The organism is Streptomyces sp. Sge12 (genome assembly GCF_002080455.1).
Lineage (GTDB): Bacteria > Actinomycetota > Actinomycetes > Streptomycetales > Streptomycetaceae > Streptomyces.
In genome coordinates this window covers 2630072-2687266 of record NZ_CP020555.1, presented here as the reverse complement: position 1 = coordinate 2687266, position 57195 = coordinate 2630072, and the positions used below count along the sequence as shown (strand labels likewise).

Below are 57195 nucleotides of genomic sequence, written 5' to 3'. Positions count from 1 at the left end.
CTCGGCCACCGGGGCCAGCGAGGAGCGCAGCGCCGCCAGGGCCTCCGGCGGCAGCAGGTCGATGAAGTGCTGGCGGACGGATGCCACGTGGTGCGGGGCGACCCGTCGCATCGTCTCCATGCCCTCGTCCGTGAGCACCGCGTACAGGCCGCGGCGGTCGGACTCGCAGTTCACCCGGCGTACCAGGCCCGCCGTCTCCATGCGGGTGATCTGGTGGGACAGCCGGCTCTTGGACTGGAGCGTGGCGGTCGCCAGGTCGCTCATCCGCAGCCGGTGGTCCGGCGACTCCGAGAGGTTCACGAGGATCTCGTAGTCGTTGTTGGTGAGTCCGAAGGGCTGGAGATCCTTTTCCAGCTGGTGCATCAGCAGTCTGCTGACGTCCAGGTGGGTGCGCCAGGCGCACTGCTCGGCGTCGGTCAGCCAGCGCGTGGCCGTCTCGGTCTCCATGGTCTCCATGAATGAACTCTACCTAAAAAGTTGAATTACGTACAAAATTTCGGAGGTCTGGCAGGTCACAGTCCGAGTCGGCGCTGGAGATCACCCAGCTGTCCCGGCATCCGCGGCACGCCCAGCTGCCCCATCGGGCCCTGGCCGGCCCCCGGGACGCCCTGCGCGTTGCCCGTGGCCGCGTTGGCGCCGACCGCGCCGATCGCCTGCTCCGCCATCAGCATCTCCGACGACTGCAGCAGCACCGTGCCCGCACCGACGAACTCGAACTGGTGCTCCTCGCCGGAGCTGCCCCCGATGCCGGTCAGCGAACGCAGTCCGCCCATCACGCCCGTCATGTAGCCGTGGTCGTAGTGGTGGCACGGCGAGGGGCAGTCCGCCCAGCCCACCAGCGCCTGCGGGTCCACGCGCAGCGGCGGTTCCATGAACACCACCGGTCCGTTGGACGCCGCCACGAACTTCCCGGTTCCGATCAGCGTCAGGAAGCCCGGCACGATCGACTGCTTCAGGGCGAGCGAGGGTTGGTACGCGAGCAGGTTGCCCGAACGGATCGTCAGATTGCCGTTGTCCAGGTCGTACGAGTTCACGTCGAAGGCCCGGTCGGCCAGCAGCATCTTGCCCGAGCCCTCGGCCACCACCCAGTCGCTGGCGTGCAGCGGCGAGTGGAAGCTGGTGCGCAGCAGGCGGTCGAAGCGCCCGTTGCCGATGCCGTTGAACTCGATGTGCCCGTAGTACGAGATCATCTTGCCCTTCTGCAGGAACCACTGGCTCCCCTTGAGCTCCACGCAGAAGGTGTACGCGTTCACGTTGTCGTCGGAGGGCAGCGTGTACGGGTCGAAGACCGTCGGGCCGCCCGGTCCGCCGGTCACGGGGCCAAAGTTCACAGCTTCTCCTCGGAGGCCTGTACGTACACCGCGCCCTGGCCGGACAGCTCCAGCTGGAACGCCTCGCCCGAGCCGCGGCCCACCATGTCCCGCCAGCCGAGCGCGGTGGAGAGCTTGTTGCGCACGTCGCCGTGGTGGGCGACGTACGCCTGCGGGTCCACGTGGATCGGGCGCTGGGGGGTGATCGGCAGCTCGATGACCCCGCCGTGGGCCATCACCGCGACCGAGCCGTGGCCCTTGAGGGTGGTGGTGAACAGGCCCTGCCCGGTCACCTGGCCGCGGACCATGCCCATGACCCCGCCCTGGGAGCCCATGAACATCGTGCCCTGCTGGAGGGTGCCGTCGAAGGCGAGCAGCCGGTCGGCCTCGACGTAGAGGGTCTCGCCGGACAGGTTGATGACCTGGATGTGGTGGCCGCCGTGGCCGAACATCACGGTGCCGCTGCCCTCGACCGTCATCAGCGGGGTCTGCTCGTTCGCCACCCGGCGCCCGATCATGCCCATGACCCCGCCCTGACCACCGGTCAGGCTCGGGGTGAAGGAGACCTCGCCGCGGTACGCGAGCATCGCGCCGCGCTGGCTGTACATCTTCTGACCCGGGACGACCTGGGCCTCGACCATCTTCGAGTTGATCTCGCGGAACGGCATCAGATGTCGCCCCCGACGGTGTTGCGCTCGCTGGGCTGCACGTAGACCAGGCCCTCGCCCTCGAAGCGGATCTGGAACGCCTCGCCGGAGCCCTCGCCGATGAGTGTGCGGAAGTTCACACCGGACTGGAAGGACTGCTGGAGGTTGCCCGTGTGCGCGATGTACGCGCCGGGGTCGACGGAGAGCGGGTACTGGGCGCTCACGCGCAGCACCACGGCCGGACCGTCGGACATGATCGCGGCCTGGCCCGAACCCTCGACGGTCGTGGTGAACAGGCCGTTGCCCGTCGTCGCGCCGCGCAGGCCGGTGAAGGTGGTGCCGGTGCGCAGACCGGCGTCGGTGCACAGCAGGTTGCTGGACTCGACATAGAGCTTCTCGCCGTGCAGGTTGACCAGATTGATCTCACTTGCGCGGTCGGCGAAGAAGCACGTGCCGTGCCCCTGCACCTCCATCACCGTCATCTGTTCGCCGGTCAGCCGGCGGGTCACCATGCCGCGGAGGCCTTCGCCACCGCCGGACATCTTCTTGAAGGCCATCTGCCCGTCGTACGCGACCATGGAGCCGTTCTTCGCTTTCACGGCATCCCCGGTCAGGTCGACGGCCAGCACCTTGCTGCCTTGGAGTCGGAACTGAGCCACGGGAAGACGTTATCGGCAGCGGGCGACCCCGAACAGGGCCCTGTGGCCGATATATGCCACACCCGGGCGATAAGGGGGCGATGCCGTCGCGCTGCCGGACCCCCGTCCGGGCGCCGGCGGGGGAGGGGCCGGGCCAAGATCCCGTAAAGCGGCTGAGACACTGGGAGGGACCCTGGCCTCCACCCCGAAGGTTCCACGTGGACATCAAGACCGCCTCCGCCCTGCACCGGCTCCGCCTCGTCTCCGTCCCGGAGGCGCTGTCGTTCCCGGCCCTGCTGATCTTCGGCTCGCTGCTGAGCCGGGTCTCGGACATCGACTACCTGATGATGCCGCTCGGTGCCATCCACGGGATCCTGTTCGTCCTGTACGCGGTCTTCCTGCTGGACGTGTGGAACAAGGCGAAGTGGCCCTTCAAGAAGGCCCTGCTGTTCTTCGTGCTGGCACTGGTGCCCTTCGGCGGGCTGTACGGCGACAAGCTCCTCAAGCGCGAAGAGGGCGACAGCGTGATCGCGGCCCGTGCGCGCGAGGCGGCCGGCGCATGATCGTCGCGTTCTCCGTGACCCCGCTCGGGGTCGGCGAAGAGGTCGGCGAGTACGTCGCCGACGCGGTCCGGGTGGTCCGCGAGTCCGGGCTGCCGAACCGCACCGACGCGATGTTCACCACCGTCGAAGGACCTTGGGACGAGGTCATGGACGTGGTCCGGCGTGCGGTGGCGGCCGTCGAGGAGCGGGCGCCGCGCGTCTCCTTCATCCTGAAGGCCGACATCCGCCCCGGGGTCCACGACGGGATCACCTCGAAGGTCGAGACGGTGGAGCGGCACCTCGCCGAGGGCTGAGGCCCCCTCACCGGCTCCCGTTCCACCGGCATTTCCCCCAGCGCCCCCAGCGCCCCCGGCCACCCGGCCGGGGGCGCTTTCGTGTGCCCGGCGCCCGGCCGCAGCGGCTTGAGCGATCGCTCAAATTCACCTAGGGTGCCGTTTGAGCGATCGCTCAACACCTGAAACGGGGGGGTGGAGATGGGCCTGTACGTCGAGACGCGCATCCGGGCCGGCATGGACGAGCTCTGGGAACGCAGCCAGGACCCGGCGCAGCACCAGCGGTGGGACCTGCGGTTCACCTCCATCGGCTACCTCCCGCGCGCCGAGGGCGAACCCCAGCGGTTCCGGTACGCGACCCGCGTGCTGCCGTTCGTCTCCGTCGACGGGACCGGCATCTCCGCCGGGGAACGCCACCGCGCCGACGGGACCCGGGTCTCCGCGCTGCGGTCCGCCTCGGAACACCCCCTGTCGCTGCTCGCCGAGGGCAGCGGCTACTGGCGCTACGTCCCCGGCCCCGACGGGATCCGCTTCCTCACCGGCTACGACTACCGCCCGCGCTGGGGCCGCTTCGGCGCCCTCGCCGACCGCCTGGTGTTCCGCCCGCTCATGGGCTGGGCCACCGCCTGGTCCTTCGACCGGCTGCGGCTGTGGTGCGAGCGCGGGACCACCCCGGGCCGCGCCCTCGCCCGAGCGATCGGCGAGAGCGCCCTGCGCGCACTGCTCTGCGCGGCCGCCCTGCTGTACGCGCCGCTGCCGGCCGCCCTGTTCGTCGTGGCCGCCGCCGTGCTGCTGCCCCCGCTGCCCGGGACCCCGGCCGCCCGCCGCTGCCTGCGCACCCCGCCCGGCCGCACGCCCGCCCGCGCCCCCCGCCTGCTCAGCACCCTGGAGCCGTCATGACCTCCATCTTCCGCGCCCACATGGGCGCCGACTTCGACCGCCTGCACCCGCAGATCCAGCGCCGCTTCTCGGTCGGCCTGACGAGCGGCGAGGGCTGCATCGGCCGCGGCACCATGGAGCGGATATGGCACGGCCCGGGCTATGTGAAGCCCTTCCTGCGGCTCGGGGGCCTGCGCAACATCCTGGTGCCGCGCGAGGGCCGCGACGTCCCCTTCGTCATCGAGAACCTCCCCTACCTCGACTCCTTCGGGCGCGAGACCGTCACCTTCGTACGGACCTTCCGGCTGCCCGGCGGACCCCACCGCTTCGACGCCACGATGGTCCACAGCCCCGAGCGCGACTGCGTCCTCGACTACCTCGGCACCCACCAGCACCTCGCCAGTGACCTGCACATGAGCGCCGAGCCCGACGGCTCGCTGCTCATCCGCTCCGGCGAACACCGCTTCCGCGAGGGCCCCGTCGACGTCCGCGTCCCCGACCTGATCGGCGGCGAGGCCGAGGTCCGCGAGTCCTTCGACGAGGCCACCGGCCGCTTCCGGATCCGGGTCCGCGTGGTCAACCGGCGCTTCGGCCCGCTCTTCGGCTACGAGGGCTCCTTCACCGCGGAGTACATCGACGCCCGCGACCGGTGGGCGACGGGACGCCACGGCGACCTGCGGCCCGTCCGCGAGGAGGTCCGGGCATGAGCGCCGCCACCAAGGAGAAGCTCCTCGAAGGGGCCCTGCGCACCGTGGTCGAGCAGGGCGTCGCCAAGGCCTCCGCCCGCACCATCGCGGCCACCGCCGGGGTGGGACAGGGGCTGATCTTCTACCACTTCGGCTCCGTGGACGAGCTGCTCGCCGCGGCCTGCCGGTTCGGTGCCGAGCAGCGGGTGGCCCGCTACCGCGAGCGGCTCGCCGCCCTGGGCAGCCTCGCCGAACTGATGGAGTTCGCCCGCTCCATGCACGAGGAGGAGCGGGCCGCCGGGAACGTGGCCCTGCTCGGCCAGCTGCTGGCCGCCGGTCAGACCTCGCCCGTCCTCGCCGCCGCCACCGCCGACGGGCTCGGGCTGTGGATCCGGGAGCTGGAGGAGGTCCTCACCCGGCTGCTGTCGGCGACCCCGCTGGCCGGGTACGCCGACCCGGCGGGGCTGGCCCGGGCCACGGCCGCCTCCTTCATCGGCATCGAGCTGTACGAGGGGGTGGACCCGCAGGGCGCCGGCAGCGCGCTCGACGCGCTGGAACAACTCGCCGGGCTGGCCGCGGTGCTGGAGGGCCTCGGCTCCCTGAGCCAGCGCGTGGTCCGGCACGGCCTGCGGCGCGGCACCCGCTGACCCGGCCCGCCGGCCGGCCGCGGCCGGCGGGGCCTACGTCCGCCAGAGCAGCCAGGGCTGGGCGGTGCAGGACGCCTGCAGGGCCTGGTCGTTGTTCCCGGCGTCGGGGCGGACCGAGACGCACTTGCCGCTGTTGCGGTTGACCAGGTGCCAGGCCCGGTGCGGGGCGTTGTAGCGGAAGGTCCAGAACTGGTCGGGGAAGAGGCCGTCCTCGTCCCCGCACAGGTACTGGGTGACGAGGGCGTCGTCGGCGGTGCGGGCCGCGTCGACCGACAGGCACAGCCCGCTGTGCAGGTTGCGGAGCGCGTAGACGGTCCCCTCGGGGCCGGTGGATTCGGCGGTGAGCTTCCAGAACTGGTCGGAGTCCGCCCCGCAGCCGGTCTGTACGAGTCCCCCCGAGGGCACGGTGCTGCCGCGGTCGGCGGACAGGCACATCCTGCTGCCCGTGTTGGTGAGCCGGAACAGCCCGTCCGGCAGCGTGGGCGGGCCCTTCGGGTCGCCCGTCCCGGCCGGGGGCGCGGACGGGGAGGGCGCGGACGGCGCCGGGGCGGGCCCGGAGGGCGCGGGCGCGGAAGGGCGCGGCACGCCGTCCGCCGCCCCGGGTGCGGTGGGGCCGGGCGGCGGCGTCGCGGTCGTCGTCGGCGGCGGCGGTGTCGGGGCCGACGGCGAGGGCCCGGGGGAGGAGCCCGCCGGGGCGGGCACCGGGACCGGTCCCGGGGACGCGTCCGCGCGCGGCGCCGTACCCGCGGCCGATGCGGTGGCGTACTGCCGGGTGAGGAGGACGACCACCGCGGCGGCGGTGACGGTGGTGATGCCGAACAGGGCGGCCGTGACCAGGGCGACCAGCGGCAGCCTCCGCTCCCGCCCCGCGGCCGGCCGCCGCGGGCGCGGGCCGAGCGCGCGGGAGCCCGTGGCAGGAAGCACCTCGGTCGCGTCCGGGGTGCCGGGTGCCGGGTCCGACACGGTGACCGCAGCCGTGGACCGGGTGTCCACGCGCTCCAGGACCACCCCCTCAACGGGCCCGTCCGGCCCGTTGGGCCCGTCCGGTTCGGCCCACCGGTCGAGGCCGTCCTCGCGTATCTCCTGCCACAGCCGCACGGCCTCCGACCGCCGGTGGTCCAGCGCACTGCCCACCAGGGCCAGCGCGAGCGACAGCCGGGGACCCGCGGTGGCCGCCGGTCCGGTGTCGGCGGCGGACTCCGCCCGCGCGTCCGCGCAGGCCCCCTCGGCCGCCGACTGCACGGTCCGGGCCGTGTCCAGCTGGTCCAGGGCCTCGTCGAGGTGCCCGCGCACCCGCCCGGGGTCCTGCGCCGCCGCGGCGGCCGGAGCCGCCGGCACCCGCAGCAGCATGGTGATGATGGCGAGCAGCCGGCTCACCAGTTCGCCCGACCCGGCGAGGTCCTGCTCCGCGCGCCGCAGCGCCTCGTCGAGGGCGGGTGCCGGGCCGAGTTCCACTTCCGCCGTCAGTGCGGCGTCGTGCAGCCGGCGGGCCTGCTCCAGCATGGCGAGGCGCCCGCGCGGATCGCGTACCCGGTCCCGCAGGACCGTGTTGAGCCGGCCGAGCGGGATGATCCGCGCGCCGCAGCGGTACTCGCCCCACAGGGTCTTGCCGCCGCCGTAGCGCTCGGCCAGCTCACGGACCGTCAGCGAGTCGGTCATCGTCCGCAGGAACCGGGCGAGCGCGTTCGCCTCGTCCGTCGCCCCCTTCAGCGCCCCCTGTGGACGACCTGCCTTCCCCATGTCTCCCCCTGGTGTCCGCGGACAACCGGGTTGTCCGCTCTGTGCGTACCCGGTGACCTGCGCGGACCCCTCCCGGCCGGGCCGGACGGGTCCGCCGCGGGGCAACCTGTGCCCCGGACCGGCCCAGCGAACACCGAGGGCCCGCGACCGTCCACAGCCGAGCTCCCCGGGTGTCCGGAAAGCGGCGCGGGGAGCGTGTGGAGCGACCGTGGGCCGCGGGGAAGGCGGCCGAGGTGGCCGCCCGGTCGGGTTCGGGGCCGGGAGCCCCGGGGGTGGGGCGGACACAGGGGGACGCCCCGCCCCCGATGGGTGGGAATGGCCGGTTCCGCGTCATTCCCTCGCGCGGCCGGGCCAACTCCGGGGCGCAGTCGGGCCACCGGGTCCCGGCCGGCGGGTCCCGGCTGGCGCGACGCACCCCGCGGGGCGTTCAGCCGGCCGCGTCGCCCGTGGTGAGCGCGATCGCCAGCGGGGTCCGCTCGTAGCGCACCTGGTGGCCGTGGCGGGCCGAGATGAGCAGCCCCGCCGCGTGCAGGACCCCCAGATGCGCGGAGACCGTGGACGGGGCCAGGCCGAGCCGGTGGGCCAGTGCCGTGGTCGAGGCCGGCTCCTCCAGCGCGCACAGCACATCGGCCCGGGCCCGGCCCAGCAAGCGCCCGAGCGCGGCCGGGGTGTCCTGCCCGACCGGCGTCCACAGGGCGCCGATACCGCGGGCCGGGTAGACGACGGTCGGCTGCCAGGGCGGGTCGAAGCCGCCCGCGATCTGCGGCCAGACGAAGGCGCTCGGCATCAGGAGCAGTCCCCGGCCGCCCAGGACCCGCTCGTGGTGGCTGCGGCGCTCGATGGTCAGGGTGAGGGAGGGGGCGTCCCAGGAGAGGTCCGGATGCAGGCCGTCGAAGAGCGACTGGAGCCCGCCGTCGGCCAGCCGGCGCGAGTGGAACAGGACGTCCGCCTCCAGCAGGGCCCGCAGCCGCGGCCAGTGGGGCTCGATCAGGACGCTCCAGGCCCGCTCCAGCAGATCGGCCAGCTCGCGCACGGCCCGCGCCGGATCGGCGAGCAGGGAGCGGCCCAGGTCGCTGTCGAGGGCGCCCGGCGTGCAGGCCAGCGACTTGCGCATGTCCTCGCGGGCCGCGGCCGGATCGGCCGCGCGGATCAGTGCGATCTCCTCCTCGAAGGAGACCCCCGGTCCGCTCGGCGGCGGGCTGATGAAGTCCGTACTGTGCCCCCGGTTCGGCATCAGCAGCCACAGCGGCCGCAGGTCCAGGCCGTCGGCCGCGGCGCGGATCCGCCGCAGCCAGGGCAGGTGGTAGCCCTGCCGGTCCGGGCGGTTCAGGGTGCGGACCGCCTCCTGCGTCTCCCACGCGGGCGACAGCGCGAACCGGCACCGCAGCAGGTCCTCGTGCCCGAAGTAGTGGTGCAACCCCATGGCGGCGCCCTTCCCGCTCCCACGTCCCGATCGCCGGGACGTGCCCCGGACACCGGGCACTCTGCCGCAACATTCGGCCACAGGCGAATCTCTGGGGCGCGGCACCCCCGCCCGCGACGCTGGGCCCATGCCAGCCGACATCCAGGCGCCCGGGCGGTCCGCACCGCCACCGGGCTACCGTTCCGTGTTCCGGGTCCGGGAGTTCCGGCCCGTCTTCGCCGCCCACCTGCTGTCCGTGTTCGGCGTGGTCGTCGCCGAGATCTCGCTGTCCGTCCTCGTCTTCCGCGCCACCGGCTCGCCCCTGATGAGCGCGCTCACCTTCGCCCTCGGCTTCCTCCCCTATGTCCTCGGCGGCACCCTGCTCGCCGGGATCGCCGACCGCCACCCCGCCCGCCGGGTCCTCGTCTCCTGCGACCTCCTCTGCGCGCTCTGTGCGGCGGCCATGGTGCTGCCGGGCACGCCGGTCGCCGTACTCCTCGTCCTGCGCTGCGCGATGGCCTTCGTGGCCCCGCTGTTCCAGGGCACGCGCAACGCCTCCCTCTCCGACGTCCTCGGCGTCGGCGACACCTTCGTCCTGGGCCGCTCGCTGCTGCGCATGGTGGCCCAGAGCGCCCAGCTCATCGGCTTCGGCCTCGGCGGGCTGCTGCTCACCGTGCTCGCGCCGCGCGGGGCCATCGCCCTCACCGCCGCCGGGTTCCTCGGCTCCGCGCTCCTGCTGCGACTGGGCACCCGCAGCCGGCCCGCCCGCGGTGGCGCCCGTACCTCCCCGCTCGCCGGACTGCGCGCCGTCCTCGGCCGGCGGCGGCTGCGCGCGCTGATGCTGCTCTTCTGGCTGCCGCCCGTCTTCCTCGTCGTGCCCGAGGCGCTGCTCGCCCCGTACGCGGACGGCATCGGCGTGGGCACCGCCGCCCTCGGGCTGATGATGTGCGCCATGCCCGTCGGCACCATCGCCGGGGAGCTCTGGGCCGGCTCGGCCCTCACCGCCCGGACGCGGTCGCGCATCGTGGTCCCGCTCGCCGCCGCCGGCCTGCTGCCGCTGCTGCTCTTCGCCGTCCGGCCCGGGGTGGGCACGGTCCTCGCCGCGCTGCTGCTCGCGGGGCTGGCCCACGCCTACACCCTCGGCCTGGACCAGTGGTACGTCGACGCCGTGCCCGACGAGCTGCGCGGGCGGGCGATGACCCTGCTCAGCACCGGACTGATGACCCTCCAGGGGGTCGGCATGGCGCTGGCCGGCCTCGCCGCCGAATTCCTCCCGGTCCACGCGGTGGTGACCGGATCCGGCATCCTCGGCACCGGGGTCGTCGTGCTGCTCCTGGCCGAACTCCGGGCCGCCGTCCGGCAGGAGAACCGACTGAAGGGTGAGACGGCCCCCGCCGCAAAGTGACCTCCCGGTAGGGTCGAAGGCGTGCCCAAGCCGCTCAGCCTTCCCTTCGACCCCATCGCCCGCGCCGACGAGCTCTGGCAGCAGCGCTGGGGGCCCGTGCCCTCGATGGCCGCGATCACCTCGATCATGCGCGCGCACCAGATCCTGCTCGGCGAGGTCGACGCGGTCGTCAAGCCGTACGGCCTGACCTTCGCCCGGTACGAGGCGCTGGTGCTGCTCACCTTCTCCAAGGCCGGCGAACTGCCGATGTCGAAGATCGGTGAGCGGCTGATGGTCCACCCGACATCGGTGACCAACACCGTGGACCGGCTGGTGAAGTCCGGACTGGTCGCCAAGCGGCCCAACCCGAACGACGGGCGCGGCACCCTCGCCTCCATCACGGACAAGGGCCGCGAGGTCGTCGAGGCCGCGACGAAGGACCTCATGGCCGTCGACTTCGGCCTCGGCGCGTACGACGCCGAGGAGTGCGGGGAGATCTTCGCGCTGCTGCGCCCGCTGCGGGTGGCCGCGGCGGACTTCGACGAGTAGGGGACGGCGTCCCGGCCCCGGGGGCGCGTCAAGATCGAGTAAAACGGAGGGCTAGGCTCGTCGGCATGAAACGAAGCGTGCTGACCCGCTACCGCGCCATGGCCTACGTGACCGCGGTCATGCTCCTGATCCTCTGTGCCTGCATGGTGGCGAAGTACGGCTTCGACACCGGCGCCGACCTGACCTTCGTGGTCTCGCAGGCCCACGGTGTGCTCTTCATGATCTACCTGGCCTTCGCCCTCGACCTGAGCTCCAAGGCCAGGTGGCCCTTCGGCAAGATGCTCTGGGTCATGATCAGCGGCACGATTCCGCTGGCCGCCTTCTTCGTCGAGCGCAAGGTGCGCGCCGAGGTCGAGCCGCTGGTCAACGACTCGCTCGCGACCGCCAAGGCCTGATCGGCTCCGCGTACGAGGCGAGCGTCACCCACCCCCGGGGCGACTGACCGGGGGTTTGCCATCGACATTTACTAGGACGTCCTAGTAAATTCATGGGTATGGACGCTGACGCCATCGAGGAGGGCCGCCGTCGCTGGCAGGCCCGTTATGACAAGGCCCGCAAGCGCGAGGCAGACTTCACCACGCTCTCCGGCGATGCCGTCGAACCGGTCTACGGGCCCCGGCCCGGCGACGCGTACGAGGGATTCGAGCGCATCGGGTGGCCGGGCGAGTACCCGTACACCCGCGGGCTCCACGCCACCGGATACCGCGGGCGGACCTGGACGATCCGGCAGTTCGCCGGCTTCGGGAACGCCGAGCAGACCAACGAGCGCTACAAGATGATCCTGGCCGCCGGCGGCGGCGGGCTCTCCGTGGCCTTCGACATGCCGACCCTCATGGGACGCGACTCCGACGACCCCCGCTCGCTCGGAGAGGTCGGGCACTGCGGGGTCGCCATCGACTCCGCCGCCGACATGGAGGTCCTCTTCAAGGACATCCCGCTCGGCGACGTCACGACCTCGATGACGATCTCGGGCCCGGCCGTACCCGCCTTCTGCATGTACCTGGTCGCCGCCGAGCGGCAGGGCGTGGACCCCGCCGTCCTCAACGGCACGCTCCAGACCGACATCTTCAAGGAGTACATCGCCCAGAAGGAGTGGCTCTTCGAACCCGAGCCGCACCTGCGCCTCATCGGCGACCTCATGGAGTACTGCACGAAGGGCATCCCGGCCTACAAGCCGCTGTCCGTATCCGGCTACCACATCCGCGAGGCCGGAGCCACGGCCGCGCAGGAGCTCGCGTACACCCTCGCCGACGGCTTCGGCTACGTGGAACTCGGCCTGTCGCGCGGCATGGACGTCGACGCCTTCGCGCCCGGCCTCTCCTTCTTCTTCGACGCGCACCTCGACTTCTTCGAGGAGATCGCCAAGTTCCGCGCCGCGCGCCGGATCTGGGCCCGCTGGATGAAGGAGGTCTACGGGGCGAAGAGCGACAAGTCCATGTGGCTGCGCTTCCACACCCAGACCGCCGGCGTCTCGCTGACCGCGCAGCAGCCGTACAACAACGTCGTGCGCACCGCCGTGGAGGCCCTCGCGGCCGTGCTCGGCGGTACGAACTCCCTGCACACCAACGCCCTGGACGAGACCCTCGCCCTGCCGAGCGAGCAGGCGGCCGAGATCGCCCTGCGCACGCAGCAGGTGCTGATGGAGGAGACCGGCGTCGCCAACGTGGCGGACCCGCTGGGCGGTTCCTGGTTCGTGGAGCAGCTCACCGACCGCATCGAGGCCGAGGCCGAGAAGATCTTCGACCAGATCAAGGAGCGCGGCCTGCGCGCCCACCCGGACGGGCAGCACCCCATCGGGCCGATCACCTCGGGCATCCTGCGCGGCATCGAGGACGGATGGTTCACCGGGGAGATCGCCGAGTCGGCCTTCCAGTACCAGCGCTCCCTGGAGAAGGGCGACAAGCGCGTCGTCGGCGTCAATGTGCACCACGGGTCCGTCACCGGCGACCTGGAGATCCTCCGGGTCAGCCACGAGGTCGAGACCGTCCAGGTGCGGGAGCTCGCGGCCCGCAAGGCCCGGCGCGACGACGCCGGGGTGGACGCGGCGCTGAAGGCCATGCTGGACGCCGCCCGGGACGGGTCGAACATGATTCCGGCCATGCTGGACGCGGTGCGGGCCGAGGCCACGATGGGCGAGATCTGCAACGTCCTGCGCGACGAGTGGGGCACCTACACCGAGCCGCCCGGCTTCTGATCCGGCGCGTCCGCGGCCGGTCATCGCGTCCCCGTGCGGGCGGCGCGGTGACCGGCCGTCGCCGTTTGCCCGGAACCCGGGCCGGGGCGGCGTCAGAGCGCGGCGGCCGGACCTTGCAGGCCGTGCATCAGCAGCGCAGTGAAGGCGGCCACCCAGAGCTCGTCCACCGGCTCGGAGCTCACCAGGGCGCGGTGGACCACCGTGCCCGCGATCACGTCGAAGATCAGGTCCGTGGTGCGGCCCGCGAGCGACTCGTCCTCCTCGTAGGGGAGTTCCCCGCGGGCCTGGGCCCGCTCGCGGCCCAGTACGACGAGACGTTTCTGCCGGTCCACGATCGCCGACCGGATCCGGTCGCGCAGGGCCTCGTCCCGGGTGGACTCGGCGACGACGGCCATCAGGGCGGTACGGGCCTCCGGGCGCCGCAGCAGCTCCGCGAACTGGAGGACCACGTACTCGATATCGGCTTCCAGGGAGCCGCGGTCCGGGAGTTCGAGCGCGTCGAAGAGCTCCGCCACCGCGTCCACGACCAGCTCGTTCTTGCCCGCCCAGCGCCGGTAGAGGGTGGTCTTGGCGACCCCCGCACGGGCGGAGACGTCCCCCATCGTCAGCTTCGACCAGCCCAGCTCCACCAGCGCGTCCCGGGTCGCGGCGAGGATCGCGGCGTCCGCGGCGGCACTGCGGGGACGACCGGTGCGGCCGGGGCTGGGGTTGCGCATGGCCGAGACCATACCCGTCGGTAGCCGAACGGGCCGCTGTGGTTCAGATCACGCGGCGGGAAGGGGAGCGCGGGGCCGCCGGGGGAGTTACGCTACGGCTCGTAGCGTAAGAGCGACAACCACGCGAAGAGCTACAGGCGCCAGGTGGGGACCCGGCGCCGACCGGTCATCACGATCGCGAGAGTACGGCGGCACGGCCAATTCACGCGATCTTTTTCGTCGGTGCGCACACACGGGGGAGGATGTACGCATGCAGCCCAGAAACATGTCCATGAGCGGCGTCGTCGACCTCGCCGCGGTGAAGGCGGCCGGCGAGGCCAAGGCCAAGGCCGAGCAGGCCCGCGCCGAAGCGGCACGCCAGGCCGGTCAGGCCGGCGGGGCGGGTCCGTCCGCCGGTGCGGTGCCGCCGTCCGCGCTCGTCATCGACGTAGACGAGGCCGGCTTCGAACGCGATGTGCTCCAGCTCTCCGCAGAGGTTCCGGTCGTCCTGGACTTCTGGGCCGAGTGGTGCCAGCCGTGCAAGCAGCTCAGCCCGCTCCTGGAGCGTCTGATCACCGAGGCGAACGGTCGCCTCGTGCTCGCCAAGGTCGACGTCGACGCCAACCAGATGCTCATGCAGCAGTTCCAGATCCAGGGCATCCCGGCCGTCTTCGCCGTGGTCGCCGGTCAGGTGCTGCCACTGTTCCAGGGCGTGGCCCCCGAGCAGCAGATCCGCGACACCCTCGCCCAGCTGGTCCAGGTCGCCGAGGAGCGCTTCGGGATCATCGGCATCGAGGTGGACCCGAACGCGGAGGGGGCCCCTGCGGACGACGCGGCCGCCGACGAGATTCCGGCCGGCCCGTACGACGCGCTGCTGGAGGCGGCCGTCGTCGCGCTGGACGCCGGTGACCTGGGCGGCGCGGTCCAGGCCTACAAGAACGTACTGGCGGACGACCCGGGCAACACCGAGGCCAAGCTGGGCCTGGCCCAGGCCGAGCTCCTCGCCCGGGTCCAGCACATGAACCCGCAGGCGGTGCGCAGCGCGGCCGCCGAGAACCCCCGGGACCCGGCGGCGCAGATCGCCGCGGCCGACCTCGACCTGGTCGGCGGTCACGTGGAGGACGCCTTCGGGCGCCTGGTGGACACCGTGCGGGTCACGTTCGGTGAGGACCGTGACGCGGTGCGGCTGCGGCTGCTGGAGCTGTTCGAGGTCATCGGCGCGGACGATCCGCGGGTGTCGGCGGCGCGTACGGCGCTCGCGCGGGTGCTCTTCTAGGCCACCTCGGGACCGGCTCCGGGGCCGCTCGGAGCCTGCCGCGGCAGGTCCGCCGTGCGGCGCCGGACCACCGGCGATTTGTTGACACGTAGATAAACAGCGGCCGCGCTTTACCAAAACTTGGTAATCGCGGCCGCTGTTACCCACAGTAAATCGAACCCCGTGAACTGTCCGGTGTGTTCGGCAATCGACCGTTCTGTCGTGGCCCTGGGTGACACCCTGTGTTGCTGCCCGACGGCGGCGGGTCGCACTCAGGTTATCTGGCCGTTACCCGCCAGTAACGAACCCCCTTGTGCCCCGGCCTGGAATGGACCACGATCGGCGACGCTCGGTCCTTCCCGCAGAGCCGCTCACTCGGAGCCGCGGTGGAGGGTCCCCACCGAGCCGGCCTGTGGCAGTGGCACCGGCCGTGGGACAGGGGGGTCTCTGCCACACCGGCGGGGCCTGTCCTCCAGGTTGCGCGAACGCGTGGCCCAGTGGTTGTCGCTCGGGGGTGATCGCCGGTGTATCGGACGTGGCACAGCCGCGGCCCGGCCGCCTGCGCTCCTTCCCGAGGACGTAGCACTTCTCCCATCCCAGGACGGGCACGGCCCGGACCGGAGATGTACGTCCGAGAAGGAGGAACGAAATGAGTTCTCAGGTTCGTGGCGGGACCAGATGGAAGCGCTTCGCGCTCGTCATGGTGCCGAGCATCGCGGCCACGGCCGCGGTCGGTGTGGGTCTGGCGCAGGGTGCCCTCGCGGCGTCGTTCAGCGTCTCCGGCCAGGACTTCAAGGTCTCGGCCGACAAGCTCGACGGTGAAAACCTGATCCAGTACGGCGGTGTCGCCGAGGGACACGACCTCAAGGGCAACGCCCAGCACCACCCGGTCACCATCTCCGGGTTCAGCAACGCCAAGATCACCAACATGTGCCAGTCCCTGGTCACCCCGACTCCGCTGGGCAACATCACGCTCCAGCTGAAGACCGGTCACAAGGGCACCCCGGCCGAGGCCAGCAACATCTACCTGGATGTGGCCGAGCTCGACACCGACGCCGAGTTCACCAACCTGGACATCGGTGTCGCGGTCGGCGACCCGAGCCACAAGACCAAGCCGCAGGCCGGTACGGTCGCCAGCCCGTACGCGTTCTCGCAGCGCGCCGACCGGGCCATCCTGACGAACGTGAAGCAGAAGGCGTGGGCGACCACGGCGGGCACCTTCAAGCTGCCCAACCTGAAGCTGCGCCTCCTCGGTGGCGACCAGCCCTGCTACCAGGACATCAAGGACTGATCGGTCCCCTGTCCGACCGGCCGGGCGGGTGGCGGCAGCCGTCGTCCCCCGCCCGTCCGGGCTCCACAGAGTTCTCCGTACCACCGTTTCCAGGGAGCTGTTGTCCATGAACCCCCAGGCCCCGGTTTACGTTCGCGCAGAAGACGACGCCTGGCCCACCGTGGTGTACTACCACTTCCATGCATGGAGCGGCCGCCGTCCCTTCTGGGCCGGGTTGTTCACGCTCCTCGGTGGCTTCCCGATCGCATACTTCCCCTACGCGGACCTCCGGTTGGGCAATGTCAGTCTCGCGATGGCCACCACGGGCGGTGCCGGTGCACTGATCATCGGTGTACTGCTGATCACGCTGGGACTGGCTCTCTGGTTCCAGGAGACCATCCGCGTCTTCGCCGGTGTCGCCGCGATCCTGCTCGCCCTGGTCTCGATCCCGGTCTCCAACCTCGGCGGTTTCTTCGTCGGCTTCACCTTCTCCATGGTCGGCGGCGCTCTCGCCCTGGCCTGGGCGCCGGGGCAGCCGGCGGAGGAGAGCGAGCAGCCGGCCGTGGAGCAGCAGCCGGGCGCGGTCGGCCTGACCAAGGCGGAGGCGACGGCGGACATGGGCGTCCAGGGCACCCAGGGCATTCCTGGCCCCCGTGGGACGGAAACGGCACACGCGAGTGAGACGACTGCCCACGCCGATGGCGGGAGGAACAGTGCGGGGTGACGAGACGCAGCGGGGCGTGGCCCCAGGCGCAGAGTCCCGTGTAGTGAAGGGACCGCGGCACGCGGCGCCCAGGAAGTCGCTGCTGAACAAGATCCAGATACCCGTCGGCAAGACGATGGCGCTCGCGGCGATGCCGACGGCCGTGTTCGTCGGGATGGGCATGGCGCCGAAGCTGGCCGTGGCCGACGACAAGGAGATCCCCTTCGCGCCCGGCCCGTGTGTGACGCGGTCCGACGAACCCGCGGAGACCGAGTCGAAGTCCCCGTCGCCCACGCCCTCGAAGACGCCGTCGCCGAGTACGTCGCCCAGCGCGACGCCCTCACCCTCCGCGTCGGCGTCCACCAAGGACAAGGCGAAGCCGAGCACTTCCCCGTCGGCGTCCAAGCCCCCGGTGACCAGCGAGAAGGCCCCGGCCCCCACACCGTCGCCGGACCAGCCGAAGTCCACGAACCCGCTGGACCCGCTGGGTGTCGGCGACGCGCTCAAGGACCTCGTCGACGAACTCGGCAGGCCCCTCAAGGACGCGAAGGAGAAGGCGAACCCAACTCCCGCGCCGTCCACGTCCCCCAAGGCCACCCCGGCTCCCGACCCGTCCGCGGACGCGATCCGCGAGGCGGCGAAGCAGGCCGGCGTCGAGGTCAAGGACCTGTCCGACGAGGTCAAGAAGACCGAGAAGACGCCCAAGGACGAGACGGGCGAGGACAAGGCCGAGGACGAGGACAAGCCCAAGGGCGAGGACAAGGCCAAGGACGAGGAGACGAAGGACCCGGACGGGAAGCAGCCCTTCCCGTGCCCGACCTACGACGCCAAGGCGCTGGCCGACGCGGAGCTGGAGCCGGGCATCCCGCTCCTGCCGGACGAGCCCTGGTACCTCGACAGCTCCAGGCTGACCCTCTACGGCCTCGACTACCACGGCATCGTCGAGGTGAAGACGGCCGGCGGCAAGACCAAGAAGGTCCTCAAGTTCACCGCGGATTCGCTGGACATCAAGGACCTCTACCAGACGGTCGGCAAGTCGGGGAACGTCGCCCACCTGAAGTCGCGTCCGGGCTCCACGTCCAAGATCCGCGGTGGCACGGTGACGATGTACACCGAGAGCCTCAAGGGCGCCCTCTTCGGCCTGATCCCGGTCGAGTTCACCCCGAACAGCCCGCCGCCGCTGAACGTCCCGTTCGCCTTCTTCACGGACGTCAAGGTGGTTCAGGCCGGCCAGTTCGGCGGCACCCTGACGGTCCCGGGCCTGAAGAACTACATCGGTCCGCCGGAGTAGTCCCGTACCGGGCACACGCGAAAACGCCGAGGGCGGCACCCCGCATCACTGCGGGGTGCCGCCCTCGGCCTCTGTGCGGCAGAGTCGGTGCGGCGGGCGACGTCAGTCGCGGGTGTCGCCGCCCAGGTGGTGGACCCGGACCATGTTGGTGGTGCCCGGGACGCCGGGGGGCGAGCCGGCGGTGATGACCATGGTGTCGCCCTGGTTGTAGCGGTTCAGCTTGAGCAGCTCGCCGTCCACCAGGTCGACCATCGCGTCGGTGGTGTCCACGTGCGGCACGATGTAGGACTCGACGCCCCAGCTCAGCGTGAGCTGGTTGCGGGTGTTGACGTCGGTGGTGAAGGCCAGGATCGGCTGCGTCACGCGGTAGCGCGACAGGCGGCGGGCGGTGTCCCCGGACTGGGTGAAGGCGATGAGCGCCTGGCCGTCGAGGAAGTCCGCGATCTCGCACGCCGCGCGGGCGACGGAGCCGCCCTGGGTACGGGGCTTCTTGCCCGGGACCAGCGGCTGGAGGCCCTTGGACAGGAGCTCCTCCTCGGCCGCCGTGACGATCTTCGACATCGTCTTGACGGTCTCGATCGGGTAGGCGCCGACCGAGGACTCGGCCGACAGCATGACCGCGTCCGCGCCGTCGAGGATCGCGTTGGCGACGTCGGACGCCTCCGCGCGCGTCGGGCGGGAGTTGGTGATCATCGACTCCATCATCTGGGTCGCGACGATCACCGGCTTGGCATTGCGGCGGCACATCTCGATGAGCCGCTTCTGGACCATCGGGACCTTCTCGAGCGGGTACTCGACGGCCAGGTCGCCGCGGGCCACCATGACCGCGTCGAAGGCGTCGACCACGGCCGCCATGTTCTCGACGGCCTGCGGCTTCTCGACCTTGGCGATGACGGGGACCCGGCGGCCCTCCTCGTCCATCACCTTGTGGACGTCCTTGACGTCGTTGGCGTCGCGGACGAAGGACAGGGCGACCATGTCGCAGCCCATCCGCAGGGCGAACCGGAGGTCGTCGACGTCCTTCTCCGACAGGGCGGGGACGTTCACGGCGGCACCCGGCAGGTTGATGCCCTTGTGGTCCGAGATGACACCGCCCTCGATGACGATGGTCTTGACCCGGGGGCCGTCGACCTCCGTCACGCGCAGCTCGACGTTGCCGTCGTTGATCAGGATCTGGTCGCCCTGGGAGACGTCGCCCGGGAGGCCCTTGTAGGTGGTGCCGCAGATGGACTTGTCGCCCGGGACGTCCTCGGTGGTGATGGTGAACTCGTCACCGCGCACCAGCTCGACGGGACCCTCGGCGAAGGTCTCCAGACGGATCTTCGGACCCTGGAGGTCGGCGAGGACGCCGACGGCGCGCCCGGTGTCCTCGGAGACCTGCCGGACGCGGTCGTACCGCTCCTGGTGTTCTGCCTGGGACCCGTGGCTGAAGTTGAATCGGGCCACGTTCATACCTGCCTCGATGAGCGCTTTCAGCTGCTCATACGAGTCGACGGCGGGGCCCAGCGTGCAGACAATTTTGGAACGGCGCATGACTGGATCCTATCGGTTTGTTTCGTAGCGGAATATTCCGTCTGGTGGAAAGTCCAAGTGACTATCGAGTAACCAGCGCATACGCCTGGGTGGCGATCTCCAGTTCCTCATCCGTCGGGACCACCGCCACCGCCACCCGGGCGTACTCCGCCGAGACCAGCCGCGGCTCGCCGGAGCGCACGGCATTGGCCTCCAGGTCCAGTGCCAGGCCCAGCTCGGCCAGACCGTCCAGTGCGGCCGCGCGGACCTGGTGGGCGTTCTCGCCGACCCCGGCCGTGAAGGTCACCGCGTCCACCCGCCCGAGCACCGCCGAGTAGGCCCCGATGTACTTCTTCAGCCGGTGGACGTACGCGGCGAAGGCGAGGCTCGCCGCCTCGTCGCCCTCGCCCGCCCGCCGGAGCACCTCGCGCATGTCGTTGTCGCCGCACATGCCCAGCAGACCGCTCTTCTTGTTCAGGAGCGAATCGATCTCATCCACCGAGAAGCCGCCCACCCGCGCCAGGTGGAGGACGACCGCCGGATCGAGATCGCCCGAACGGGTTCCCATGACCAGCCCCTCCAGCGGGGTCAGGCCCATGGACGTCTCCACGCACACCCCGCCCCGCACGGCCGACGCGGAGGCGCCGTTGCCCAGGTGCAGCACGATCACGTTCACGTCCTCCACCGGCCGGCCGAGCAGCTCGGCCGTCGCCCGGGAGACGTAGGCGTGGGAGGTGCCGTGGAAGCCGTACCGCCGGATGGAGTACGCGTCGGCGGTCGCGGCGTCGATCGCGTACCGCGCCGCGTACTCCGGCATCGTCGAGTGGAAGGCCGTGTCGAAGACGGCGACCTGCGGGACGTCCGCGCGCAGGGCGCGAGCCACCTCGATGCCCGTCACGTTCGCCGGGTTGTGCAGCGGAGCCAGCGGGATCAGGTTCCGGATCTCCGCCAGCACCTCGTCGTCGATCACGGTGGGCCGGGTGAACCGGGTCCCGCCGTGCACCACCCGGTGGCCCACCGCGGCCAGTTCGGGGGAGTCCAGGCCCATCCCGTCGGCGGCCAGCTCCGCGGCCACGGCCTTCAGCGCCGCGCCGTGGTCCGCGATCGGGCCGACCTGCTCCCGCCGGCCGCCCGCTGCGTCCGGGGCCGTGCCGCCGGCGATCCGCTCGTGCACCAGCCGCGAGGTCTCCTCGCCGATGCGCTCCACGAGGCCGGACGCGAGCCGGGACCGGTCGGCCATGTCGAGGAGCTGGTACTTGACCGACGAGGAGCCGGAGTTGAGGACGAGTACGCGCGATGCGGTCACGGTGGAGGTCTTTCCTTGTCGCGGGTGGTGAGGGGGAGGGGTCAGGCGGTGGGCGCCGGCGCGCCCTGCGCCTGGATCGCGGTGATGGCCACGGTGGTGACGATGTCCTGGACGAGCGCGCCGCGCGAGAGGTCGTTGACCGGCTTGCGCAGCCCCTGGAGCACCGGGCCGACCGCGACGGCGCCCGCCGAGCGCTGCACGGCCTTGTACGTGTTGTTGCCGGTGTTGAGGTCGGGGAAGACCAGCACCGTCGCACGGCCGGCCACCGCGGACCCGGGCAGCTTGGTCGCGGCCACCGAGGGCTCCACGGCCGCGTCGTACTGGATCGGCCCCTCGACCGCCAGGTCGGGGCGCTGCTCGCGGATCAGCTCGGTGGCCTTGCGGACCTTGTCGACGTCCGCGCCGCTGCCGGAGGTCCCGGTCGAATACGAGAGCATCGCGATCCGCGGCTCGACGCCGAAGGCGGCCGCGGTGGCGGCCGACTGGACGGCGATGTCGGCGAGCTGCTCGGCGTTCGGGTCCGGGTTGACCGCGCAGTCGCCGTAGACGAGGACCCGGTCGGCCAGGCACATGAAGAAGACCGAGGAGACGATCGACGCCTCCGGCTTGGTCTTGATGATCTCGAAGGCCGGGCGGATGGTCGCCGCGGTGGAGTGCACCGAACCGGAGACCATGCCGTCCGCCAGGCCGCGCTGGACCATCAGGGTGCCGAAGTAGTTGACATCGGTGACCACGTCATGGGCCAGCTCCACCGTCATTCCCTTGTGGGCGCGGACCTGGGCGTAGTACTCGGCGAAGCCCTCCCGCATCGGTGAGGTCGCCGGGTCGATGAGCTGCGCGCCCGAGATGTCGAGGCCGAGGTCGCCGGCCTTCTTCAGGATCGCCTGCTCCTCGCCCAGCAGGGTCAGGTCGCAGACCCCCCGGCGCAGCACCACGTCCGCGGCGCGCAGCACCCGCTCCTCGGTGCCCTCGGGCAGCACGACGCGGCGGCGCTCCGAGCGGGCCCGCTCCAGCAGCTCGTGCTCGAACATCATCGGAGTGACGCGCTCCGAACGGGCCACCGACAGCAGGCCGCGCAGCTCGCCGGTGTCCACGTGCCGCTCGAACAGGCCGAGCGCGGTCTCCAGCTTGCGGGGGGTCGCCGAGTTCAACCGGCTCTGCAGCGAGAAGAGTTCGGCGGCGGTCGGGAAGCTGTTGCCGGCCACCGACACCACGGGCGTGCCCGGTGCCAGCTTCGAGGCCAGCGTCAGGATGTCCGGGCCCGGGCGCTCGTTCAGGGTGAGCAGCACACCGGCGATCGGCGGGGTGCCCGAGGTGTGCGCGGCGAGCGCGCCGATGACCAGGTCGGAGCGGTCCCCCGGGGTCACGACCAGGCAGCCGGGGGTCAGGGCGTTCAGGAAGTTCGGCAGCATCGCACCGCCGAAGACGAAGTCCAGGGCGTCGCGGGCCAGCCCGGCGTCGTCGCCGAGCAGCACCTCACCGCCGAGGGCCCGGGTGATCTCGGCGACGGTCGGGGCGGAGAGCGACTTGTCGTCCGGCAGCACGTAGCAGGGCACGGGGAGCCGGGCGGCCAGCCGCTCGGCTATGAGGTCGCGGTCCTCCGCGGCCACCCGGTTCACGACCATGGCGACGACGTGGCAGCCCAGGGTCTCGTAGGCGCGGTAGGCGTTGCGGGCCTCGGCGCGGACGGCCTCGGCGGCGTGCCGGGTGCCGCCCACGACGGGCACGACGACCGCGCCCAGCTCGTTGGCGATGCGGGCGTTGAGCGCCAGCTCGTCGGGGAGGTTGGTGTCCGCGTAGTCGGTGCCGAGGACGAGCATGCCCTCGTAGTCGCGGGCCACCCGGTGGTAGCGGTCGACCAGCCGGGAGACCAGTTCGTCGGTGCCCTTCTCCGCCAGGATCGCCGAGGCCTCCTGGTACGACATCCCGTAGGCCGTCGAGGCGTCCTGCTCGATCCGGTAGCGGGCCTTGAGGAGGTCGAAGAGCCGGTCCGGCGCGTCGTGCAGGAGCGGCCGGTAGACACCGACCCGGCCCGTCTGCCGGGTCAGCAGCTCCATGATGCCCAGCTCGACGACCTGCCGGCCGTCCCCCCGCTCGATCCCGGTCACGTACACGCTGCGCGTCACGCCGGCTCTCCGTCCCATGCTGTGGATGTCTTTTTGGTCGGGCTTGACCCCTTGACAATACCTCTGCCAATGGGTAGGGCGCCCCCCGGAAAAAGGCCGGGCCGGGAGGGCCGAAAGGCCTTCTGGGCGGAGCAGCCGAAAACGCGCGGCACCCCCGGCCCGTGGAACAATCGGACAGGCTTCATCATTACGCCCTTCATATGTACGGCAGGAGACACAGCACGATGCGTATCGGAGTTCTCACCGCAGGCGGCGACTGTCCGGGCCTCAACGCTGTCATCCGGTCGGTCGTACACCGTGCCGTCGTCGGGCACGGGGACGAGGTCATCGGCTTCGAGGACGGCTTCAAGGGCCTCCTCGACGGCAACCTCCGCCCCCTCGACATCAATGCCGTCAGTGGCATCCTCGCCCGCGGCGGAACGATTCTCGGCTCGGCGCGCATGGAACGCGCCCGTCTCCACGAAGCCGCCGAGAACGCACAGGAGCTGGCCGAGCGCTACGGCATCGACGCCCTCATCCCGATCGGCGGCGAGGGCACCCTGACCGCCTCCCGGATGCTGTCGGACGCCGGGATGCCGGTCGTCGGCGTACCGAAGACCATCGACAACGACATCTCCTCCACCGACCGCACCTTCGGCTTCGACACCGCCGTCATGGTCGCCACCGAGGCGATCGACCGTCTCAAGACCACCGCCGAATCGCACCAGCGCGTGATGGTCGTCGAGGTCATGGGCCGCCACGCCGGCTGGATCGCCCTGGAGTCCGGCATGGCCGGCGGCGCGCACGGGATCTGCCTGCCGGAACGCCGGTTCGAGGTGGACGCCCTGGTGAAGATGGTGGAGGAACGGTTCGCACGCGGCAAGAAGTTCGCCGTGATCTGCGTCGCCGAGGGCGCGCACCCGGCCGAGGGCTCCATGCCCTACGAGAAGGGTGCGATCGACCAGTACGGTCACGAGCGCTTCGCCGGCATCGGCAACCGCCTCGCGATCGAGCTGGAGCACCGCCTCGGCAAGGAGGCCCGCCCCGTCATCCTCGGCCACGTCCAGCGCGGCGGCACCCCCACCGCCTACGACCGGGTGCTCGCGACCCGCTTCGGCTGGCACGCGGTGGAGGCCGTCCACCGCGGAGAGTTCGGCAACATGACCGCCCTGCGCGGCACCGACATCGTGATGGCCCCGCTCGCCGAGGCGGTCACCGCCCTGAAAACGGTCCCCGAGGCCCGCATGTACGAGGCCGAGTCGGTCTTCTAGAGGCGCCGCGGGCGGGACCTCCGGCCCGGATTCGCCGGCCGAACGCCCCCCGCCGCGGTCGGGAGCCGCGCCGTGGCGCGCACCCCCTAGGCCGCGCCGCCCGCGAGGTACCAGAAGCGGTCCACGATCTCGGCGAGGAACTCCCGGCCGGCGTCGCCGCTGCCGGCCTCGCCCTGTCCGCCGCCCCAGCTGAGGGTCGCCACCATCCGCGACTGGTAGTCCCCGTGCAGCTGGTCCAGGACCCGCTCCAGGTGGTGCTTGGGGATCGGCAACAGCTTGGCCAGCGGTTTCACGTACGCCTGCCAGCGCGTGGTGACCGCGCTGCGCAGCAGTTCGGCCAGTTCCTCGTGCTTGCCGGTCGCGGTCACGAACTGGGCCAGCGTCAGACCGAGCACCGAGGCGAGGGCGGCGGACTGCCGCTCGTTGCCCTTCCAGCGGCCGGTGTCCTCCATCCGCTGGTACGAGCCGGTTTCCAGGCCGATCCGCCGGGCCAGGTCGTCCGCCGCGAGGCCCCGGGCGACCCGGTGCTCCCGCAGGGTGACCGGCTCGGCGAGCAGTTCGCCGGGGGAACACCACAGGACGCCCGCGAGCGCCGTGACTTCGGCGGAGGAGGGTGATATCTCGCCACGCTCCCAGGCCATCACGGTCTCGGGTGCGACGACGAGTCCGTACTGGGCGCGCAGGCCGTAGGCGACATGACCGGGAGCCATGCCCAGGGCCGCGCGCAGGCGACGCGCGGCGGGGGCATTGAAAGGTGGGCTGGAGTGCACACCGCACACCGTAGAAGTGGCCAGGCTGTGGCGCCTACAGACCAAACAAACAAGCCCATACCTCGTAGGAACGTCCTATGAAGTTAAGGGCTTTCGTCGGTTTTCCGTGCGACTGTCCGGTAATCGGTGACGCCACTAGATCCTTTCCATGGGTACGGTTCCAGCCATCGCCCGTCGATGCAAGACCCTTCACATCCTCCGCACCATGTGAACCGATCATCCATCCTGTGCGTGATCCATTCCGGGGCCCTCGCGCACGGGGGTGGCGAGGGCCTCTTGCCTTGACGTCGGCGTCAAGGAATACGGTCCTGCCATGCGCATCGGCGAACTGGCGGAGCGGGCCGGGACCAGCACCCGGACGCTGAGGTACTACGAGTCGCGCGGGCTGCTTCCCGCGCGGCGGGCCGACAACGGCTACCGGACCTACGACGAGGACGACCTGCGGCTGCTGAGCCAGATCCGCGTCCTCCAGGACTTCGGCTTCGAACTGGAGGAGACCCGGCCCTTCGTGGACTGCCTGCGGGCCGGCCACCCCGCCGGGGACTCCTGCCCCGCCTCGCTCGCCGTCTACCGGCGCAAGCTCGCCGAGCTGGACGGCCTCATCGGCCAGCTGGCCGACGTGCGCGAGCAGCTCGGGCGCCAGCTCGCCGAGGCGGAACGGGCGGCCGGCGAAGCGGCCGTGCCGAAGTGCGAGATGACCGGATGACCGGACGAACGACGAGAGGGACGGGGACATGAAGGCTCACGGTGTGGCACAGGTGACCGACGCGGATTTCGAGACCGAGGTGCTCGGGGAGCGGGGACGGCCCGTCCTCGTGGAGTTCACCGCGGACTGGTGCGGCCCCTGCCGCCAGCTCGCCCCCGTGCTCTCCTCGATCGCCGCCGAGGAGGCCGACCGGCTCAAGGTCGTGCAGATCGACGCGGACAGCAACCCCGGGGCCGTCACCCGCTACGGGGTACTGTCCATGCCCACCCTGCTCGTCTTCCGTGACGGCGAGCCCGTCCAGCAGATGGTCGGGGCCCGGGCCAAGCGCAGGCTGCTCCAGGAGCTGGCGGAGCAGCTGGCCACGGCCTGAGCCCCGGCGCCTCAGCCCTGCGGCCGGAACCAGACCGTCGCCAGCGGCGGCAGGGTCATGCGCAGGCTCGCCGGGCGGCCCTGCGCCGGAACCGGCTCCGGCCGCAGCGGCTGCGTGTGGTGGACGCCGCTGCCGCCGTAGACCTCCAGGTCGGTGTTGAGCACCTCCTGCCACAGCGGCACCTCCTCCGGCACCCCGATCCGGTACCCGTGCCGCACCACCGGCGAGAAGTTCGACACCGCCAGCAGCTGCGAGCCGTCCTGCGCGTACCGCAGGAACGCGAAGACGTTGTCCTCCGCGGCGTCCGCCTCCACCCAGGCGAAGCCCTCCGGCACGGTGTCCCGCTCCCAGAGCGCGGGCGCCGCCGTGTACGTACGGTTCAGGTCGCGCACCAGGTCCCGTACGCCGCGGTGGTCGCCCGCCGCCGCGTAGGAGGAGTCCAGCAGCCACCAGTCCGGCCCGTACACCTCCGACCACTCCGAGCCCTGCGCGAACTCCTGCCCCATGAAGAGCAGTTGCTTGCCGGGGTGGGCCCACATGAAGCCCAGGTACGCCCGGTGCGAGGCGCGCCGCTGCCACCAGTCGTCCCCGGGCATCCTCGACACCAGCGAGCCCTTGCCGTGCACGACCTCGTCGTGCGAGATCGGCAGCACGTAGTTCTCGCTGAAGGCGTAGATCATCCCGAAGGTCATGTCGTGGTGGTGGTACTTGCGGTGCACCGGCTCCTTCGACATGTAGCGCAGGGTGTCGTGCATCCAGCCCATGTTCCACTTCAGGCCGAAGCCGAGCCCGCCGGAGTCCGTCGGCCGGGTCACGCCCGTCCAGGCCGTCGACTCCTCCGCGATCGTCACGACCCCCGGGCAGCGCCGGTACACCGTCGCGTTCATCTCCTGGAGGAAGCCGACCGCGTCCAGGTTCTCCCGGCCGCCGTGCTCGTTGGGCGCCCACTCGCCCTCCTTGCGCGAGTAGTCCAGGTAGAGCATCGAGGCCACCGCGTCCACCCGCAGGCCGTCCACGTGGAACTCCTCGCACCAGTACACGGCGTTGGCGACGAGGAAGTTGCGGACCTCCTTGCGGCCGTAGTCGAACTCCAGCGTCCCCCAGTCCGGGTGCGCGGCCCTGCGCGGGTCCTGGTGCTCGTACAGCGGCCGCCCGTCGAACTCCGCGAGGGCCCAGTCGTCGCGCGGGAAGTGCGCGGGCACCCAGTCGACGATCACCCCGATCCCGGCCCGGTGCAGCGCGTCCACCAGGAAGCGGAAGTCGTCCGGGGTGCCCATCCGCGAGGTCGGCGCGTAGAAGCCGGTGACCTGGTACCCCCACGAGCCGCCGAAGGGGTGCTCGGCGACCGGCATCAGCTCCACGTGCGTGAAGCCCAGCTCCTTGACGTACGCGGGGAGCTGCTCGGCCAGCTGCCGGTAGGACAGGCCCGGCCGCCAGGACGCCAGGTGCAGCTCGTACACCGAGAAGGGGGCGTGGTGCGGGGGACGGGCGCCGCGCCCGGCCATCCACGCCGCGTCCTGCCACTCGTACCGGGAGGCGGTGACCACCGAGGCGTTCGCCGGCGGGACCTCCGCGGAGCGGGCCATCGGGTCGGCGCGCAGGGTGTGACTGCCGTCCGGGCGGGTGATGTCGTACTTGTACAGCGTTCCGGCGCCCACCCCGGGCAGGAACAGCTCCCACACCCCCGTCGAGCCGAGCGAGCGCATCGGGTGGGCGACGGAGTCCCAGTACGAGAAGTCCCCGGCGACCCGGACCCCCTGGGCGTTCGGGGCCCACACAGTGAAGCGGGTCCCGGCCACGCCCTGGTGCTCCATCGGCTCGGCGCCGAGCGCCTTCCACAGCTGCTCGTGGCGGCCCTCGCCGATCAGGTGCAGGTCCAGCTCGCCGAGGGCGGGCAGGAACCGGTACGGGTCGTGGACCTCGATCTCGTCACTGTCGTACGTGACCAGCAGCCGGTACTCCGGCACGCCGGTCAGCGGCAGCAGCCCCGAGAACAGCCCGTCGCCCTCGTCGACGAGCTCGGCCCGCAGCCCCTTCGCGACGATCGTGACGGCCTTGGCGTAGGGGCGCAGCACCCGGAAGGCCACCCCGCCCCGCTGGGTGCGGGCCCCCAGCACCGCGTGCGGATCGTGGTGGCGGCCCTCCAGCAGCCGGGCACGTTCGTCGGCGCCGAGTGCGGGCGCCGGCCGGACGCCGTGCGCAGGGGTGGCGCGGCGGGCCCGGGGAGTACGGGCCTTCTTCACCGCCGCCGGAGCGGATGCGGCTTCGTCGCGGACGGTCGGTGACGGCTGTCGTGCGGCGCTCACGCGAGCGGCCTCCTCGGGGGCTTCGGGTGGGGGTGCGGGGAGATGGAGCCGGGGGCGGGCGGGGTCGGCGGCACGCGGTGGGCGGGCCGTACGGGTTCCGAGAGCCGCCGGATCGCGGCCATCGGGACGTGCAGCCAGTCGGGGCGGTGCCGCGACTCGTAACGGGCCTCGTACACCGCCTTGTCGGTCTCGTACGCGCGCAGCAGCACGGGGTCCTCGCGGGGGTCCCGTCCGGTGGTGCGGGCGTAGCCCTCGCAGAAGGCGGCCCGGCAGTCGTCCGCCCAGGCGGGCGCGAACGGCCGGTGCGAGCGGGCGGCGTAGTCGAAGGAGCGCAGTATCCCGGCGATGTCGCGCACCGCCGGTTCGGGACGGCGCCGGTCGGCCAGCGGCCGGGCCGGCTCGCCCTCGAAGTCGATCAACGACCAGCTGCCGTCGAGGGTGCGCAGGGTCTGACCCAGATGGAGGTCCCCGTGGATCCGCTGGGCGGGCACGCCCGCGCCCCGGGAGGCGGCCAGCGCGTCGAAGGCGCCCCGCAGCCCCGCCTCGTAGGGCCGCAGCGCCGGGACCTCCCGGGCGGTGGCGGCCAGCCGCGCCGTCATGCCCGCGGCGAGCCGGGCGGTCTGCTCCGGCCCGAGCGCGACCGTGGGCAGTGCGGCGGCCAGCGCGCTGTGCACCTCGGCGGTGGCCCGGCCCAGCGCGTGCGCCTCGGCGGTGAAATCGGCCCCGGCGCCCAGCCGGCGCAGCGCGAGCTGCCAGCCGTCGTCGGAGCCGCGCAGGTACGGCTGGAGCACCCCCAGGGTCAGCGGTTCGCTGCCGGGCGGCACGGCCTCGTACCAGGCGACGGGCGCCGGGACGCGGGCGCAGCCGGCGGCGGCCAGTGCCCTGGGCAGCTCCAGGTCCGGATTGATCCCGGGGCCGACCCGGCGGAAGACCTTCAGGATGAACGAATCTCCGTAGATCAGCGAGGAGTTCGTCTGCTCCCCGGAGATCGGCCGGGGCGTGAGCCCCGCCGGGATCGGCGTGGCCGGATCCCGGTCGAAGCGCAGCGGCCCGAGGGTGCCCGGGGAGCGCAGCCGCTCCAGCAGCATGGCCGCCAGCCGGGGGTCGCCGAGCGCCTCGTAGACCGCCCGGCCCGCGTACGGGCCGTCCTCGGCGTGGCCGATCAGGGTGGGTGCGAGGGCCGGCGGCAGGGAGGGGCGGATGCCCAGCAGCAGCTGGTAGCAGTCCCCGTCGACGTCGAGGAGCAGGTGCAGCAGTCCGGGGGTGGATCCCGGTGGCAGCAGCTCGGCCGCCGAGACGGCCCTGAGGCTGCTGATGGTGCGGCCCTTGCCCGCGAACCAGCGCTGTGCGGGCAGCCAGGCCCTCAGCATCGGCTCCAGCGGAGCGATCCCGGCGGCCCGGTCGGCCGTCAGCCGGCTCCGGGCGGATGCAGCCTCCGACATGGCGTCGCGTCCTTTCCCCGGGCCGTCACAGAATGCGCAGAGTGTCCCGGATGCGCGGCAGTTGCTTATCCGGCATGTGCGAGTGTCGGGTCAGGATGGTCCGTACAGGGGCGGGCGATTGACCCATTCGAGCTGCCCGCCCCGTCCTCGGCCCGCTACTTCGCGCGTTTGTCGACGCGCTGTTCGGCCCGCAGCCGGAACCAGTAGAAGCCGTGGCCCGCCAGGGTCAGCAGGTACGGCCACTCGCCGATCGGCGGGAAGCGCACGTCACCCGTGAGCTCCACCGGGACCCGCCCGTTGAACGACCGCAGATCCAGCTCCGTGGGCTGCGCGAAGCGCGAGAAGTTGTGCACGCACAGCACCAGGTCGTCCCCGTACTCGCGCAGGAACGCGAGCACCGCCGGGTTCGACGACGGCAGTTCGGTGTACGAGCCGAGTCCGAAGGCGGGGTTCGCCTTGCGGATCTCGATCAGTCGCCGGGTCCAGTGCAGCAACGAGGAGGGCGACGCCATGGCCGCCTCGACATTGGTGACCTGGTACCCGTGGACCGGGTCCATGATGACCGGCAGGTTCAGCCTGCCCGGATCGCACGAGGAGAAACCGGCGTTGCGGTCCGGGGTCCACTGCATGGGCGTGCGCACACCGTCGCGGTCGCCCAGCCAGATGTTGTCGCCCATGCCGATCTCGTCGCCGTAGTAGAGCACCGGCGAGCCGGGCAGCGACAGCAGCAGGGCCGTGAACAGCTCCATCTGGTTGCGGTCGTTGTCCAGGAGCGGGGCGAGACGGCGCCGGATGCCGATGTTGGCCCGCATCCGCGGGTCCTTGGCGTACTCGGCGTACATGTAGTCGCGCTCTTCGTCCGTGACCATCTCGAGGGTCAGCTCGTCGTGGTTGCGCAGGAAGATGCCCCACTGGCAGCGGTCCGGGATCGCCGGCGTCTTGGCCAGGATTTCGGAGACCGGGTAGCGCGACTCTCTTCGTACGGCCATGAAGATGCGCGGCATGACGGGGAAGTGGAAGGCCATGTGGCACTCGTCCCCGCCCTTCGCGTAGTCCCCGAAGTAGTCGACGACGTCCTCGGGCCACTGGTTGGCCTCGGCGAGCAGCACGGTGTCCGGGTAGTGCGCGTCGATCTCGGCCCGGACCCGCTTGAGGAGCTGGTGGGTTCTGGGCAGGTTCTCGCAGTTGGTGCCCTCCTCGGCGTACAGGTAGGGCACGGCGTCGAGGCGGAAGCCGTCGATGCCGAGGTCGAGCCAGAACCGCAGGGCCGAGATGATCTCCTCCACCACGGCCGGGTTCTCGTAGTTGAGGTCCGGCTGGTGGGAGAAGAACCGGTGCCAGTAGTACTGCTTGCGTACCGGGTCGTACGTCCAGTTGGAGGTCTCGGTGTCGACGAAGATGATGCGGGCGTCCTGGTACTGCTTGTCGTTGTCGGCCCACATGTAGTAGTCGCCGTACGGACCGTCCGGGTCCTTGCGCGACTGCTGGAACCACTCGTGCTGATCGCTGGTGTGGTTCATGACGAAGTCGATGATCACCCGCATGCCGCGGGTGTGCGCGGCGTCCACGAACTCCACGAAGTCGGCGAGGTCGCCGAACTCGGGGAGCACGGAGGTGTAGTCGGCGACGTCGTATCCCCCGTCGCGCAGGGGTGAGGCGAAGAACGGCGGCAGCCAGAGGCAGTCGACACCGAGCCACTGGAGGTAGTCCAGTTTGCTGGTGAGCCCCTTGAGGTCCCCGACGCCGTCGCCGTTGCTGTCGTGGAAGGAGCGGACGAGGACCTCGTAGAAGACCGCCCGCTTGAACCAGTCGGGATCGCGGTCCTTGGCGGGGGTGTCCTCGAAGGTGTCATGGACGGGATCGTTGATCATCATGTGGTGGGTGACCCTCCGGTGGGCGGGGACGGTCGCAGAGCGGCCAGTACGTGCGCGGGCGTGCGGCCCGGCTCTAGGCGCACGTAGTTCGCCCTGCCCCAGTGATAGGTCTCGCCGGTGAGCTCGTCGCGCACCGCGAGGGACCCGTGCCAGTCGAGGCCGAGTACCGGCATGTCCAACGAGACCGTCGCCTCCTGGGTGTGGTGCGGATCGAGGTTGACGACCACCAGTACGGAATTGGCTCCGGCGTGCTTCGAATAGGCGATCACCTGTTCGTTGTCGGTCGAGTGGAAGTGGATGTCGCGCAGCTGCTGGAGCGCCGGGTTGCGGCGGCGCAGCCGGTTCAGCGAGGTGATCAGCGGGGCGATGGTGGCGCCGGTGCGGTCGGCGGCCGCCCAGTCGCGCGGCCGGAACTCGTACTTCTCGGAGTCCAGGTACTCCTCGCTGCCCTCCCGCACCGGGGTGTTCTCGCAGAGCTCGTAGCCGGCGTAGACCCCCCAGGTGGGGGAGAGGGTGGCCGCGAGGACGGCCCGGACCTCGAAGGCGGGGCGGCCGCCGTGCTGGAGGTACTCGTGCAGGATGTCCGGGGTGTTGACGAAGAAGTTCGGCCGCATGACCGAGGCGGAGGCGGTGGCGGCCAGCTCGGTCACGTATTCGGTCAGCTCGGCCTTGGTGTTGCGCCAGGTGAAGTACGTGTACGACTGCTGGAAGCCGACGGCGGCCAGCGCCCGCATCATCGCGGGCCGGGTGAAGGCCTCCGCCAGGAAGATCACGTCCGGGTCGGACTTGTTGATGTCCGCGATCACCTTCTGCCAGAAGACGACCGGCTTGGTGTGCGGATTGTCGACCCGGAAGATCCGGACGCCGTGGCCCATCCAGTGCCGCAGGATCCGGCAGGTCTCCTCGACGATCCCGGCCATGTCGGTGTCGAAGTGGATCGGGTAGATGTCCTGGTACTTCTTCGGCGGGTTCTCCGCGTACGCGATGGTGCCGTCGGCGCGGTGGCGGAACCACTCCGGGTGCTTCTCCACCCACGGGTGGTCGGGGGAGCACTGCAGGGCGAAGTCCAGCGCGATCTCCATGCCCAGCTCGCGGGCGCGCCCGACGAAGGCGTCGAAGTCCTCGATGGTGCCGAGCTCCGGGTGGACCGCGTCGTGCCCGCCCTCCGTGGAACCGATGGCCCAGGGCACACCCGGATCCCAACTCCCTGCGGAAAGCGTGTTGTTGGGGCCCTTGCGATAGGTGGACCCGATCGGGTGGATGGGCGGCAGGTAGACCACGTCGAAGCCCATCGCGGCGATCGCCGGCAGCCGCTCGGAGGCGGTCCGGAAGGTCCCGCTGACCGGAGCCTCGTCGGGCTCCAGCACCGCTCCCTCGGAGCGCGGGAACATCTCGTACCAGGAGCCGAAGAGGGCCCGCTTGCGCTCCACCAGCAGCGGCAGCGGCTTGGAGGCCGTGACCAGCTCCCGGTACGGGCGCCTGGCGAAAGCGGCGTCCACGGCGGGGTCGAGCGCGGCCGCGTGGCGTTCGGTCGCGGGCCGGTCCTCGTCGCGCATGGCCTCGGCCGCGGCCAGCACGGCCTCGCGCCCGTCGCGCTTGGGGATCCGGGCCCCGGCCCGCTCGTAGAGCTCGGCGCCCTCCAGCAGCATCAGCCCGGTGTCGATCCCGGCGGGAATCTTGATCGCGGCATGGGCCCGCCAGGTGGCCACCGGATCGCTCCACGCCTCGACGGTGTACGTCCACCTCCCCTCGACCTCGACGGAGACCTTGGCCCCCCACCGGTCGGTGCCGGGGGCGAGTTCGCTCAGCGGCACGGGGGCGCGCAGCCGCCCGCCCGGATCACGCAGGACGAGATGGGCGGCGACGGCGTCGTGCCCCTCGCGGAACACGGTGGCGGAGATCTCGAAGACCTCGTCCACGACCGCCTTTGCGGGTCTGGCGCCGCAGTCGACGGCGGGGCGGACGTCCAGCACGGGAATGCGACCGATCATGATGGGATCACCTGGGGGCAGTTCGCAGGGCTCGGTGACAACAGGCCAGCCGGAATCACGGCTGGTAGTGCACGCTCTGTTCGCTCTGTTTCTAGCCGCTCAGTGGACGGCTGGGCTGCGGGCATGGCCGCTCCTGTCCGCGTTCACTCGGGTGGCGGGGAGAGGGTTTGTGGGCGGTGCGCCGTGCGTGTACGCGTGTACCCGGGGAGCCCTTCCCACTATCACCCCACCCAATCCGGGTGCTCGGTTAACTACTCGTACGTAGTGGCACGGGCAATACCAAGGGCCTGGTCGACATCCGGCCGGGCTCCATCAAGTCGGCCGGAATCAGGTGGCGTACGGGCGGACGCGGTGCCGGGCGGGTATGCGGTCGAGCCGCGACCGGGGCGGGAACCACCCGCCCCACGGGCCCCGGGGGCCCCGCCGGCCGAGCCGCCGGAGCGGCCCCGGAAAGCGACGGACCGTCAGGTCCGAAGGCGCGGGTGACCAGTGAGGCCCGCGATCCTGAAGCATGCGTTCGAAGGGCGACCGCCGTCCCGCCGCCGTGCCGGAACCCCCCGCCGCGGCCGACGGGCGGGGCGGAGCGCCCGCGGCCTCGGCGCATCCGGGACGGCGGCGGGCGGGGGGCGATCCCCGGCCATTTCCGGCGGAGTACGGGACCGCGGCCGGACGGGACCGCGGCCGGACGGGACCGGACGGATCCGGTCGCGCGCGGTCGCGCACCGCCCCGGGCCGGGCACCCCAGGCGCCATGGCCGGAAGCCGCGGGCGTCGCTAGCCTTCCGGGGGTGATGCGCGGGTGCACAGCGTGGTGCGGCCGCTCCTATCCGTAATCCCCTGCGAAGGTGGAACACGTGAAGGCTATCCGTCGATTCACCGTGCGCCCCGTCCTCCCGGAATCCCTGCTGCCGCTCACCGACCTGGCGCGCAATCTGCGCTGGTCATGGCATGCCGAAACCCGTGAACTCTTCCAATCCGTCGACCCCGAGGGCTGGCAGGCCGCCGGCGGCGATCCCGTCCGGCTGCTCGGCGCCGTCTCGGCGGCCCGGCTCGCGGAACTGTCCGCCGACCGCCGGTTCCTGCGGCGGCTCGCCGTTGCCGCCGCCGACCTCGATGACTACGTGAACGGCGGGAGGTGGTACCAGAGCCAGGAGAACGGCGCGGAACTGCCTGCCGCCATCGCCTATTTCTCGCCCGAATTCGGGATCACCGCCGCCCTGCCCCAGTACTCCGGCGGCCTCGGCATCCTCGCCGGGGACCACCTGAAGGCCGCCAGCGACCTCGGCGTCCCGCTCATCGGAGTGGGCCTGCTCTACCGCCACGGCTACTTCCGCCAGTCGCTCTCCCGCGACGGCTGGCAGCAGGAGCACTATCCCGTCCTCGACCCCAACGAACTCCCGCTCGGCCTGCTCCGCCAGGACGACGGCACCCCCGCCCGCGTGTCGCTGACCCTGCCCGGCGGACGCACCCTGCACGCCCACATCTGGCAGGCCCGCGTCGGCCGGGTGCCGCTGCTGCTCCTGGACTCCGACGTCGAGGACAACGACGCCCCGGCCCGCGAGGTGACCGACCGGCTCTACGGCGGCGGCAGCGACCACCGGCTGCTCCAGGAGATGCTGCTGGGCATCGGCGGAGTGCGCGCGGTGCGCACGTACTGCCGGATCACCGGGCACCCCGATCCGGAGGTCTTCCACACCAACGAGGGCCACGCCGGATTCCTCGGGCTCGAACGCATAAGGGAACTGGAGCGGGAGCAGGGCCTCGGCTTCGAGGCGGCCGTCGAGGCGGTGCGCGCCGGAACGGTGTTCACCACGCACACCCCCGTCCCGGCCGGGATCGACCGCTTCGAGCGGGCCCTGGTCGCCAGGCACTTCGGGGAGGGCGGCGAACTGGCCGGCGTACCCGTCGAGCGGATCCTGGAACTGGGCGCCGAGACCTACCCCGGCGGCGACCCCGGGGTGTTCAACATGGCCGTGATGGGCCTGCGCCTGGCCCAGCGGGCCAATGGGGTGTCCACCCTGCACGGCGCCGTGAGCCGGGAGATGTTCGCCGGGCTGTGGCCCGGCTTCGACCCGGCCGACGTGCCCATCACCTCCGTCACCAACGGGGTGCACGCCCCGACCTGGGTGGCCCCCGAGGTGATCCGGCTCGGCGCCCGCCAGATCGGCGCGGGCCGTGCCGAGGACGCCCTGTCGGTCGGCGGCTCCCCCCGCTGGGACGCGGTCGCCGACATCCCGGACCAGGACGTGTGGGACCTGCGCCGGGTGCTGCGCGAGCAGCTGGTGCAGGAGGTACGGGACCGGCTGCGGGCCTCGTGGCGCCAGCGCGGCGCCGCGGCGGCCGAACTGGGCTGGGTGGATTCCGTACTCGACCCCGACGTGCTGACCATCGGCTTCGCCCGGCGCGTGCCCTCGTACAAGCGGCTGACACTGATGCTGCGCGACCCGGAGCGGCTGCGCAGGCTGCTGCTGGACCCGGAGCGGCCGGTGCAGATCGTCGTCGCAGGCAAGGCGCACCCGGCCGACGACGGCGGGAAGCGGCTCGTCCAGGAGCTGGTGCGGTTCGCGGACGACCCGCGGGTGCGGCACCGGATCGTCTTCCTGCCCGACTACGGCATGGCCATGGCGCAGAAGCTCTACCCGGGCTGCGACGTCTGGCTGAACAATCCGCTGCGGCCCCTGGAGGCCTGCGGCACGAGCGGGATGAAGGCCGCGCTGAACGGCTGCCTCAACCTCTCCGTGCTGGACGGCTGGTGGGACGAGTGGTTCGAGCCGGACTTCGGCTGGGCCATCCCGACCGCCGACGGGCTCGGCGCGGACGAGGACCGGCGCGACCACCTGGAGGCGAGCGCCCTCTACGAGCTGATCGAGAACCGGGTCGCGCCCCGCTTCTACGACCGGGCCGGACGCACCGGGCTCCCGGTGCGGTGGATCGAGATGGTCCGGCGCACGCTGGTCTCGCTGGGGCCGAAGGTGCTCGCCGGACGGATGGTCCGGGAGTACGTGGAGCGGCTGTACACGCCGGCCGCGCTCGCCCACCGGGCCCTGGACGCCGAGGCGGCGCGTGACCTGGCCTGGTGGAAGGGGCGGGTCCGGGCGGCCTGGCCGCGGATCTCCGTCGAGCACGTGGAGACGCTGGCCGAGGCTCCGGTCAACGGCACCGCCGAGCTGGGCGCCACCCTCACGCTGCGCGTGCAGGTGGCGCTGGACGCGCTCGCGCCCGAGGACGTGGAGGTGCAGGCCTTCGCCGGCCGGGTGGACCCGCAGGACGTGATCCGGGACGGTCGGAGCTTCCCGCTCAAGCCGGCCGCGGGCCCCGATCTGGAGGGCCGCTGGCTGTACGAGGGCCCGCTCGCGCTCGACCGTACGGGGCCCTTCGGCTACACGGTGCGCATCCTGCCCGCGCACCCGCTGCTGGCGACCCCGGCCGAATTGGGCCTGGTCGCGGCCCCGGTGGAGACGGACGCGGGGGGCGGCGTACTCCTGCGCTGACCGTGTGGGGCAGGGCGGCGCCACCGCGGGTGCGCGCCGCCCGGCCTCATGGGTGAACCACGCTCGCGCAGGGTCCGCCGAAACGTTTCGGCAGAGTGTCCCGCTCCTACGCTGCCCGAGGATGCCACCGGACCGGTATCCCGGAACCCGAGGAACGGACACCCCCATGCGTCTTCGCCCGACCGCCGCCGTGATCGTCGGCGCTCTCGCGCTCGCCCTGCCCACCGCCGCGCCGTCGCTCGCCGACGACCACGGCGAACGCGCCCTCGGCACGCTGCACTACCAGTACCTCGACGCGAGCGGAGCCACGCGCAACGCGCAGATCCGGCCCGCCGACAACGACACCTGCTACCTGCTGACGCGCACCTCCCGCGACGAGCCGGCCATCGAGGTGCGCAACGAGACGGAGTCGCTGGCGGTCCTCTTCGACAACCGCAGCTGCGAGGGCGAGGCGGAGGCGGTGCTGAAGCCGGGGGGCCGGGCTAAGCGGGTGGAGGTCGTCTCGGTCTACTTCAAGCCGGCGGACCGCGAGGACACGGGCCGCGGGGACAACGGCGGCAACGGCGGCAATGGCGGCAACGGCACCTGGCCGGGCCGCGGCGACCAGGGCCGCGACGACGAGACGGGCCAGACCCCGGCCGACGAGACCCCGGCCGACGAGACCCCGGCAGACGAGCTTCCGGCCGAGGAGGACGAGGGCGGCAACGGCGGCAACGGCACCTGGCCGGGTCGCGGCGACCAGGGCCGCGACGACGAGAGCGACCAGATCGACGAGATCGACCCGAGCGACCAGATCGACCAGAGCGACCAGAACCGCGACGACGAGGAGGAGGAAGAGGAGGGCTTCGTCGCCCGCATCCTGCGCGCCCTGCGCTGATCCCGCCCGCGGACGCCGCCGGCCCCCGCGGGACGGAGTTCCCCGCCGAGGGGGCCCATGGAACAGGGCCGCCCGGGGAGGATTCCTCCCGGGCGGCCCCGTGTCTATCTGCTCAGCTGTCGTTCACGCTGCCCCGGTGGGGTCAGAAGGTGAGCTTCCAGCTGTTGATGTAGCCGGTGTCCAGGCTGGCGGCGTCCCGGACGCGGAGCTTCCAGGTGCCGTTCGCGACCTCGGAGGAGGCGTTCACGGTGAACTGCTGGACGATGTTGTCCGCGCTGCCGCCGGTGCGGTTGCGCAGGTTGTAGACGCTGCCGTCGGGGGCGACCAGGTCGACGACCAGGTCACCGACGTAGGTGTGGACGATGTTCACGTCCACCTTGAGGGCGCTCGGGGCGTTGCCCGTGCGCGCCACGTTGATCGGGGACTCGACGGTCGCGTTGTCCGCGATCTGGTAGTCCGTGGTGTTCTCGAAGACGTTCGGCTGCGTGGTGCCGACCGTCCAGGTGAACGCCGCGGTGCCGGTCTGGTTCTGCGAGTCGGTCACCGTGACGGTCACGTTGGACGTGCCCGCGGTGGTGGCGGTGCCCGAGATCAGGCCGTTGGAGGAGTTGATCGACAGCCCGGCCGGCAGGCCGGTCGCCGCGTAGCTCAGCGCACCCGGGTTCGTGCTGGTGGCCTGGACCTGCAGGCTGACGGCACTGCCCGTGACGGTGTTCTGGTTGGCGATCGGGGTGACCGAGACGCCGTTGGAGATGCGGGAGCCGACGGCTATGCCCGCCCACGCGTTGGCGACGTTGTTGTAGATCGTCGAGCCCTGGCCGTAGAGGTCCGCGGCGGCCTTCAGGGTCTGGACGCGGGCGTCGGCGTAGTTGGTGTTCGACTTGAAGTAGCCCACCGTCAGCGCGCGGAACCAGATCTTCGAGGCGGCGTCACGGCCGATCGCGGTGACGGGCAGGCCGTCCGCGGTCGGCGAGTTGTAGCTCACGCCGTTGATGACCTTGGCGCCCGAGCCCTCGGAGGCCAGGTAGTACCAGTGGTTGGCCGGGCCCGAGGAGTAGTGGACGTCGATGCCGCCGAGGCCCGAGTACCAGCTGTCCTTGGACGAGCCGTCCTTGCTCGGCTTGTCCATGTAGCGCAGCGGGGTGCCGTCGCCGTTGATGTCGATCTTCTCGCCGACCAGGTAGTCGCCGACGTCCTGCGGGTTGTTGGCGTAGAACTCGACGGCCGCGGCCATGATGTCCGAGGTCGCCTCGTTCAGACCGCCGGGCTCACCGCTGTAGGTCATGTTGCCGGTGACCGAGGTCAGGCCGTGGGTCATCTCGTGCGCGGCCACGTCGGTGGAGGTGAGCGGCTTGTTGTTGCCCTCACCGTCGCCGTAGGTCATGCAGAAGCAGGAGTCGCTCCAGAACGCGTTGACGTAGGCGTTGCCGTAGTGGACCCGGGTGTACGGGGCCACGCCGTCGTTGCGCAGGCCGTTGCGGCCGTGCACGTTCTTGTAGTAGTCCCACGTGACGGCGGCGCCGTAGTGCGCGTCCGCGGCGGCGGTCTCCAGGTTGGCGGCGGTGCCGTTGCCCCAGACGTCGTCCGGGCCGGAGAACAGGGTGCCGGTGCCGGAGCCGGAGCCGCGGTTGAGGTTGTAGGTCTTGTGGTTGCCGCGCGCGGCGTCGGTCAGGTTCCAGGTGCTGCCCGACTGGGTGGTCCCGAGGGTGACCTGGCCGCTGTACATCGTGTTGCCGGTGCCGGTCTCGATGGCCTGCCACTCGGTGATCTTGGCGCCGGTCTTGGCGTTGGTCACCACGTGGAGCTCGTTCGGCGTGCCGTCGTGCTGGAGGCCGCCGACGACGGTCTCGAACGCGAGGACCGGCGCGCCCTCGGCCGCCCAGATCACCTTGCGGGCGTTCTTGGAGGGCTTGGCCTCCTTGGAGCCCTCGGCGTTGGCGGCGGAGACCGCCTGGCTCTCGGCGGCCGCCGGGGTCACGGTGGCGCTGGTGTCCGCCACCTTGATCTCGTGGTTGGTCGCCTTGGTCACGCTCTTGGTGACGCCGCCCTTGGCGTGGACGGTGAGGTCACCACCGAGGACGGGGAGTCCGTCGTAGGTGCGCTCGTAGGTCGTGTGCGTGGTGCCGTCGGCGTCCTGGACCACGTCGCGGACGACGAGCTTCTCGCCACTGCCGAGGCCGAGCGCCTTGGCGGCCTGGACGGTGGTCGAGTTGGCTTCGGCCAGGAGCGTCGCACGCTCCGAGGCGCTGAGTGCGCGGTTGGCCGCGCCCGGGTTGGACTGGGCGGCCTTGGGTGCCTGCGACGCGGTGGCGTCGGCGGTCGCGGTGCCGGTCTGGATACCTACGGCGAGCAGGGCTGCCGCGGCAACGAGCGCGCCGGCTGCGGTGGCACGCCTCTGGGGGGTGGACCTCAACGCAGACTCCTTCTGCAAGGGGGGTTCCGGATGGCTGGGTGGGCCTCCGGGCAGAACAGGGCTGGTGCGATGAACGGTCGAAGATTGCCACTCGCAGCGACAGATGTCAGGGGCGCGTCAAAAGGTTGGCCGGAAACGGTTCGTTGTTCGAAGATGCGTCTCCGGTATCCGGACCATTCACCTTCGTGTGCGTCCCTGGACCGCCCTACATACGGAACGTCTGGTACCGGTTGCTAACACTTGCGCAACAAGAGGCTGCGTTGACCCAAACGGCATTTACCGTACGGGTGTTTGTCGTACTGTTTCCCGGTGCGGCAGATGTTCGGTGCCAGGGGAAGCCATGGACACCTGCCACTGTCATAGACCACGTGCCAGGGGGGCCCATGAGGCATGTCCATTTTCCTGCGCAAAGAGTGGCCAGAGCGGCCCGGGAGTCCCTTGCGCCCGCACGGCGCCTCGGAGACAAGGCCCGTTGGTACCGCCCTGCCGCAGTCGCCGCCGATTTCCTCGGCGCCGCGATCCCTGTAGGACTCGTCTTCGACGCCGCGCAGCAGGTCCGGCCGGTCTACTGCGCCCTGGCCGCCGCCGTGGCGTGGACCGGGGTGCAGGCGCTGCGCCGGCGCTACGCGTCCCGGGCGCTGGGGGAGTCCCGCGGTGTACTGCCGGTCGTACATGACTGGCTGATTCTCATCGGCGTGCTGGCCGTGGCGCGCGTGGTGACCGAAGAGGCCACCCCCCGGCTGTCCGCCCTCGGGGCCCTGCTGCCCGCTCTGCTCATCACCGTCGCCGTCCACAAGCTGACCTACCGCCACCTCTCGGCCGCCCGCCGCGAGGCCCAGGCCGTGAGCCGCGTCCTGGTCGTCGGCGAGCCCGACGCGGCCGAGGACGTCATCGCGCACCTCGCCGCCCGCACCGACCACCCGTACGTCGTCGTCGGCGTGGTCCCGGTCGGCAAGGGGGCCCTCTCCAGCGGGGTGCCCGTGGCGGCGCGGCTCGACGGATGGACCCCCGAGGCCCCGAACGGCGACTCCGCGGCCGTGCTCGGCGCCGTCGCCAGCCACCACGCCGACCTGGTGCTCGTCGCCCCCGGCGTACGGATCACGGGGGAGCGGCTGCGCCGGATCGCCTGGGCCCTGCACGACGCGGGGCTGGAACTCGCGGTCTTCCCCGGCCTGGTGGAGGTCTCCGTCAAGCGACTGGAGACCCTGTCCGCGGGCGGGCTCGCCGTACTGCGGGTGGTACCGCCCGTCGGCCGCGGGGTGCAGACCATGCTCAAGTCGGCCCTGGACCGGGTGGGAGCCGCGGCCGGACTGCTGGCGCTCTCCCCGCTCTTCCTGGGGATCGTGCTGGCCATACGGTTCGGCTCGCGCGGCCCGGCCTTCTACCGGCAGCGGCGGATCGGCCGCGACGGGGCCCCGTTCGTCATGTGGAAGTTCCGCACGATGGTCGTGGACGCCGACGCCCTCAAGGCCGAGCTGTCCGGGTCCAACGAGAACGACGGCCTGATGTTCAAGATGCGCCGCGACCCCCGGGTCACCCGGGTGGGCAGACTGCTGCGCCGCACCTCGCTGGACGAGCTCCCGCAGCTCATCAACGTACTCATCGGCAACATGTCGCTGGTCGGCCCGCGCCCCCCGCTGCCGGAGGAGGTGGCCAAGTACGGCGAGGTCGAGCTGCGCCGGCTCACCGTGCGGCCCGGGATGACGGGGCTGTGGCAGATCAGCGGACGGTCCGACCTGTCCTGGGACGAGACCATCCAGCTCGACCTCCAGTACGTCGACAACTGGTCCTTCACCAGCGATGTCGACGTCATGGGCCGCACGCTCCGCGCCGTCGTCGACGGTCGCGGAGCGTACTGAGGAACCTGGGCCGCCTGTGCGATCAGCTCTGCTCGCGCCACCACCGGTAGGTGGCGGCGATACCGTCCCGCAGCGGGACGGCCGGCTTCCAGCCGAGCGAGGTCAGGCGGCTCACGTCCAGCAGCTTGCGCGGGGTCCCGTCCGGCTTGGAGGTGTCCCAGGCGAGGCGGCCGCGGAAGCCGGTCACCTCGGCGACGGTCTCGGCCAGCTCCTTGATGGTCAGGTCCTCGCCGCAGCCGATGTTGACGGGCTCGTCGCCGTCGTAGCTGCTGAGCAGCACGGCGCAGGCCGCGGCCAGGTCGTCCACGTGCAGGAACTCCCGGCGCGGGGTGCCCGAGCCCCACAGCGTGACCTCGTCACGGCCCTCGGCGGCGGCCTCGTGGAAGCGCCGGACCAGGGCCGGCAGGACGTGCGAGGTCTCCAGGTCGAAGTTGTCGCCCGGGCCGTAGAGATTCGTCGGCATGGCCGAGATGTACGAGGCCCCGTACTGCTTGCGGTACGACTGGACCTGGACGATGCCGGCGATCTTCGCGAGGGCGTAGGCCTCGTTGGTCGGTTCCAGCGGGCCGGTCAGCAGCGCGTCCTCGCGGATGGGCTGCGGGGCCAGCTTCGGGTAGATGCAGGACGATCCGAGGAACAGCAGCCGGCCCACGCCGGCGGCGTGCGCGCCGCCGATCACGCTGAGCTGGATCTGCAGGTTCTCCTCCAGGAACTGCACCGGGTACGTGCTGTTGGCCATGATCCCGCCGACCTTGGCGGCGGCCAGCACCACGGCGTCCGGGCGGACGTCCTTCAGGTACGCCGCGGTCGCGGCGGCATCGCGCAGGTCGAGGTCGGCCCGGCCCCGGGTGAGCACCTCGTGGCCGTCGGCGGTGAGCCGGCGGGCGACCGCGGACCCCACGAGGCCGCGGTGGCCCGCGACGAAGACGCGGGCGTGCGGGGGCAGGAGCGGCAGCGAACTTGTCATACCGCCGATGATGCCAGTCCGCTCCCGCGGGGGTCGCAGGGGTCCGCCGCGGCGGGCTCCGGCCCGCGGACAGCAGCCCGCCCCGACGGACCGCCCGGGCCCGGACGCCGCTCCCGCCCCGGCCCGCCGACCGGCCGGGAGCCGGTCCCCGGCCCGGTCCGGAACGGCTCCGGGCAGGCGCCCGGAACCGGGCCCGGCCCGGCCCGCGTCCGCTCCGGACAGGGGCGTCCGCCCCGCCGGGGCGACCCGGAAGCGGCCGTGTACGGTAACGCAATCCGGCCCCCGGGCCGCGGCAGGGCCGTTCGGTGCGACGCCCGAAGGCCCGCTCCGCACCCACCCCCAGGCACCGCCTCACCCCGAGGCACCGCCTCACCACGACCGACAGCAACCACCTTCAAGGGGACCCCATGGGCAAGACCGCACTGATCACCGGAGTCACCGGACAGGACGGCTCGTACCTCGCCGAGCTCCTGCTCTCCAAGGGCTACACGGTGCACGGGCTCGTGCGGCGGTCCTCCAGCTTCAACACGGAGCGGGTCGACCACATCTACCAGGACCCGCAGACCGCCAACCGGTCCTTCGTCCTGCACCACGCCGACCTCTCCGACGGCGTCGCGCTCGTGAACCTGCTCCGTGACATACGCCCCGACGAGGTCTACAACCTCGGTGCCCAGTCCCACGTGCGCGTCTCCTTCGACGCCCCGCTCTACACGGGCGACGTGACCGGCCTCGGCGCGCTGCGGCTGCTGGAGGCCATCCGGGCCAGCGGTGTCGACACCCGCATCTACCAGGCCTCGTCCTCCGAGATGTTCGGCGCCACCCCGCCCCCGCAGAACGAGGCCACCCCGTTCCACCCGCGCAGCCCGTACGGCGCCGCGAAGGTGTTCGCGTACTGGACCACGGTGAATTACCGCGAGGCGTACGACATGTTCGCCGTCAACGGGATCCTCTTCAACCACGAGTCCCCGCGCCGCGGTGAGACCTTCGTGACCCGCAAGATCACCCGCGCGGTGGCCCGCATCAAGGCCGGTCTCCAGGACCACCTCTACCTCGGCAACCTCGACGCGGTGCGCGACTGGGGCTACGCCCCCGAGTACGTGGACGCCATGTGGCGGATGCTCCAGCAGGACGAGCCCACCGACTACGTCGTCGCCACGGGGGTGGCCGCGACCGTCCGCGAGTTCGTCGAGTCCTCCTTCTCGCACGCCGGCCTCGACTGGACCGAGCACGTGCGCTACGACGCCAAGTACGAGCGCCCGAGTGAGGTCGACGCCCTGATCGGCGACGCTTCCAAGGCCCATGACCTGCTTGGCTGGAAGCCGACGGTCCTGGTGGCGGAGCTGGCGCAGATCATGGTGGACGCCGATATCCGGCAGGTCGAGGACCAACTGGCGGGCGTGACGGTCCGGATCGATCGCTGAGGCCTTATATTTCCCCTACGGTTTGCCGTGTTCCGGCCATACATCGCAGCTCTGCGTGGGTATGGCCGGGGTAAACCTGCCGTATGTCCCTTGTGCACCCTCATGTTGAACCTGTTGATTCCAACTTGGTATGCAATGGGTCAAGAGAGGTGACCGGGCCTTCACATGAGCCCTAGTCTGCGCCAGTACATATGGCTGTTCGGATAGTTCCAGCCATCAAACCGGGCGATTGCCCTGGGGGGCTCATGCGTAGATCCAGAGGGCTGACTGCTGCCCTCGTCCTGTCACTGGCCGGTGCGGGTACCGGCATAGGCCTGGTGTTGATGCCTCAGGCGTCCGCCATCACGCCGCCTGTGGCATTCACCGCCGACGAGCTGCCCACCTGGCAGCCCAACGGCATCGTCTGGGCCATGGCCCAGGCCAACGGCACCGTCTTCGCCGGCGGTACCTTCTCGGCCGTCCGCCCGCCCGAGGGCGCGGCCGGAGCCGAGCAGGACGCCGTGAACTTCGTCGCGCTCGACGCCGCGACCGGCAACCCCACCTCCTGCAAGCTGGCCTTCACCATCGGCGACGGCACCGCGACGGTGCGTACGCTGGTCGTCTCGAAGGACAAGAAGACCCTCTACGCGGGTGGCTCCTTCGGCGCGGTCAACGGGACCCCGGTCTCCAGCCTCGCGGCCATCGACATCGCGAGCTGCACCCCCAAGGCATCGTTCCACCCGAGCTTCCCCGCCACCGTGCGCGCGCTCGCCGTCACCGACGACACCCTGTACGCGGGTGGCGACTTCAACACCGTCGAGGGCCAGACCCGCGAGCGGTTCGCCGCCGTGGACGCCTCCTCCGGTGCGCTCAAGCCCTTCGTCGCCAACGTCGACGAGCCGGGCCGCGCGGTCGAGGTCACCCCCGACGGCAAGAACGTCCTCCTCGGCGGAGACTTCTTCACCGTCAACAACTCCAACAGCCACGCCCTGGCCGTGGTCAACGCCACGACGGGTGCGGTCACCAAGACGTACAGCAACATCCCGTCGAACTCGGTCGTCAAGGACATCTCCACCGACGACACCGGCTTCTACACCGGCCACGAGGGCTCCGGCGGCGGCGTCTTCGACGGCCGCATCGGCCTGCGCCTGAGCGACTTCACCGAGAAGTGGCGCGACCGCTGCCTCGGCGCCACCCAGTTCGTCCTGCCGTACGAGGGCGTGCTGTACAGCTCCTCGCACGCGCACGACTGCTCCACCGAGCTGGAGTTCCCCGACGGCAAGCGGAACTTCCTGCTGGCCCAGCCGACCAACCACGAAGGCGCCGCCCCCGCGCCCGTGGACGGGTTCGTGCGCGGCCCCGGCAAGCTCGGCTGGCACCCCACGGCCAACGACGGACTCGGCGAGGGCATCGGCCCGCGCGTCATGTCCGTGGCCGAGAAGAACAACGTCAAGTACATGTGGGTCGGCGGTGAGTTCACCCTCATCAACGGCAAGGCCCAGCAGGGTCTGACCCGCTTCGCCTCCACCGGCGACGTCGGCGCCCCGACCACCCCGGTGGCCAGCGCCTCCAGCGTCAAGCCCGGCGAGGTCCAGGTCCGCTGGCGCACCAGCTACGACGCGGACGACAGCAAGCTGACGTACCGCATCTACCGCAACGGCTCGGCCACCCCGGCCGCCACGGTCACCGCCGGCTCGCTGGAGTGGGAGCGCCCCCAGGCCTCCTGGAACGACACCACGGTCAAGGCCGGCCAGAGCTACACCTACCGGGTGACCGCCACCGACGACGCCGGCAACACCAGCGCCCTGTCGGCCGTCGCCTCGGTGACCGTCCCGACCTCGGTCCAGTCCTACCCGAACCAGGTCCGCGCTGACGGCGCCGACCTGTACTGGCGCTACGACGACGCGGTCAGCCCCTACGTCGCCGACTCCTCGGTGTCCGGCAACCGCAGCGGCATCCAGCTCAACGCCCCCGCCCTGAAGCAGTCGCCCGGCGCCGTCTCCGGCAGCACGGCGATGGGCTTCAACGGGACCAGCCAGCAGGTGTACAGCGACCGCCGTCAGACGGTCGGCAACTTCACCGTCGAGACCTGGTTCAAGACGAACACCACGCGCGGCGGGAAGCTGATCGGCTTCGGCAACAACAACGCCCGCAACAGCGGCACCTACGACCGCCAGATCTACATGACCAACACCGGTCGCCTGGTCTTCGGTGTCCACAACGGCTCGGCGCGGACCGTCTCCACGGGCCTGTTCGAGACCTACAACGACAACAAGTGGCACCACGTGGTCGGCACCCAGGGCCCCGGCGGCATCACGCTGTACGTCGACGGCCAGAACAAGGGCTCGCTGAACGCCACCAGCACCGTCAACTACGCGGGCTACTGGCACGTCGGCGGCGACAACCTCTCCGGTTGGCCGACCCGCCCGACGAGCAACTTCTTCGCCGGCCAGCTCGACGAGACGGCCGTCTACCCGTCGGCGCTCACCCAGGCCCAGGTCAAGAGCCACTTCGACCTGGCCAAGGCCCCCACCGACACGGTCTCCGCGGTCAAGACGACCGAGGACACCTACATCAACCAGGGCGCCCCGAGCACCGCCTACGGCACGTCCACCTCGCTCGCGGTGCGCGGCAGCGGCTCGCTGTACGAGTCGTACCTGCGCTTCAACCTGCCGGCCGCCCCGGCCGGCCAGGTCCTGAAGTCCGCCTCGCTGCAGATCAAGACCACCACGCAGACGGGCGCCGGCACCCCCGACACCGTCAAGGTGGTCCCGATCACGGGCAACTGGACCGGCACGGGCACGACCTTCAACACCAAGCCCACCCTCGGCACCACCCCGCTCGGCACCATCGCGGGCGTGCCGGACGGCTCCGCGGTCCACAACGTGGAGCTGGACACCGCCACGGTCTCCGCGGCGCTGGGCACCAGCTACGGCCTGGGCCTGACGAGCACGGGCACCGACCCGCTGTGGATCTGGTCCTCCGAGGCCACGGCGGCGGAGGGCACTCCGCAGCTGGTCCTCACCTTCGGCGCGAAGTAAGCGACGAAGACCGGAACAACCGCCTTACGGCGTGCGGGGCCCGGCTCTACGTGGCCGGGCCCCGCTTGTACACCCCCTTGAGTACGGGAGCCATCCGATGTACCGACGCTCCGCAGCGGCTGCTGTCCTGCTGACCGCCGCCCTGACGCTCACCGCCTGCAGTTCGGGCGGGGACAAGGCCGACTCCGGCGCCAAGCCGAAGCCCCCGGCCTCGTCGGCGGCACCCGACCCCGCGGACGCCGCGCAGCCGTCGGCCGCCGCGGCCGCCGACGCGAAGCCGACGGGTCCCGTCCTCCCCGACGCGAAGCTCACCCCGAAGACGGGCAGCTTCACGGCGCAGGAGAAGAAGTACCTGAGCGGGCGGGTCCCCGAGAAGATGGACCCGGCGGCCGTTCTGCAGACCGGCCAGGACGCCTGCCAGCGGGTCGCGCGCACCGCGAAGCGCGACAAGGACGCGGCGACCGGAGCCGTCATCACCGGCGAGATCGCGGGCGCCAAGGACGCGATCAACCTTCTGTGCCCGGAGCAGAAGCCGATCCTCGCCGCGGCGGAGAAGGGCTTCGCCGAAGGCCCCCGGACCTCGCCCGCGGCCGGCAGCTACCGGGCGCTGACCCAGGCCACGAACTGCACCTGGGAGGCCAAGGGCAAGGACGGCTCCGTCCTCGCCTCGGGCCCCGAGACCCCGCCCAAGGCGGGCGACAAGATCACGGCGGCGATCCCGGCGGGCACGGCGGAGTTCAACTCCTCCGGCTGCTACGCCTGGATCCCCGCGTAACGAAACACCGACGCCCCCGAGGACCGGAACTCCCGGCCCCCGGGGGCGTTTTCGTACCCGGAACCGGGGTACCCGCGGGGTCACAGCCAACAGCGGAAGGTGGACCCATGGGCATCGGCGGATGCATCGTCCTGATCGTGGTGGGTGCCATCCTCACCTTCGCCAGCGACTGGGAACTGGAGAGCGTCAACCTCGACCTGGTCGGCCTGATCATGATGGCGGTCGGCGGCATAGGCCTCGCCGTGTACACCAGCATCTACAAACGCCGCCGCGCCGCGGGCGGCGCCATCCCGGTCGTGGAGGAACACCGCCGCGACGTCATCTGACGCCGCGGACGCCCTCGTATACCGGGAGGAGGGTGTCCAGGACGGCGTCCATGGAGAAGGAGTGCGCGGCCAGTTCGCGGGCCGCGCGGGAGGCCTTCCGGTTCGTCGCCGGGTCCAGCAGGTCCAGGATCGCGGCGGCGACGCCCGCCGGTCCGGGGTCGACCGCGTGGCCGGCGCCGCTGCGGGCGATGTCGCGGGCCAGGCCGTTGGAGTGGGTGACGACCGGGGGCACGCCCACCGAGAGGGCCTCCAGTACGGACATGGGGAACGGCTCGTCCACCGACGGCAGTACGTAGACGTGGGCGCGGCGCAGCTCCGTGAGGACCTCCGCGCCGGACAGGGCTCCGGGCACGGTGAACCGGTCGGTGAGGCCCAGCGCCCCGATCCGGTCCCGTACGGCACCCAGTTCCCCCTCGTCCGGCCCCGCGACCACGAAGTGGGCGTCCGGGTGGGCGGCGAGGACCGCCGGGGCCGCGTCCACGAAGTCCACCGGCCGCTTGCGGGCCTGCAGGCGCGCCGAGTACAGGATGCGCGGCGGACCGCTCAGCGGGGGCCGTTCCTCCTGCGCCGGGGTGCCGTTGACGAGGCGGACCGCCTGCGCCAGCGGAGCGCCGACCACCGCGTCCAGCCCCTCCCGCTCGTGCGGGGTCAGGTACAGCACCGCGTCCGCGCCGCGCAGCAGGCGGCGTACCGCCACCGCGTCCAGCACCTTGGCCAGCAGCTTCTCGCTCGGGTCCACCATGCCGTGGGTCTGCAGCACCAGTGGCTTGCCCGCCCGCAGCGCCGCCAGCGCCACCGGCAGCGTCACCAGGTCGCGCGCCAGGTGGACGTGCACCACATCGGCGTCCCGCACCAGCCGGCCGGCCGAGGCCAGCAGGGCCGGCGAGGTCATCCCGCTGAAGCCCAGGGGGAGCAGGCGCCGGGCCGGGAACAGCTTCGCCGGGACGCCCTCCACCGAGGTCGGCCACGGGTCCGGGAAGCCCTCGCCGAGTGCCAGCAGCCGCGCCTCGTGCCCCCGGGCCCGCAGCCCCTTCGCCAGGTTCAGCGCGACCCGGACCGGACCGCCGAAAGCGTGCGAGGGGGAGTGGAGCGTGACGGCGTGCAGGACTCTCACTTGGGCTCCTCGACCGGGCGGCGCTGCCCGTCCATCGTCTGAAGGGTCAGTGCAGGAAGGTTTCTGTGGACCACCGAACCGGCGCCCGCGACCGCGCAGCGCCCCAGCGTGACCCCGGCCAGCACGGTGGCGCGTACGGCCACCCACGCGCCGTCCTCGACCACGATCGGCGCGTTGCGGTAGCGGAAGTCGGCGGCCCGGTGGTCGTGCGAACCGGTGCACAACATGGCCTCCTGCGAGACGCACACGTTCGCCCCGATGGTCACCGGCTCCAGGTTCAGCAGCCAGGCGCCCTCGCCGATCCAGGTGTGGTCCCCGACCTCCAGCTTCCACGGCCACAGCACCCGCACCCGGTGCCGGACCAGCACGCCCTCGCCGATCTTCGCCCCGAAGGCGCGCAGCAGCGCCACCCGCAGCCGCGCCGGACAGAACCAGCTCATGAACAGCGTGTTCATCACGGCGAACCAGAGCGCCTGCGTCAGCCGCCCGCGCCCCTTGTCGTACCCGGCCAGCGTGAAGGAAGGAAGATCCCGCAACTGTCGCCCCCATCTGCTCCCCGGACCCCGTCCGGGGGGAGCCCCGCGCCGCCGCCTCCCCGGGCGTGGCCCGCTCAGACTAGACTGCGCGCGGACCAGGCACATCGGGTGGGGGCGGCAGTGACGACGGACATACGCAAGCCCTCCGCAGCGCCCGCGAACCAGCCCGCTGCCTCCCCCTTCGAGGACGAGAGCCTGTGGGGCCGGGCCACCCTCCCGCGCACCCTCCTCTCGCGCGCGCTGTCCGTCCCCCTCGCGCTCGGATTCACCGTCTTCCTGCCGCTGTTCGTCGCCGTCCAGACGGGCGCCGGCGTCCGCGACGCGGCCTTCTGGCTCCAGCTGCTGCTCACCATGTACGCGGGCGCCCGGCTCTCGGCGATGGTCCTCACCAGCCGCCGCAAGCTGCTCCAGGGCTCCTTCTGGCTCTTCGTCTACATGGCCATGGGGGTGGCCCCGCTCGCGCAGGCCGTCCTCGGCCAGGTCCCCACCCCGGTCGTCGGCCCGCGCTCCGACCTGACCGTCGCCATCGGGCTCGTCCTGCTCGGCTGCACGGCCTTCGACGTCGGCGTGCTGCTGGCCAGGCACCGCCCGGCCGGGCGCGCGGGCGGCTCCCAGAAGGCGTCGAAGCCCGTCATGACGCACCGGCGCCGGCTCCAGCTCCTGACGGTCCTGTCGTTCATGTGCAGCGCCGTCTTCATCATGAAGCTCGGCGGCCCGGCGGTCTTCTTCTCCAGCCGCCAGGAAATCATCGCCGGTATCGAGGAGGCGGGCGTCTCCAACGGTGACGGCCAGGCCGGCCAGGCCCTGCTGCGCGGCTTCGGCACCGTACCGGCCCTGCTCGCGCTGCTCCTCCACACCCGCTGGCTGATCACCTCGAAGTTCGCCCGCCGCAAGGTGTCGGTGATCGTCACATGGGCGGCGCTCGCCGGCCTGAACCTGGTCGTCAACAACCCGATCTCGAACCCGCGGTACTGGTTCCTGACGGTCATGTTCGCCCTGCTGTTCACCGTCTTCCCGGTGAGCGCGGCGATGTACCGGGTGGCGCTGTCCATGGCGGTGGTCGTCGCCCTCCTGGTCTTCCCGTTCGCGGACCGCTTCCGCTACGACGAGAAGAACTACCGGCCGGTCGAGACCACGTCCTTCCTGGAGCCGATGGCCCTCAAGGACTACGACCAGATCGGCATGTTCGCGAACACCATCACCTTCTCGAACTCCGGCCCCGGCCACTTCTACGGCCGCCAGCTCGCGGGATCGATCTTCTTCGCGGTGCCGCGCGCGGTATGGCCCGGCAAGCCGCGGGACACGGGCGTGATGGTCGGCCAGTGGATGGGTACGGTCAACACCAACCTCTCCTCGCCGATCTGGGCGGAGCTGTGGCTCGACTTCGGGCCGCTGGGCATGGGCGGCGGCCTGCTGGGCATGGGCTACGCCGCCGCACGCGTCGACCGGCGCTACGCGAAACGCGCGACGCGGAGCAGCCCCCCGGGCAGCCTGATCTCGGTGGTGGTCCCGCTGGTCGCGGGCTACTCCTTCATCCTGCTGCGCGGGCCGCTGCTCCAGGCGTCCGGGCGGGTGGCGATCGCGGCGCTGTGCCTCGCGCTGGTCGCGACCTACCGCACGGACAAGTCCACCACGCTGCGCTAGGCCGTCTCTGGCTTCTCCAGCCCGTCCGGCGTTCGAGGACCGGGTCCGGGCAGAGCCCGGGAAACGGCGAAAGGGCGGGGCGGGGAGAGGAGCCCGCGCAGCGGCTCACACACCGGCGGGGCCGGATTCGCAGCCGGTCAGGCGGCCGGTACGGGCTCGGTGTCCCGCGAGCCGGCAGTGGCCGGGAGGCGCGTGACGCGCCACCAGGCGGCCAGGGCCTTGAGGGCCGAGCCGGCCGCCAGGCCCCACGCGGCGCCCGCCACCCCCCACACCGCGTACCCGCCGAGCAACAGCCCCACGGACAGCAGCGAGAAGACCACCTGTAGGGACAGCGTGGCCTTCGGGGCCAGCACCCGCAGGGTCAGCAGCGCGCACGTGCCGAGCCCCATCACGGCGTACTGCGCCCCGGTGGCCGGCAGCAGCGCGGACGCGTCCGCCCAGGTGTCGCCGAGGAGTTCCCGGCCCAGCCGGTCGGGCAGCAGGTACAGGGCCGCGGCCCAGCCCGCGCCGACCGCCGCCAGGACGAGTCCCAGGACGGCCGTGGCCCGGACCGTGGCGCGCTTGCCGCCGAGCCGCCCGAGGACCGGCGGCCCGAAGGCGTTCGCGGAGTTGAACAGCACGTTCAGCGGCCCGAAGAGGGTGGTCGCACCCCGCAGCGCACCCACGGCCAGCGGCGTCGCGAAGACGCCGAGGCCCAGTACGGCGAGCTGGCTGGAGCCGTTGCCCACCGCGAACTCGACCACGAACCGCTGCCCGAGGTGACCGCGCCGCAGGTACGGCCGCAGGTCCGCGCGGGCGCCGCGCACGTACGGCCGCAGCAGCCACAGCCCGAGACCCAGCGCGGGCAGCGCGGAGAGCCCCCAGGCGAGGACCAGCCGTCCCGCCGAGGCCCCCTCGGGCTGCACCGCCAGCGCCGCGACCACGCACACCAGCCGCAGCGCGTCGGCGGCCAGTGCCCGCTCCGGGGCGCGCAGCGCGGAGAAGCAGTACCGCAGACCGTCCTGGAGGAGCACCAACGGCAGTACGAGGCCCAGCGCCAGGAAGGCCGTCCCGGTGGCCCCGGCCAGTGCGAGCCCCGCCACCAGCAGCAGCGCGCCCACCGCGGTCGACGCGGCGGCGGTGAAGCCCATGGCGGAGCGGCACTCGGCGCCCAGCTGCTCGCCCTTGGCCAGCACGAGGCTCTGGCCGACGTAGGCCATGTTCAGCCCGAGGAGCACGCTGAAGGTCACGTACACCATCGAGAAGTCGGCGAACCCGGCCGCCGAGGACAGCCGGGCGGCCAGCACCAGCACCAGGATGTTGGTGGCGCTGGAGGCGGCCTGATCCAGGACCGACGCGACGGCGGCGAGGCCGCGTCGGCTCATCTGCGGCCCATGCGGACGGTGCGCAGCGCGACGGTGTCGGTGCCGTCACCGGGGATGTGCTGTTCGGGCTCGGCCACTTCGTAGGGGATCGGCTGCGGCTGCGGCACGGGCTTGCCGGCCTTCGCAGCGGTCCCGGGACCCCCGGCGGGGGCGGCCGGCGCCGGGCCGTTCTTGTCCTTGCCGCGGCCGCGCTTCTCGCCGGGCAGCGGCGCGTGCAGCACGGCGCCGAGCACGGTGCCGCCGGCGCCGCTGATCAGCTCGCGGATCCGGGACAGGTCGGTGCGGTGCACGGCGCGCGGGTCGCAGACGACCAGGACGCCGTCGACGCGGTCGACGAGGGCGAGGGCGTCGGCGTAGGAGAGCACCGGCGGCGCGAGCACGACGACGGTGGCGTTGGGGGAGTCGGCCTCGGAGATCAGCCGGGTGGCGCGGGCCGAGGTCAGCGAGCGCGGGACGTTGCGCGCCCGCTCGCCCGGGATCAGGTCGAAGGAGCCGGACTCGCCGGCGTCCACGACGAGCTGGCGTCCGTCGGGCCACTCGGTGTCCGAGTGGCGGCCGCCGCCGCTCGGGCCGCCCGGGGTCTGGCTCCAGCGCGGCCGGCCGCCGGCGTCCGTCGGCAGCTGGCTGGCCAGCACCGGGGTGCGCAGGTCGGCCTCGATGAGGAGCACGTCCTTGCCGGTCTCCGCGAAGGAGGCGGCGAGGTTCACGGCCACCGCGGCGGCGGTCTCGCTGCTGCCGCGCGGGGCGACGACGAGCAGGCGGCGCCGGTCGGCGAAGCGGGCGTCGTAGGCGAGGCGGAAGGCCACCGAGCGGTATTCCTCGGCGAGCCGGGGGTCGGCCTCGCCGGCGGCGAGCAGCGGTCCGCCGCCCGTCCGGTCCCGGGGCAGGTAGCCGAGGACGGGTGCGCGCAGCGCCCGGGCGACGTCGCCCTCGGAACGCGGGGCCGGGTCGAAGACGAGGCGGACCCAGGCGGCCAGCAGGCCGAGCGCGAGGCCGACGGCCGCGCCGAGCGCGAGCGACATGATGATGCCGGGGCCGTCGGTGGCGGTGGGCGCGGTCGCCGCACTGGTGACCCGGCCCGGCGTCATGTCCAGGGCCTCAAGCTTGGTGATCTTGGTGTTGTAACCGCCGACCTCGCTCTGCAGGTCGGTCTTGGAAGAGCTGGCGGCGTCGCGTCCGGCGCCGGCCGGCATCCGGGCGATCTCCTTGGACAGCTCGTCGAGCTGCTTGGCGATCGGGTCGCGCTGCTCCTTGTACCCCTTGACCATCTTGTCGCGGGTGGCGTCGAGGGCTTCCTGCCGCTTCAGCAGGTACGCCTCGGTCATCGTGTTGGCGCGCTTGGCGGCCTCCTTGGGGGAGTCCGCGGTGTACGTGAAGCGCAGCACCATGGTCTGCGGCGGGTTGGTGACCTGGAGCCCGCTGCGCAGGGCGGCGAAGCCGGACGCGCCCACGCCGAGCTTCTTCGCCGCCTCGTTGGCTATGGAGGAGCTGAGCGCGACCTGGCGCTCCGAGCCGATGTTGATCGCCTTGTCCGGGGCGAGGCTGGGGTTGAACGGGTCGTCGGTGGGCGCGCGCAGGACGACGTCGGCGGTCGCGACATAGGTGTCCGCCGTGGAGATGCCGAGGTAGACGCCGCCCAGCAGACCTACTCCGATGCCCGCGCCGATAAGCCTGCGGTAGCGCAGGAGCTGCCGGAACTGGTCTCTCAGGAGATCCGGTTCGTCGTCGGCCGGTGCCGCTGCAGGGCGGTTCGTCTCGATCACGGCCGGGGTCCCCCAAGTGCTTCGTCTATCAGTGCGTCGATGCGGGCCAGGCCCGCTTCGCGGCTCAGGTGGGCCGCCACGTGGCGGGGTCCGGCCGCTCCCAGTGCGTCCGCGCCTTCGGGGTCCTCGGCCAGGGCCCGGACGGCCTTCAACAGCGCCTCCGGATCCTCCGGCGGTACGAGTACCCCCGCGCCCGAGCGTTCCACTTCCTGGGCGGTCCCGCCCTCCGCCGCCACGGAGGCGACGACGGGCCGGCCCGTCTGGAAGTAGGAGGTGAGCTTCGACGGGACGCTCATGTCCAGCACGGCGGCGTGCTGCGTGACCGCGAGAACGTCCGCCGCGGCGAGGATATCCGGGAACTCGCCGTCAGCGGCAGGGGGGATGATGTCCAGATTCGGCACATCCGCCGCGAGATCGGACAGAGCCGCCCGCTGACTGCCGTCGCCCATCAGGACGAAGCGGACACTGGGATCCAGCCGGGCGGCGCCCACGAGGACTTCCAGGCCCTGCTTGAGGCCCATGTTCCCGGAGTGCAGGACGACGGTCTCGCCCGGTGCCCAGCCCAGGTGGTGGCGGGTCTCGCCGCGCGGCTTGGTGGGCACGGACACGTGGGACCAGTTGGGGACGAGACGGATCTTCTTCGGGTCCACGCCCATGCCGACGACCCGGTCCACGAAGGTCTCGTGGATGACGCCGACGAGGGTGGCCCGCTTGAGGGCGTACGCCTCGGCGCGGCCGGCGATCGCGGCCGCCTTGTCGCCGCCGCTGATCCCGCTCTGCGCCGCGGCGGCGCCCATCAGGTCCTGGACGACCGGGATGTACGGGACCTTCCACCGGGCCGCGAGCCGGGCGGCGAGCACCCCGCCGGCCAGGCTGGGCATCTGGGCGAGGACCGCGTCGGGCCTGGGCATCCGGGGCGGGGCCACGGCGCCGTGCAGCAGAATCGATCCTTCAAAAAGGGCGCGCTTCACGGCGGTCTGGCGCGGCGGCACGGTGTGCGCACGCCGGTGCACGGTCACGCCCGCACGCTGTTCCGTGCGCTGGAAGGCGCCCTTGTACTCCGGTTCGAGCGACCACGCCGGATAGTGCGGCATGCCCGCCAGCACGTGGGTCTCGTGACCGAGATCCGCCCAGTGCTCCGCGATCTGGGTGGCGTACGGGCCGATCCCCGCGTGCTCCGGAGCGTAATTGGTGGAAACCAGCAGCATGCGCCGGTGGCCGGATCTGGACACTGAGCGTCCCCTTCTCCCCTGGATGATGCGCACGTCACCCTATTCGTTCACCAACGTGGTGCGGAACGTGCACGCTATTGTCTGCTAATCCGCTGCACCGGGGGGTGTGGCCGCTGGGGGTAAATGATGACGGAGCACGACATGTCCGACCTTGCTGCGCCTTCGCGTAGGCCGTACCGCGTCGGCTATGCGCCTGGTGCCTACGATCTGTTCCATATCGGCCATCTCAACATCCTTCGGCACGCCCGGAGCCAGTGCGACTACCTGGTCGCCGGAGTGGTCTCCGACGAGATGGCCGAGCTCGCCAAGGGGCGCCGCCCGATGATCCCGCTCGTCGAGCGGCTGGAGATCGTCCGCAGCGTGAAGTACGTCGACGCAGCCTTCGTCGAGACCGTCCCCGACAAGGTGGAGACCTGGAAGCAGGTCCGCTTCGACGTCATCTTCAAGGGCGACGACTGGCGCGGCACCCCCAAGGGCGACCGGTTGGAGAAGGACTTCGCCGCCCACGGCGTCGACGTCGTGTACTTCCCCTACACCGTCCACACGTCCAGCACCCAGCTGCGCCGGGCCCTGGACGCGCTCGCGGAGCCGGCCGCGGCTCCGGGCCAGGTCACCG

At 71.7% G+C, this 57195-nt stretch carries 48 protein-coding genes (3 of these 48 cut by a window edge); 25 read left to right on the top strand and 23 right to left on the bottom strand.

From position 1 onward, the window contains the following. The 4 genes from B6R96_RS11565 to B6R96_RS11550 form a co-directional block, all read right to left on the bottom strand. Positions 1-447, bottom strand: the 5' portion of a protein-coding gene (locus tag B6R96_RS11565; RefSeq protein ID WP_053705318.1) for a MarR family winged helix-turn-helix transcriptional regulator. The gene continues 30 nt to the left of window position 1, outside the view; only the first 447 of its 477 coding nucleotides appear in the window; the start codon lies at positions 445-447; its stop codon lies off the left edge, out of view. Positions 448-512: 65 nt separating this feature from the next. Continuing rightward, positions 513-1316: an AIM24 family protein gene (locus B6R96_RS11560; protein ID WP_030386913.1), complete on the bottom strand. Its 804-nt coding sequence runs from the start codon at positions 1314-1316 to the stop codon at positions 513-515. 11 nt (positions 1317-1327) lie between these two features. Beyond that, on the bottom strand, positions 1328-1978 hold the full coding sequence (locus tag B6R96_RS11555) for an AIM24 family protein (RefSeq protein ID WP_030386912.1): 651 nt from the start codon (positions 1976-1978) through the stop codon (positions 1328-1330). Then, a complete protein-coding gene (locus B6R96_RS11550) occupies positions 1978-2616 on the bottom strand; it encodes an AIM24 family protein (protein ID WP_030386911.1) in 639 nt (212 codons plus the stop codon). Before B6R96_RS11550 ends, B6R96_RS11555 begins: the two co-directional genes overlap by 1 nt. A gap of 197 nt (positions 2617-2813) precedes the next feature. Between B6R96_RS11550 and B6R96_RS11545 the strand changes: the two genes are divergently transcribed. From B6R96_RS11545 to B6R96_RS11525, 5 genes are all read left to right on the top strand, one after another. Then, a complete protein-coding gene (locus B6R96_RS11545; protein WP_030386910.1) occupies positions 2814-3158 on the top strand; it encodes a DUF3817 domain-containing protein in 345 nt (114 codons plus the stop codon). Next, positions 3155-3451 carry an MTH1187 family thiamine-binding protein gene (locus B6R96_RS11540; protein ID WP_030386909.1) on the top strand — a complete coding sequence of 99 codons (297 nt, stop codon included), beginning with the start codon at positions 3155-3157 and terminating at the stop codon, positions 3449-3451. Before B6R96_RS11545 ends, B6R96_RS11540 begins: the two co-directional genes overlap by 4 nt. Before the next feature lie 180 nt (positions 3452-3631). After that, positions 3632-4330: a hypothetical protein gene (locus B6R96_RS11535; protein WP_081525066.1), complete on the top strand. Its 699-nt coding sequence runs from the start codon at positions 3632-3634 to the stop codon at positions 4328-4330. After that, the gene (locus B6R96_RS11530; protein ID WP_081522411.1) at positions 4327-5016 is read left to right on the top strand and encodes a DUF4166 domain-containing protein; all 690 of its coding nucleotides are present in this window, start codon (positions 4327-4329) and stop codon (positions 5014-5016) included. The genes B6R96_RS11535 and B6R96_RS11530 overlap by 4 nt, the downstream gene beginning before the upstream one ends. Further along, a complete protein-coding gene (locus B6R96_RS11525) occupies positions 5013-5642 on the top strand; it encodes a TetR/AcrR family transcriptional regulator (RefSeq protein WP_030386906.1) in 630 nt (209 codons plus the stop codon). The genes B6R96_RS11530 and B6R96_RS11525 overlap by 4 nt, the downstream gene beginning before the upstream one ends. Positions 5643-5675: 33 nt before the next feature. Here the strand turns inward: B6R96_RS11525 and B6R96_RS11520 are convergent, their stop codons facing one another. Then, positions 5676-7382: an RICIN domain-containing protein gene (locus B6R96_RS11520; RefSeq protein WP_081522410.1), complete on the bottom strand. Its 1707-nt coding sequence runs from the start codon at positions 7380-7382 to the stop codon at positions 5676-5678. Positions 7383-7809: 427 nt separating this feature from the next. Further along, a complete protein-coding gene (locus B6R96_RS11515) occupies positions 7810-8805 on the bottom strand; it encodes an ArsR/SmtB family transcription factor (protein WP_030386904.1) in 996 nt (331 codons plus the stop codon). Between the two features lie 127 nt (positions 8806-8932). On the opposite strand from B6R96_RS11515, the gene B6R96_RS11510 reads away from it, so the two are divergent. The 4 genes from B6R96_RS11510 to B6R96_RS11495 all read left to right on the top strand — a co-directional run bounded on the left by B6R96_RS11510 (position 8933) and on the right by B6R96_RS11495 (position 12911). After that, positions 8933-10189 carry an MFS transporter gene (locus B6R96_RS11510; RefSeq protein ID WP_107475496.1) on the top strand — a complete coding sequence of 419 codons (1257 nt, stop codon included), beginning with the start codon at positions 8933-8935 and terminating at the stop codon, positions 10187-10189. 21 nt (positions 10190-10210) lie between these two features. Beyond that, positions 10211-10717: a MarR family winged helix-turn-helix transcriptional regulator gene (locus B6R96_RS11505; protein ID WP_030386902.1), complete on the top strand. Its 507-nt coding sequence runs from the start codon at positions 10211-10213 to the stop codon at positions 10715-10717. A gap of 65 nt (positions 10718-10782) precedes the next feature. Further along, positions 10783-11112, top strand: a complete 330-nt coding sequence (locus tag B6R96_RS11500; protein WP_030386901.1) for a DUF3817 domain-containing protein — start codon at positions 10783-10785, stop codon at positions 11110-11112. A 98-nt stretch (positions 11113-11210) separates the two neighbouring features. Beyond that, entirely contained in the window at positions 11211-12911 is a 1701-nt protein-coding gene (locus B6R96_RS11495) for an acyl-CoA mutase large subunit family protein (protein WP_030386900.1), read from the top strand. A gap of 92 nt (positions 12912-13003) precedes the next feature. On the opposite strand, the gene B6R96_RS11490 is transcribed toward B6R96_RS11495, so the two are convergent. Further along, on the bottom strand, positions 13004-13627 hold the full coding sequence (locus B6R96_RS11490; protein WP_053174721.1) for a TetR/AcrR family transcriptional regulator: 624 nt from the start codon (positions 13625-13627) through the stop codon (positions 13004-13006). A gap of 250 nt (positions 13628-13877) precedes the next feature. Between B6R96_RS11490 and B6R96_RS11485 the strand changes: the two genes are divergently transcribed. From B6R96_RS11485 to B6R96_RS11465, 4 genes are all read left to right on the top strand, one after another. Next, positions 13878-14882 carry a tetratricopeptide repeat protein gene (locus tag B6R96_RS11485; RefSeq protein WP_053174656.1) on the top strand — a complete coding sequence of 335 codons (1005 nt, stop codon included), beginning with the start codon at positions 13878-13880 and terminating at the stop codon, positions 14880-14882. A gap of 628 nt (positions 14883-15510) precedes the next feature. Continuing rightward, positions 15511-16152: a DUF6230 family protein gene (locus B6R96_RS11475; RefSeq protein WP_030009092.1), complete on the top strand. Its 642-nt coding sequence runs from the start codon at positions 15511-15513 to the stop codon at positions 16150-16152. 106 nt (positions 16153-16258) lie between these two features. Then, a complete protein-coding gene (locus tag B6R96_RS11470) occupies positions 16259-16855 on the top strand; it encodes a DUF6114 domain-containing protein (RefSeq protein ID WP_030386897.1) in 597 nt (198 codons plus the stop codon). Beyond that, positions 16845-18125 (top strand): hypothetical protein, encoded by a 1281-nt coding sequence (locus B6R96_RS11465; RefSeq protein ID WP_081522409.1) that lies wholly within the window; start codon positions 16845-16847, stop codon positions 18123-18125. The genes B6R96_RS11470 and B6R96_RS11465 overlap by 11 nt, the downstream gene beginning before the upstream one ends. 102 nt (positions 18126-18227) lie before the next feature. Here B6R96_RS11465 and pyk read toward each other — a convergent pair whose 3' ends face one another. The 3 genes from pyk to pta form a co-directional block, all read right to left on the bottom strand. Continuing rightward, positions 18228-19658 carry a pyruvate kinase gene (gene pyk, locus B6R96_RS11460; protein WP_030386895.1) on the bottom strand — a complete coding sequence of 477 codons (1431 nt, stop codon included), beginning with the start codon at positions 19656-19658 and terminating at the stop codon, positions 18228-18230. 61 nt (positions 19659-19719) lie between these two features. Continuing rightward, on the bottom strand, positions 19720-20943 hold the full coding sequence (locus tag B6R96_RS11455; protein WP_081522408.1) for an acetate kinase: 1224 nt from the start codon (positions 20941-20943) through the stop codon (positions 19720-19722). Between the two features lie 41 nt (positions 20944-20984). Further along, a complete protein-coding gene (pta, locus tag B6R96_RS11450) occupies positions 20985-23069 on the bottom strand; it encodes a phosphate acetyltransferase (protein ID WP_030386893.1) in 2085 nt (694 codons plus the stop codon). A 224-nt stretch (positions 23070-23293) separates the two neighbouring features. On the opposite strand from pta, the gene B6R96_RS11445 reads away from it, so the two are divergent. After that, positions 23294-24319, top strand: a complete 1026-nt coding sequence (locus tag B6R96_RS11445) for an ATP-dependent 6-phosphofructokinase (RefSeq protein WP_081522407.1) — start codon at positions 23294-23296, stop codon at positions 24317-24319. 86 nt (positions 24320-24405) lie between these two features. On the opposite strand, the gene B6R96_RS11440 is transcribed toward B6R96_RS11445, so the two are convergent. Beyond that, on the bottom strand, positions 24406-25029 hold the full coding sequence (locus B6R96_RS11440) for a helix-turn-helix domain-containing protein (RefSeq protein ID WP_030386891.1): 624 nt from the start codon (positions 25027-25029) through the stop codon (positions 24406-24408). Positions 25030-25402: 373 nt separating this feature from the next. Here B6R96_RS11440 and B6R96_RS11435 point away from each other — a divergent pair, with 373 nt between their 5' ends. Both B6R96_RS11435 and B6R96_RS11430 read left to right on the top strand, forming a co-directional pair. Then, positions 25403-25795 (top strand): MerR family transcriptional regulator, encoded by a 393-nt coding sequence (locus B6R96_RS11435; RefSeq protein ID WP_053174669.1) that lies wholly within the window; start codon positions 25403-25405, stop codon positions 25793-25795. A gap of 28 nt (positions 25796-25823) precedes the next feature. Then, positions 25824-26165, top strand: a complete 342-nt coding sequence (locus tag B6R96_RS11430) for a thioredoxin family protein (RefSeq protein ID WP_081522406.1) — start codon at positions 25824-25826, stop codon at positions 26163-26165. An 11-nt stretch (positions 26166-26176) separates the two neighbouring features. Here B6R96_RS11430 and glgB read toward each other — a convergent pair whose 3' ends face one another. The 4 genes from glgB to B6R96_RS11410 form a co-directional block, all read right to left on the bottom strand. After that, on the bottom strand, positions 26177-28471 hold the full coding sequence (gene glgB, locus B6R96_RS11425) for a 1,4-alpha-glucan branching enzyme (RefSeq protein WP_081522405.1): 2295 nt from the start codon (positions 28469-28471) through the stop codon (positions 26177-26179). Then, positions 28468-29913 carry a maltokinase N-terminal cap-like domain-containing protein gene (locus tag B6R96_RS11420; RefSeq protein WP_063782836.1) on the bottom strand — a complete coding sequence of 482 codons (1446 nt, stop codon included), beginning with the start codon at positions 29911-29913 and terminating at the stop codon, positions 28468-28470. Before B6R96_RS11420 ends, glgB begins: the two co-directional genes overlap by 4 nt. Positions 29914-30068: 155 nt before the next feature. Next, the gene (treS, locus tag B6R96_RS11415) at positions 30069-31787 is read right to left on the bottom strand and encodes a maltose alpha-D-glucosyltransferase (protein WP_030386886.1); all 1719 of its coding nucleotides are present in this window, start codon (positions 31785-31787) and stop codon (positions 30069-30071) included. After that, positions 31784-33778 (bottom strand): alpha-1,4-glucan--maltose-1-phosphate maltosyltransferase, encoded by a 1995-nt coding sequence (locus B6R96_RS11410; RefSeq protein WP_081522404.1) that lies wholly within the window; start codon positions 33776-33778, stop codon positions 31784-31786. The genes treS and B6R96_RS11410 overlap by 4 nt, the downstream gene beginning before the upstream one ends. An 853-nt stretch (positions 33779-34631) precedes the next feature. Between B6R96_RS11410 and glgP the strand changes: the two genes are divergently transcribed. Beyond that, positions 34632-37268, top strand: a complete 2637-nt coding sequence (gene glgP, locus B6R96_RS11405; RefSeq protein WP_053705324.1) for an alpha-glucan family phosphorylase — start codon at positions 34632-34634, stop codon at positions 37266-37268. Between the two features lie 166 nt (positions 37269-37434). Next, on the top strand, positions 37435-38145 hold the full coding sequence (locus B6R96_RS11400) for a hypothetical protein (protein WP_081522403.1): 711 nt from the start codon (positions 37435-37437) through the stop codon (positions 38143-38145). A 142-nt stretch (positions 38146-38287) separates the two neighbouring features. Here B6R96_RS11400 and B6R96_RS11395 read toward each other — a convergent pair whose 3' ends face one another. Continuing rightward, the gene (locus B6R96_RS11395) at positions 38288-40558 is read right to left on the bottom strand and encodes a M4 family metallopeptidase (protein ID WP_081522402.1); all 2271 of its coding nucleotides are present in this window, start codon (positions 40556-40558) and stop codon (positions 38288-38290) included. 383 nt (positions 40559-40941) lie between these two features. Here B6R96_RS11395 and B6R96_RS11390 point away from each other — a divergent pair, with 383 nt between their 5' ends. Beyond that, complete coding sequence (locus tag B6R96_RS11390) at positions 40942-42417, top strand: sugar transferase (RefSeq protein ID WP_081522401.1); 1476 nt, start codon at positions 40942-40944, stop codon at positions 42415-42417. Between the two features lie 22 nt (positions 42418-42439). Here B6R96_RS11390 and B6R96_RS11385 read toward each other — a convergent pair whose 3' ends face one another. Further along, complete coding sequence (locus B6R96_RS11385) at positions 42440-43384, bottom strand: GDP-L-fucose synthase family protein (protein ID WP_030386880.1); 945 nt, start codon at positions 43382-43384, stop codon at positions 42440-42442. 407 nt (positions 43385-43791) lie between these two features. Here B6R96_RS11385 and gmd point away from each other — a divergent pair, with 407 nt between their 5' ends. The 4 genes from gmd (at position 43792) to B6R96_RS11365 (ending at position 48926) form a co-directional block, all read left to right on the top strand. Continuing rightward, positions 43792-44805, top strand: a complete 1014-nt coding sequence (gene gmd, locus B6R96_RS11380; protein ID WP_030386879.1) for a GDP-mannose 4,6-dehydratase — start codon at positions 43792-43794, stop codon at positions 44803-44805. Between the two features lie 245 nt (positions 44806-45050). Next, a complete protein-coding gene (locus B6R96_RS11375) occupies positions 45051-47825 on the top strand; it encodes a DNRLRE domain-containing protein (protein ID WP_203351615.1) in 2775 nt (924 codons plus the stop codon). 97 nt (positions 47826-47922) lie between these two features. Beyond that, on the top strand, positions 47923-48600 hold the full coding sequence (locus B6R96_RS11370) for a hypothetical protein (RefSeq protein ID WP_053705328.1): 678 nt from the start codon (positions 47923-47925) through the stop codon (positions 48598-48600). A 107-nt stretch (positions 48601-48707) separates the two neighbouring features. Further along, positions 48708-48926 (top strand): DUF6458 family protein, encoded by a 219-nt coding sequence (locus B6R96_RS11365; RefSeq protein WP_030386876.1) that lies wholly within the window; start codon positions 48708-48710, stop codon positions 48924-48926. On the opposite strand, the gene B6R96_RS11360 is transcribed toward B6R96_RS11365, so the two are convergent. Together B6R96_RS11360 and B6R96_RS11355 are read right to left on the bottom strand one after the other, a co-directional pair. After that, positions 48919-50040: a glycosyltransferase gene (locus B6R96_RS11360; RefSeq protein ID WP_081522399.1), complete on the bottom strand. Its 1122-nt coding sequence runs from the start codon at positions 50038-50040 to the stop codon at positions 48919-48921. The genes B6R96_RS11365 and B6R96_RS11360 overlap by 8 nt on opposite strands. After that, positions 50037-50576: a WcaF family extracellular polysaccharide biosynthesis acetyltransferase gene (locus B6R96_RS11355; RefSeq protein ID WP_081522398.1), complete on the bottom strand. Its 540-nt coding sequence runs from the start codon at positions 50574-50576 to the stop codon at positions 50037-50039. The genes B6R96_RS11360 and B6R96_RS11355 overlap by 4 nt, the downstream gene beginning before the upstream one ends. 195 nt (positions 50577-50771) lie before the next feature. Between B6R96_RS11355 and B6R96_RS11350 the strand changes: the two genes are divergently transcribed. Next, entirely contained in the window at positions 50772-52220 is a 1449-nt protein-coding gene (locus B6R96_RS11350) for a hypothetical protein (RefSeq protein ID WP_107475692.1), read from the top strand. Positions 52221-52357: 137 nt separating this feature from the next. Here the strand turns inward: B6R96_RS11350 and B6R96_RS11345 are convergent, their stop codons facing one another. The 3 genes from B6R96_RS11345 to B6R96_RS11335 are packed head-to-tail and all read right to left on the bottom strand — an operon-like array spanning position 52358 to position 56555. Further along, the gene (locus tag B6R96_RS11345; protein ID WP_081522396.1) at positions 52358-53584 is read right to left on the bottom strand and encodes a hypothetical protein; all 1227 of its coding nucleotides are present in this window, start codon (positions 53582-53584) and stop codon (positions 52358-52360) included. After that, positions 53581-55347: an LPS biosynthesis protein gene (locus tag B6R96_RS11340; protein WP_030386871.1), complete on the bottom strand. Its 1767-nt coding sequence runs from the start codon at positions 55345-55347 to the stop codon at positions 53581-53583. The genes B6R96_RS11345 and B6R96_RS11340 overlap by 4 nt, the downstream gene beginning before the upstream one ends. Further along, entirely contained in the window at positions 55344-56555 is a 1212-nt protein-coding gene (locus tag B6R96_RS11335) for a glycosyltransferase (RefSeq protein ID WP_053705331.1), read from the bottom strand. Before B6R96_RS11335 ends, B6R96_RS11340 begins: the two co-directional genes overlap by 4 nt. Positions 56556-56720: 165 nt before the next feature. Here B6R96_RS11335 and B6R96_RS11330 point away from each other — a divergent pair, with 165 nt between their 5' ends. Continuing rightward, positions 56721-57195 carry the 5' portion of an adenylyltransferase/cytidyltransferase family protein gene (locus B6R96_RS11330; protein WP_030386869.1) on the top strand. The gene runs 14 nt beyond the window's last position, so 475 of the gene's 489 nt are visible here — the first part of the coding sequence; the start codon lies at positions 56721-56723; the stop codon falls past the right edge of the window. Continuing rightward, a protein-coding gene (locus tag B6R96_RS11325; protein WP_030386868.1) for a CDP-alcohol phosphatidyltransferase family protein crosses the window boundary here: on the bottom strand, positions 57190-57195 show its 3' end. It continues 717 nt past the right edge of the window; 6 of the gene's 723 nt are visible here — the last part of the coding sequence; its start codon lies beyond the right edge, outside the window; its stop codon occupies positions 57190-57192. The genes B6R96_RS11330 and B6R96_RS11325 overlap by 20 nt on opposite strands.

Bases quoted from the DNA above. Each gene is read 5' to 3' on its own strand.
- B6R96_RS11555 (WP_030386912.1), bottom strand. From the start codon at position 1,978: ATGCCGTTCCGCGAGATCAACTCGAAGATGGTCGAGGCCCAGGTCGTC.
- B6R96_RS11540 (WP_030386909.1), top strand. From the start codon at position 3,155: ATGATCGTCGCGTTCTCCGTGACCCCGCTCGGGGTCGGCGAAGAGGTC.
- B6R96_RS11535 (WP_081525066.1), top strand. From the start codon at position 3,632: ATGGGCCTGTACGTCGAGACGCGCATCCGGGCCGGCATGGACGAGCTC.
- B6R96_RS11530 (WP_081522411.1), top strand. From the start codon at position 4,327: ATGACCTCCATCTTCCGCGCCCACATGGGCGCCGACTTCGACCGCCTG.
- B6R96_RS11525 (WP_030386906.1), top strand. From the start codon at position 5,013: ATGAGCGCCGCCACCAAGGAGAAGCTCCTCGAAGGGGCCCTGCGCACC.
- B6R96_RS11520 (WP_081522410.1), bottom strand. From the start codon at position 7,382: ATGGGGAAGGCAGGTCGTCCACAGGGGGCGCTGAAGGGGGCGACGGAC.
- B6R96_RS11515 (WP_030386904.1), bottom strand. From the start codon at position 8,805: ATGGGGTTGCACCACTACTTCGGGCACGAGGACCTGCTGCGGTGCCGG.
- B6R96_RS11510 (WP_107475496.1), top strand. From the start codon at position 8,933: ATGCCAGCCGACATCCAGGCGCCCGGGCGGTCCGCACCGCCACCGGGC.
- B6R96_RS11500 (WP_030386901.1), top strand. From the start codon at position 10,783: ATGAAACGAAGCGTGCTGACCCGCTACCGCGCCATGGCCTACGTGACC.
- B6R96_RS11495 (WP_030386900.1), top strand. From the start codon at position 11,211: ATGGACGCTGACGCCATCGAGGAGGGCCGCCGTCGCTGGCAGGCCCGT.
- B6R96_RS11490 (WP_053174721.1), bottom strand. From the start codon at position 13,627: ATGCGCAACCCCAGCCCCGGCCGCACCGGTCGTCCCCGCAGTGCCGCC.
- B6R96_RS11485 (WP_053174656.1), top strand. From the start codon at position 13,878: ATGCAGCCCAGAAACATGTCCATGAGCGGCGTCGTCGACCTCGCCGCG.
- B6R96_RS11475 (WP_030009092.1), top strand. From the start codon at position 15,511: ATGAGTTCTCAGGTTCGTGGCGGGACCAGATGGAAGCGCTTCGCGCTC.
- B6R96_RS11470 (WP_030386897.1), top strand. From the start codon at position 16,259: ATGAACCCCCAGGCCCCGGTTTACGTTCGCGCAGAAGACGACGCCTGG.
- pyk (WP_030386895.1), bottom strand. From the start codon at position 19,658: ATGCGCCGTTCCAAAATTGTCTGCACGCTGGGCCCCGCCGTCGACTCG.
- B6R96_RS11445 (WP_081522407.1), top strand. From the start codon at position 23,294: ATGCGTATCGGAGTTCTCACCGCAGGCGGCGACTGTCCGGGCCTCAAC.
- B6R96_RS11440 (WP_030386891.1), bottom strand. From the start codon at position 25,029: ATGGCTCCCGGTCATGTCGCCTACGGCCTGCGCGCCCAGTACGGACTC.
- B6R96_RS11435 (WP_053174669.1), top strand. From the start codon at position 25,403: ATGCGCATCGGCGAACTGGCGGAGCGGGCCGGGACCAGCACCCGGACG.
- B6R96_RS11430 (WP_081522406.1), top strand. From the start codon at position 25,824: ATGAAGGCTCACGGTGTGGCACAGGTGACCGACGCGGATTTCGAGACC.
- B6R96_RS11420 (WP_063782836.1), bottom strand. From the start codon at position 29,913: ATGTCGGAGGCTGCATCCGCCCGGAGCCGGCTGACGGCCGACCGGGCC.
- treS (WP_030386886.1), bottom strand. From the start codon at position 31,787: ATGATGATCAACGATCCCGTCCATGACACCTTCGAGGACACCCCCGCC.
- B6R96_RS11410 (WP_081522404.1), bottom strand. From the start codon at position 33,778: ATGATCGGTCGCATTCCCGTGCTGGACGTCCGCCCCGCCGTCGACTGC.
- B6R96_RS11400 (WP_081522403.1), top strand. From the start codon at position 37,435: ATGCGTCTTCGCCCGACCGCCGCCGTGATCGTCGGCGCTCTCGCGCTC.
- B6R96_RS11390 (WP_081522401.1), top strand. From the start codon at position 40,942: ATGAGGCATGTCCATTTTCCTGCGCAAAGAGTGGCCAGAGCGGCCCGG.
- B6R96_RS11385 (WP_030386880.1), bottom strand. From the start codon at position 43,384: ATGACAAGTTCGCTGCCGCTCCTGCCCCCGCACGCCCGCGTCTTCGTC.
- gmd (WP_030386879.1), top strand. From the start codon at position 43,792: ATGGGCAAGACCGCACTGATCACCGGAGTCACCGGACAGGACGGCTCG.
- B6R96_RS11375 (WP_203351615.1), top strand. From the start codon at position 45,051: ATGCGTAGATCCAGAGGGCTGACTGCTGCCCTCGTCCTGTCACTGGCC.
- B6R96_RS11370 (WP_053705328.1), top strand. From the start codon at position 47,923: ATGTACCGACGCTCCGCAGCGGCTGCTGTCCTGCTGACCGCCGCCCTG.
- B6R96_RS11365 (WP_030386876.1), top strand. From the start codon at position 48,708: ATGGGCATCGGCGGATGCATCGTCCTGATCGTGGTGGGTGCCATCCTC.
- B6R96_RS11345 (WP_081522396.1), bottom strand. From the start codon at position 53,584: ATGAGCCGACGCGGCCTCGCCGCCGTCGCGTCGGTCCTGGATCAGGCC.
- B6R96_RS11335 (WP_053705331.1), bottom strand. From the start codon at position 56,555: ATGCTGCTGGTTTCCACCAATTACGCTCCGGAGCACGCGGGGATCGGC.